The organism is Amycolatopsis sp. NPDC114504 (genome assembly GCF_055633595.1).
The window spans coordinates 56,975-113,872 of record NZ_JBVKDU010000004.1 but is presented as its reverse complement, the minus strand read 5'-3'; the positions used below and the strand labels follow the sequence as shown (position 1 = coordinate 113,872).

Sequence of the window (56,898 nt, the reverse complement as noted above, 5' to 3'; positions counted from 1 at the left end):
TGCACGGCATCCTCTCGACGTTGCCGCTGTACCCGTTCATGAAGATCGAGGTCACGCCGCTGGCCACGCACCCTTCGGATCTGGCCGCAGCGGATGGTCAGGAGCGGTAGTCGCGGCTGAGCAGGCCCAGGACATCGGCGTAGCGGCCTCCGCCTCGGCATTGCGCTGCCACGGACCCCTGCTGGTTCGGCTGGGCCGCGTACGCGTCGGCGTTGCCGTGGGCGCGCCGCTGAATGGTCAACCGGCTGCCGGCCGCGCCGGACGGAGGATCCGGACGGCCACGGCGAGCAGGAGCGCGGCGGCGCCGACGACGAGCAGGGCCGTGGAGAGGCCGCCGGCGGCCGCGGCCAGGGCGAGCACGACGAGCGGGCTGGCGAACTGGCCGACGAACAGGGCCGATGTCCAGATACCCGTACCCCGGCCGCGCTGGGCGAACGTCAGGCTCCCGAGCGCCCAGGTGAGCAGTGCGGGCAGCATCAGCCCGTTGCCGAGGCCGGTCACGACGGCGCCGATGACCACTACCGGGACCGAGGTGGCCAGGGCGAGGACGAGGATGCCGAGTCCGCAAAGGACGAACGCCGCGGGGATGGTGACGGCGGGACCCGGCTTCGCGAGGCGGGGGAACAGAAACGCCGCGACGGCCGTGGCCAGTGACCCGACCGCGCTGACGAGCCCGACGGTCGCGGTGGCGGTGACGCCGATGCCGTCGAGCACATAGGACAGTTCGACGATGAGGACGTAGAACACGAGCCCGCCGGCCAGGGTGACTCCGACCGGCGCCAGGAAGCCGCGCCACGGCAGGGGCGGGAGCTTCTCGCGGCTGCGGGTCTGCGGCGGCTGCCAGATGACTCGCGCGGCGACGAAAGCGAGCGGCAGGCTGATGGCGTAGAGCCAGAACGGCGTGCGCCAGCCCCACGAGCCGAGCAGGCCGCCGACGGCGAAGAAAATCGTTGCGGCGACCGTGGTGTAGACGGTCTGGAGGCCGAAGTAACGTTCGCGCCGGGGCCCGTGGAAGTAGTCGGCGAGCAAGGTCGTGCAGCACGTCATGATGGCGGCTTCGGTGAGGCCGACCAGCACCCGGCTCGCGACGATCAGTGGCAGGGACGACAGCCACAGCGGCGCGGTCCCGACGAACGCGTACACGACGAGCGCGCCGACGAGCAGCCGTTTGCGGCCGAGGCGGTCGACGACCCGGCCGGCGATCGACGCGGTGAGCCCGATGACCAGCGCCGGAACGGTCAGCACGATCGGGGTGAGCGTCGTGACGCCCGGAGTGAGAGCGAACGCGTCCTGGATGCGGGGCAGGACCGGGGCGAGCAGCACCGCGCCGAGCACCGAGAGGCAGCTGGCGAGCAGCAGCACGACAGCCTGGGCGGGGCCGGCCTGCCGTCCGGTGGCGGGGTCCACGGCGAGCGGGGGAGCGGAGACGGACTGGTCGGACACGGGCAGCTCCGGGAGGCACCGAGCCGGTCTTCGGCGACCGGCGTGTGCGTCGAAGTGTCAGGCCCGGTCCGGCCGAACGGAAATCACTTCTGCCGAAGCGGCGCATCGACGCCGTCGATGCCGATCACCGCCGTCACCGCCCGCGCTACGACGTTCCGCAGGTAGCGGTGCTCGGGGTCGTCGTCGTACATCGGGTGCCACCACATGGCTTCCACCAGCGGAGCGGCCTCGAACGGGCACGGCAGGGCGCGCACGCCGAGCGCGTCGGGGATCCCGGCTGCCAGCCGCCGCTGGAGCAGCGCGACGCGGCTCGTGCCCGCGACAAGTCCCGGTACGGTCAGGAACGTCTCGGTCACCACCTGGACGTGCGGCTCGATCCCGAGCATGCGCATCTGCCGCGCGGCGGGCGTGGACGCGGTGGGCCCGTGGTAGGTGACGACCCACGGCATCGTCTCCAGCTGGCCGGCGGTCAGCGACTCCCCGACGTCGGCGTTGTCCGCGGCGACCAGGCACACCCACTCGTCGCGGTAGAGGTCCTCGTGCGGCAGGTCGTCGACGAACCCGTGCGGGATCACCAGCAGGTCGGTGTGGACGAGCTCGTGGACGGCCGCGTCGACCATTTTCGGGGTGTTCGCGGTGAACCGCAGCCGGGTGCCGGGTGCTTCCTCGGCGAGCCGGGCCGCGATCCCGGGCCCGAGGACGGCGACCGCGTAGTCGCTCATCAGCATCGAGAACTCCCGGGTGGACGACGCGGGGTCGAAGTCCGGTTCCGCGGCGAAGACCCGCTCGGCGCCGGACAGGGCGACCCGCACGCGTTCCTTGAGCTGCACGGCGAGCGGCGTGAGCCGGTACTGGTTCCCGGCCCTGGTCAGCAGGTCGTCGTGGAAGTGCCGGCGCAACCGGCCCAGCTGCGCGGACACGGCAGGCTGGCTGAGCCCCATCCGCTCGGCCGCGCGCGTCACGCTGCGCTCCTGCAGCAGCGCGTCCAGCGCCACCAGCAGATTCAGGTCCAGGCGTGCGAGGTTCACAGCGGACTACGGTATCAATGCAGCTGATACCGCGCATCAACGACTTCGGCTTCCACGATACCCGAGGGTGCGATCGCCAGCCGGCGATGCTGCCCATGCCGGCGGCGACGGGGGTGAGGGTGGCGGATCGATTCCGGGCGCATCTGACTCGGAATGGCTCGATGATCTCCGTTAGCAGGTATGGCTGTCCCCGGCAATAGGGCTCCGTCCCAAGCGGGGAGACCGGTCAGCCGGATAAGGTTGATCCTCTCGGGCCGGAATCCTGACGACGTCAGAACATCGGATTCTAGCGAGGAATTCTCACCATGGCGAAATCCCAGCAACAATCACGTCGTGCCCTCAGGCGGGGCGTCGCCGTCATAACGGGAATGGCGGTGTGCGGTCTCGTCGCAGCGGGCGCGACTGTCCCGTCTTTTGCCGGCGGCCGGCCCGATCCCGGGACGCGGCCGGGCGATGGTGTGCAGAAAGCCCTGAACGGATTGGTGCGCACCGACGGCTTCCCCGCCGCCCTCGCGTCGGTCACCGGACGCGACGGCCGCGTCCACGACTACGTCGCCGGTGTCGGCGATCTGGCGACGAAATCGGCGGTTCCGGTCAACGGCCAGATCCGCGCTGCCAGCAATACCAAGACGTTCGTCGCGACGGTCGTCCTGCAACTCGTCGCCGAGGGGAAGGTGCGTCTCGACGAGCCGGTCGGAACCTACTTGCCGGGTATCGTCCGCGGCGAGAAGATCGACGGCAACGCCATCACCGTGCGCCAGCTGCTCCAGCACACCAGTGGTCTGTCCGACTACTTCGACGAGATCTTCACCGACTACCTCGATTTCCAGCACCGGTACGTCGAGCCGAGGGAGCTGGTCGACCTGGGCCTGGGCAAGCCCGCGTTGTTCGCACCCGGCACGGCCTGGTCCTACAGCAACACCAACTACGTCGTGCTGGGATTGGTGGTGCAGAAGGTCACCGGACGCCCGATCGGTGCGGAGATCACCCATCGGATCATCGATCGGATCGGGCTGCGCGACACCTACTGGCCCGCGCTCGGCGAACAGGACCTCCGCAAGGCGCACCCGCACGGGTACTTCGCCGCGGCCCCCGGTGCTCCGCTCATCGACGTCACCGAAATGGATCCTTCGGTGGGCTGGGCCGCCGGCCAGGTGGTCTCGACTCCTCGCGACCTCAACGAGTTCTTCGTCGCTCTGCTCGGCGGTGACCTGCTCGGACCGGCGCAGCTGGCGGAAATGACGAAGACGGTCCCGGTCCCCGGTCCCAGCGTCCGCGACGACGAGCGCTACGGCCTCGGGCTGTTCACGTTCACGCTGAGCTGTGGCGTGGAGGTCTTGGGGCACGGCGGTGACGCGCCCGGCTACGAGACCCGCAACGCGGTGACGAAGGACGGCCGGGCGGCCACGGTCGCGGTGACATCGCTGCCGGCCGGGGGCGACCCGGCCAAGCACGTGGTGGAGGCCGTCGACGCCGCGCTCTGCGGGTGACCGGCGAGCGTACGACGTCCTGCGAGTGACTGAGGCCCGGACACGTCACCGTTTCCGGGCCTCAGTCGGTGAAGGGCTGCTCGAGGTAGGCGAGGACGGCGAGAACGCGGCGGTGGTGGTCCTCGGAAAGCCCCAGTCCGAGCTTGGTGAAGATGGTGCTGATGTGCTTGCTCACCGTCTTCTCGGTGATGTGCGATCGCGCCGCGATCGCGGCGTTGGAGCTGCCCTCGGCCATCAGAGCCAGGACCTCGTGTTCGCGTGGACTCAGCGTACGCAGTGTCGCGTCGGTGGCGCGGTGAGCGATGAGGGCGTTGACCACCTCGGGGTCCATCACCGTGCTGCCGGCGGCGACCTGGCGGACGTTGGTGACGAACTGGCCGACATCCATGACCCGGTCCTTGAGCAGGTAGCCCACCGCGCCCGCGCGGTCGGACATGAGCTCTCGGGCGTAGAGCTGCTCGACGTACTGCGACAGCACCACGATCGGCAGTCCCGGGATTTGCTTGCGGACGGCGATGGCGGCACGCAGCCCTTCGTCGGTGAAGGTCGGGGGGAGCCGGACGTCCACGATGGCGACGTCGGGGCGAAGGGTCGTCAGTGCCCGAGTCAGCGACGGACCGTTGTCGACGGCCGCGATGACGTCGAAACCGGTGGTTCGGAGGATTCGGATGAGACCTTCGCGCAGTAGGGCGAGGTCTTCGGCTACGACGACGCGCACGGCAACGACATCCTTATCTCAGTGGGGCCGCCCGGCGGGCTGTCGATGGTCAGGGTGCCGTCGAAGGCGGCCAGCCGGCGCGCGACGCCACGCAGGCCGGTCCCGTTCTCGGGCGAGGCGCCGCCGCGTCCGTCGTCGGTTACCCGCATCGTGAGGTCTCCGGTGCCGCCGAGGGTCACGGTGATCCGGATGTGCTGGGCGCCGGCGTGCTTGATGGCGTTGGTGAGGGCTTCGGAGACGGCGAAGTAGGCGGCGGACTCGGCCGGTGCGGGCAGCCGTCCGGGGAGGTGTGCCACCACTGTGGTCGGGATCGGGGAGATCAGCGCGAGGGCTTGCAGAGCGCCGTCGAGGCCGCGGTCGGCCAGCACCGGCGGGTGGATGCCGCGAACCAGGTCGCGCAGTTCGGCCAAGGCGGCGGACGTCGATGCGCGCGCGTCGGCCAGGAGCTGCCGGGCGGCCTGCGGGTCCTCGGCCAGAAGTTGTTCGGCCAGGCCGAGGTGCATGCCCAGGGACGCCAGCCTGGCTTGGGCGCCGTCGTGCAGGTCCCGTTCGATCCGGCGTAGTTCGCCGGCTTGGGTGTCGACCGTTTCGGCGCGGGAAGTCGCGAGTTGTTCGACCCGGGCGCGCAGCCGCGCTTGCTCGGTCGGGCCGAGGAACAGCCGGATCACGCGGGCGTTGAGATTCGCCAGCCGCGTCGCGGTGAGGTACCAGAGCAGCCACAACACCGGACCGAGTGGCACCAGGGCGAGTGATTGCGTGACGCTGTGCAGACGGAAGGCCTCCCCGAGTGGGGTGCGGAACACCTGAGGCGGGGTCAGCAGGTACACGAGCGGGTACAGCAGGTAGAAGAACCCGCCGGCCAAGAAGAACACGGACAGCCCGGCGGTGAGCCAGCTGGTGACCGCGTTGACGGTCAGCCAGGCCCAGTCCCGCCAGGTGGCCGGGTCGCGCAGGATCGTCCACAGCCGGGCCGGCCACCCGCCCTCCGGTGCCGGCAGGTAAGGCCGGGGGATCGACGCACCGAGCTGCCGGCCGGCCCACTGCCGATGCAGCTCCGCCAGCCAGCGGACCAGCGCTGTCGACAACAGCAGCAGTGGAACCCCGACACCGAGGGCGACCAGCGGCACCGAGGTGATCCAGAGCGTGGCCAGGGCTGTCCCCACGAGTGAGCCCGCCAGCAGCATCGCGGACCACCCTGTCGTGTGCAGCCGCGAAGCCGGCGCGGAGCGCGCCGGCGGCGGCGCTCCGCCGGGTAGTGGAGATCCGCGGAAATCGGTCATGACACTCCAGCTTCGTCCATCGGCGCTCCGAACGGGCGATTCGTGAGCAACGGGCCGGACCACGATGATGACCGGTCGGCCGGTGCCGGCGCGGTAGGGCTAGGTCCACCTCGGCTGGGAGCCGGCACCAGTGTTCTTCGCACCTCACCTGACGAAGCTGGGTTCGCCGGTCGGACGACCGGCGACCGACCAGTCAGGAGGCCCCACGATGACCGCGAATCCGCTGTTCACGCGCTATCGCAGCAAGGCGAGTATGGCGCTGCTGGCGGCCGTGTCCCTGTGCGGCGTACTCGCCGCCTGCGACCAGGCCACCGACTCCCGGCCGGCCGCCCCCACCGGGACGACCGGTGCCGGGGCGGCCCCGGCAGGCAAGCTGACGGAACTGGCCCAGCAGGTCGTGGATGCCGGAGCCCCGGGGGTGATCGTCCGGGCCGACAACGGCAGCGGCCACCCCGTCGAGATCGCTCGGCAGGCACCCTGGTCGACGGCCGACCACACGCTGGCTCCGGCCGACCAGTTCCGGATGGGCTCCAACACCAAGACGATGATCGCCACCGTGGTCCTCCAGCTGGTCGCCGACAACCGGCTGCAGCTGAGCGACCCGGTCGAGAAGTGGCTGCCCGGGCTCGTCCCGAACGGCGGCGCCATCACCGTGCAGATGCTGCTCAACCACACCAGCGGCCTGTTCAACTACCTCCACGACCCGGACGTGCTCAAGGCGTTCACCGGCCAGGACACCCGGGCTTGGACGCCCCGGGAGGTGCTCGCGGCCGGTGTCAAGCACGACCCGCAGTTCGCACCCGGCACCGAGTACAGCTACAGCAACACCAACTACATCGCACTCGGCCTCATCGCCGAGAAAGCCACCGGGCACACCGTCGCCGGCCTGGTTCAGGAAAAGATCGCCGTCCCGCTGAAGCTGACCAACACCTACCTGGTCGAAGGCAATGGCAGCGGAACCGGACGCAGCCGTGCACTCGCGCACGGCTACGAACCCGACGCCGCGCACGTCGCCGCCGTGCTTCCCCAGGGCACCCCCGCCGGAACCGCGTTCGCGGGCGAAGCCCGACCCGGAGACTACGTCGATGCCACGGCGGTCAACACCAGCACCGAGTGGGCGGCGGGCGCCATGGTCTCCACCGCGCAGGACTGGGCCACCTTCGACAAGGCCCTGCTCTCCGGCAAGCTCCTGCCACCGGCCCTGCTCAAGGAAATGAAGACCACCCGGCCCGAAGAGGCGGATTTCCCGAACCGCCGCTACGGGCTCGGGCTGGAGCAGGTGAGCACTCCCTGCGGCACCGTCTGGGGCCACAACGGTCAGATCGCCGGCTACTCCGCCGAGGCCTACACCGACGAGACCGGCACCCGGACCGCCTCGGTCCTGACCTCCACGGTCTTCGGCCTGAAGCCGCCGAAGCCCAGCGCGGCCAACCAGAACCTGGTGAACGCGGCGGTGTGCGCGATGTTCGACAAGCCGATCCCGGCCTCGGTCCCGGCCGGCTGACCTCGGACCCGCAAACCAGCCGCGTCACCCGAATCCTTCGAGAAAGAGAGTTGTTCAGCCATGTCCACAGTGGCCAGATGGTGCTTCCGGCACCGGCTCGCCGCCATCGGAGTCTGGGCCGTGCTCCTGGTGGCGCTCGCCGGGGCGGCCGCGGCGTTCGGTACCCGCTATTCCGACGCTTTCAGCCTGCCCGGTACCGAATCCGCGAAGGCGCAGGCCCTGCTGCAGGACTCCGCGCCGCGGCAAGCCGGCGACACCGATCAGATCGTCGTGCACGTTCGCGACGGTTCGATCCGCGACGAAACCGTCCGGGCGAAGGTCGTCCCGATGCTGGACGAGGTCGCCGGGCTGCCGTCGGTCGTCTCGGTGACCGGCATGTACGGCCCTGACGGTGATGCGCAGATCAGCGAGGACGGCAAAACCGCCTACGCGACGGTGACGTTCGACGCCGCCGCCGACCGGATACCGGTCGAGGACATCACGCGGGTCGTCGACACCGCACAGGCCGCCCGTGACGCCGGCCTGCAAGTGGAGCTCGGTGGCGAGGCGATCGGCGACGCGGCCGAAGGGAGCACGCAGAGCACCGAACTGGTCGGGGTGGTGGCGGCCGGGATCATCTTGTTCGCCGCGTTCGGCTCGTTGCTGGGCATGCTCCTGCCGCTGCTGGTCGCGATCGCCGCGCTGGGCGCCGGGCTCATCACGGTGGGACTGACCTCGCACCTGATGACCATCGGGAGCATCGGCCCGACCGTGGCGGCCCTGATCGGGCTGGGGGTGGGGATCGACTACGCCTTGTTCATCGTCACCCGCCACCGCGCCGGGATGCGAGCCGGGCTGCCGCCCGAAGAGGCGGCTGTGCGCGCGCTCGACACTTCGGGGCGGGCGGTGGTGTTCGCCGGCCTCACCGTGGTGACGGCCTTGCTCGGACTCCTCGTCCTGGGGATCGGCCCGCTCACCGGCATGGGCGTCAGCGGTGCCGTCGCCGTGTCGTTCACCGTGGCCGCGTCCGTCACGCTGCTCCCGGCCCTGCTGGGACTGTTCGGGGTCAGGCTGCTGACCCGGCGCCGGCGACGGGAGATGGCCACCCAGGAGAGCGATCATCGGCAGGAACTTCCCCTCTGCATGACACAAGAGGGGAGCCATGAGAGTACACATCGGCCGTCGCTAGTCGTTCGCTGGTGCTCTCGCTACGACCGGGCCAGCCCCGCACCGTTTTCCTACGCAGCGTTGGCTACGACGGTCGGCTCCGCATAGGTGAAACTTGCGCGTCGTGGAGGCGCTTGCGGACTTCGGCGGCCTCCCTGGGATAGCCGGCGTCGTCGTAGACGGTGGCGGCTTCCTGCCAGCAGGCAATGGCGTTGCCGCTGTGCCCGAGGTGGAGCAGGCAGGTGGCGAGTAGGTCCAGCGGCTGTGCGACGGTTTGAAAGTGGTGGAGAGGTGAGCTGCGGCCGACGGCGATCGCGTCTCGGCAGAGCTGGATGGCCTTCTCGTGGTCGCCCAGCCCTTGCCAAGCGTGTGCCAGGTGCACCAGTGCGGTGGCTTCGCCGGTACGGTCCCGGACCTGCCGCCGCAGGCGCAGGCCGCGTTCGCCGTGATCGAGAGCGAGCTGGTAGTGGCCGAGGCCAGTGTGAGCGGTGCTGAGGTTGCCTTCCACCACCGCCTCCCAGCGGCCGGTGTCGATGCCTTGGCTTAGCGGTAGCGCCGCGAGAAGGTATCGCAACGCTTCGTCGTATTGGCCCTGGTGCAGGCACTGCAGCCCACGGGTGTTGAGAATCCGAACTTGAAGCCCGATGTTATCGAGGTGTTCGGCTAGGGCTGTCGCGCTATCCAGATCCTCTCGAGCTTGTTCCCATGCTTGGAGTGAGGATGCAGGCTCCTCCCTGGCGAGTAGGAGCATCGCCTCCTGGGTGCTGTTGCTGGTCCGCCGTGCGGCGGTGATCCCCAGGCCGCATGCGTCGATTCGTTCTTGCGGGCTACCCGCAGAGCTTAGGAACGCACAGGCATCGGCGAGGGGGACGGTGTGGTGGTCGAGCTGGTGGGCGGCGGCGTGCCGGAGTGCGGCCAGGATATTGGTGCGTTCGGTGGTAAGCCAGGACCAGGCCTCGTCAAGGCCTCGGATGGCGCGGGGGTGGCTGGGTTCGGGCACGATTGCCGGAAGTCGCATGGCCAGGGGATAAAGGTGATGGTCGGCGGTTCGGGTGGTATAGGTGTACCAGGTGAGCACGGATTCAAGTGCCTGGTGACGGTCACCGGGGGTGTCGTGGCGATGTGCCTGGTCGACGGCGTAGGCGCGGAGCAGGTCGTGGAAGCGGTGTCGCCCGCCCGCAGCTGGTTCGATCAGGTGCGCGCCTGCGAGCGCGGCCAGCAGAGGGCGGGTCTCGGCAGGGGATCGTTGGGCGAGCGCGGCGGCGGCGGGTAGGGACAGGTCGGGTCCGGGGTGCAGTCCGAGGCGGCGGAACAGCCGTGCTTGTTCGGCCGGGAGTCGTTGGTAGGACCAGTCGAACACGGCGCGGACCGCGGCGCGTTCGTCGCCGGCTTCGCTCAGCACGTCCAGGCGGGTCCGGTCGTCGGCCAGGTCGGCGACGACGTCGGCCACGCTCAGGTGGGGGTTGGCGGCCGCGCGGCTCGCGGCGATCCGCAACGCGAGCGGCAGCCGAGCGCACAGCCGGACCAGTTCGTCCACCGCGCTGGGCTCGGCTTCAGTGCGATCTGCGCCGAGGATGCCGGTCACCAGGGCAAGTGCTTCCGGCACGTCCAGCAGGTCGAGGGTGAGCCGCTGTGCGGCGTCGGTGATGACGAGGCCGGTCAGGCTGTCGCGGCTGGTCACCACCACCATGCACCCGGGAGTGCCGGGCAGGAGGGGGCGGATCTGTTCTGGGCTGTGGGCGTTGTCCAGCACCATCAGCACCCGTTTGCCCGCGAGGAGCGACCGCAGCAGCGCCGACTGCTCCTCGACCTCGCTGGAGATCCGGCGAGCCGCGACTCCTAGTGCACGGAGGAACCCACCCAGGGCCTCACTCGGGGTCGTGGGCGTGCCGGGGCCGTAGCCGCGCAGGTTCACATGCAGCGTGCCGTCCTGGAAACGGTGCTGGATGCGGTGTGCCCAGTGCACGGCGAGAGTGGTTTTGCCGATCCCGCCGGCGCCATCGACGGCGGTGATCACCACTGACCGGGCGACCAGCCCGTTGCACCCGGGATGCTCATCCACGTTGTCATCGGTGTCGGGCGGGATCAGTGCGTCGAGGGCGGCCAGATGCTCGGCGCGGCCGGTGAAGTCCCGCACTGCCGCCGGTAGCTGCCGCGGTATCAACCCGCCCGAGGCGGGGCTTTGATGCGTGGTGCTGCGACGGCGATCGCCTTGAACCGGGTCGGATCGGTAGGGGTGGTCGGGAAGCGTGATCCAGCCGGTGGTGTCGGCTTCCTTTATCGTCACCGGGGCCGGACGCCAGGTGGCGGGTGCAGTAGCAGGGATGTGGCGGATGACGTCGTCGAACAGCCAGTCCGACGCGATGACCGCCAGCAACCCAGGCGACTCGGCGAGGGCAGCTTTCAACGGCGGGGCATCGCACAGCCGAAACGCCCGAATGAGCGCGGTGGAAGTGATGCCGTGGGTGTCGTAGCGGACTTCTCCGGCGTGGAGCGCCAGCCGCAGCCGGATCCGCTGCGGGGCGGGGTGGGTGTCGTTGTGCACCCGTAGTTGCGTCACCAGCATCGGCAACGTTGTTTCCACGAACGTTGCCTTGTCCGCGTCGGCCGGCGCGAGCGCGACCAGCGCGTCGCCGCGCATTTCGCGGTAGCAGTCCTCCCATCTGAGGCCGGCTGCGGCGAACGCCGCCCGCATGATCGCGTCCAGCCCATCGCGCGCTGCCTGAAGATGGGGAGCGGTCCGCGCCGGGTTCCCGAACCCTTCGATGTCCGCCACCACGATCAGGTGGTGTCGTGAACCCGGCCTCAGCTCCACGATCGTCCGCCTTCCCTCCTGTGCCGTGAGAACGCGTGATCTGACCAGGGTCTCAAGAACAGGCCGCCTGAGGTAAGTGCCACAGAGGGTTGCGTGAAGCGAAGCCTCATCTTGGGTCCTGCGGCTACAGGACCTCGGCGACAAGGCCGCGTCTGTAGGCGAACGGCGTCGGTTCTCGCCGGCCCAGCCACGCAGTCGTCCGAGCTCGGATCGTGGTGCGCCGTGTCCCCACCTCGGTTTGCTGTGCCGGCCACTGATGAGTCCGCCCGCCGAGGTATGCCATCTGTATAACGACGTATATGAAACACCGGAAATCATTGAACATGTGTTCTATGTTGCTAAGTTGCTGTCACGGCTTGACCGGCAAGTGCAAAGAGGAAGGGTGGGGTAATGGTGCCCGAGCGAGTCGGCGTTCGTGCTTGGCGGGTGGGTGACAGCGATCTCGCCGGGGAGGTCGGATGCCACGACTTGGCCCGGTTTGAACTCCATGTCCTGGACGAGGTGATCGTCGGTGCGCCGGATGGGACGCCGGATCCCGATGCCGGTTGATCTGCCGGAATCGGCATCCTGATCGAGTTTCAACATGACCGTGACGATGGCGGTGCCTGCCGTCGTCGTCCGAGGTGAGGCGGCTTGCCGGCCTCTGTTGCCTGGCTCCGGCGTCCCGAACCGAAAAAGTTAGCGCCTCAGTCACCAAAAGGGCTCGATGGGAGCGATATAGGTGGTGTAGGTGTCCGCCTGGCCTGAAGGAGACGCGAGATGGCCGATGACAACGAGCAGGCCCAAGCTGACGAGTGGGCGGTCGTCCGACGTCCGGGAATCGTGCGCTTGGCCGACACGGCGATTCGGGCCGGCTGCGCATCCGCTCGTGCTCGGCACCGAAGCGAAACGATGATCGGACTTGCGGCGACCGCGGGGGCCTGGGGCGTCGACGCGGAGGTCGAGTCCGAGGAGTCCGATGGGACGCGCTGGTCGATCCGCTTGGCCGTCAAGGACCGGGCTCGGTGACCGATGCTGCCACCTCGTCAAAACCAGGAGGCGAAGGGTGGGATTGGGAGGACCCGCTCGAATACTTCTTGAAACACCATGACGAGGTACTCAATAAACTGTATTCGTTCTTGTCGAGGCGCATCTCGAACGTGCATGATGTCAGGCCTGTCTTCTGGCAGGTATTGGAGTCGTTCGCTACCTATCTCGACCGATCGGATTGCTTGCCTGAAGACCGATCTCTTATTATTTTTGGCATTGCCAACAAGAAGGTTCTTGACTACTGGAGGCAAGAGGGGCGTCGTAGGAACGAGGTGCTCACTGCGCCGTCGGAGCTCTGCTTGCTCGACGAGTACCTGGCTGATCCGTTCGTGGCCGCAGAGATGCGGATTGATCTCATGCGCGCCTTGCGGAGTCTTGACCTTCGGGAGCGCGCGGCTCTGGTGTTGTGCTACGTTGACCAGCTCAGCCAAGATGCCGCTGCGCATGTCCTCGGTGTGACCCGCAACCAGTTGCGCTGGGCGCTGCTCTCGGCGAAAAAGCAGCTTTGTGCTGATGGTGCGCTGGACGGATACTTAGAGGAACCTTCGCGGGAAATTTTACAAGAGCCGCGAAAATCTGATCCTTCAGAGGGGGTCGAATGACCAGCGAGGAGAATTTCCGTCGGCTCTTTGAAGCGCGTCCGGTCCCGCAGCGTCCCGCAGACCTGCGCCCGACCGCAGAAGACCTTCGGGCGCGAATTGCTGCGCGGACGCCACAGGAAATCCGTGCTCTCGTCGGTGAAGTCGAAGGAGTTCGCCGCGGCACCGAAGCCTTGGAATCACTGGCTGGGCGGATGGCACCCGCTGATATCCCCAGGCACCGCGCTATCGTGGCGGTCGACATCGAGGGATCGACCAAACACACAAACTCGGTGCGCGCCCTGCTCCGGAACGTCCTCTTCCAGCTGCTCGACGAAGCCTTCGCCGCCGGTGGGATCGGCCGGAAGCACCGCGAACCCTTCGTCGACCGCGGTGACGGCGCGCTGTGTTTCGTGCGGCCCTTCGACCAGGTGCCCAAGACGCTGCTGCTCGCTACCGTCGTCCCGGCGCTTAGCGATCTGCTGGACAAGCACGCCCGCAACGCCCCCGATCTCGCCTTCCGCCTGCGCGTCGCCGTGCACGCCGGGGAGGTGCACCGGGACAGCCGGGGACCGTACGGCGAAGACGTCGACATCGCCTGCCGCCTTGTTGACGCCCCCGAGCTGAAGCGGCTCCTGAGGGAAACCGCCGGGCCGCTCGCGCTCGCCGTGTCCCAGGAGATCCACCACGCGGTTGTGCGGCACGGTTATCCCGGGATCGATCGTAAAGCTTTCAACCAGACCCTCCATTTCAAACTCGGCGAAGAGCGGCGCCACGGCTGGCTCTACTCGCCCGAAGTGGTCGGTCGCGCAGAAGGAAACACTGCTTAACCTGTCTGATAACGGCAGCCGCGCGGCAGGGTCGTGCGGCCTTGTGAGGTGGTCCTCGCTCGGTCGCTGACTCTGGCTGCTCGGTATTGGCCGGTGTGGTGGCCGTGGGCGCGATGCCGACGGCCACGCCGGGAGTGGCGTTCGCGGCGGACGATCGTTACCGCGCCGTGGGAGGGAAGGGGCGCGCTACGGGTAAACATCCCTTTGGGGCTCCGGCCGCGAAGTGGTGCTCGAGCCGATCGACGCAATCGCCGCTGGCGGGGACGGGATCCACTGCTCGACCCACGACGTTTTCGGATCGTCCCAGTGCGACTGCCGGGAGCGGCTGGACGCCTCCCCGGCCGAGATCGCCGGGGGAAGGGTCGTCGTGTACCTGCGCTCGCCCAGCACCGAACCGGCGCTGGACGCGGGCGCGGTCGCGGCGATCAGCCGCGACTTGGGCGGTCGCTGGCTGGGAGCGAGTGGCGCAGGTCAGACAGGCCGGCGAAGCGTGGGCCCGACCTTGCGCTGAACGGTCACGGCTCCTTCTCAGCTGCACCGGCGCCGTGGTGTTGCTGCTTCCGGACTCGAGCCAACCCGGAAGGTCACCATGGCGATGTGGGCTGTGGCCGCGATCATGTAGAGGTCGCCTGGGAAGTCCCCGGGGACGCGACGATATTGACCGGAGCCGGGCAGCAGCCGAGGCCAAGCGTAGGTGTGCGCGGCACCGCTATAGGTGTTCCAGAGCCAGACGACGTGCTCGCGCAGAAGTTCGGCGTGCCCGTACCGGTACTCCGGCGTCGAAGCCAGCGCGGTCCCGATCAGTTCGGCGGCGACGTCCACGACGGCCCGCCGCCTGCGGTCCCGCGCGGCTGGCAGAGGCTTGAGAGCTGTCTCCTGGGTGACCAGCAGGCGGGCGTTCTGGAGCCGGGTTCCTCGACAGTCGATGCCGGCGGAGGTTTGTGGGGTCGCGGCGTAGTGGTGCGTCCGGAGGGCCGCCGGGAGCCGCAACCGCGCGTCATCATGGAGGCCGGTCAGGCGAGGCAGATGCCGCCGACCTCACGGTGCGTGCCATCGCGATGCTGCCGTGGTACCTCGACGAGCACGGGTTCGAGATCACGCGGGAGGTGCGGCGGCTTGAGGCCGTGCTGTCGGGGATGAAGCTGGGTACCGTGCTGGCCTTGCTGTCGAGCCGGCGTGGCGGCTCCGTCGGCTCCTTGGAGTGGATTCGGCCGGCAGGGTCGAGTGTTCGCCAGTCGGGCCGGGCTGCCCGCTATGACGGTGTCTTAAGGGCGCCCGACGGCGAGGCCGCGGCGCGCGCGTCGGTACGTGTGATTCTGCCCGCCGGTCGGGAACGGCTCGTGCGGGTGTTCGCGGAGTTCCAGGTCAACCTCGAGACTTGGTAGGACGTGTTGGCCCCGGCAACGACTACTGCGGATTTCCGGATCACGGCCGCTGAGGTTGTCGAGTTGTGGCGGGTCACCTGGGAGGCTGCGACGGTGGCGGTGCCGGGTGCGTTGGTGGATGATCCGGTCGCGGTTTCATTGATGGCTCCGCCGATGGTCGAGCTGCAAGTCAAGGTGGGCGCCCCCCGGGGAGTACCGCCGCGTCGAGCTGCTCAAGCTTGTGACGTTGCCGAAGATGGTCGACCTGTCGGCTTTCGGCACGTCCACGGATACGCTCATCCAGGAGGGCGCGCTCACAGTTGTTGCCCCTATCGGCATCGACTCCAAGAGCCGACGCAAACTGGTCGTCGAGGCACTTACCCGTCGGGCTCGGGAGTGGGGGTACGCCGACGCCGACGAGTCCGATCTCGGCCAGGTGCGGTAGCCGAGCAGCGATGCACGGGCGGTGGGTTGCCGGATTCGGTTCCTAGAGCGCGCGTCCTTTGGGGCGCGCTGAGGCAGCATCGCCTAATTGAGCTGCAGGTCAGTGACGAACTTGAGGGTGGGGTTATAGATCAAATCGGTCCTCCGACTGGGACTGAAGCCCACCAGGGCAGGGGAGTACCGGTTGCCGTACTTGTATCGAGTCGGTGCAAGCCTCAACAGGCTTTGCGAACACGCTGCTGACGAGGTCGATCCAGCGAGACTGCCGACTCGCTGATTTCGCGCGCCGCTCAGCAGCCGATCTCCATGGCGGTCGGGGCGTGACCGGGGACGCCGACCCCGTCGATGTAGGTGATGGTGGCTCGCCCGGACGCGTATTCGGCGGGGGTGGCCTCGTCGAGGCTGAAGGCGATGGCGCCACCTGGGCCGTCGACGACGACGCCGTTGGTGCCTTGCCCGAAGTCGAGGTCGAGGTGTTCGTGGATCTGGTGGCCGCGGAATGCGGTGCGCAGCTGGGCTAGCGTGGACCCTGCGTGGATGCTGCCGATCTCGGTGGAGAGCTTCGTTCCGGAAGCGCCGGCTCTGATGGCCAGCACACGCCCGTTCGGGTCGACGCTGTAAGTCAGCGGCTGGCCGGGTTTCTGGTAGCTGACGCACGCGGGGTTGGTGGTCTCGTAGAGGTTGCCGTGGTCGGTGTAGCCACGGGCCCGCAGGTCCGCTGCCGTGGTGGCCAGGCTCAGGTCGCCGATCCCGTCGAAGCGGACCGTGCCGCCGCTGCGACGCTGGACAGTCGCCTGGGGTTTCTGCTGCTTGATCCCGCCGACCTGCTCGGCGAGGGTGCCGGCCAGCGGGTAGAGGATGCTTTCCACGGTCTCGGGGAGGACCTTGACGGTGCCGAGGAGCTCGACCAGGGCGCCGTGCAGGTTGAGCTGCTTGAGCAGGTCGCTGAGGCAGGCATGGACGACGTCCGCGGTCGCCCGGACGCCGGTCGCGGTGAACAGCTCGGTCGGTGGGGTGGTGTGGGCTTGTTTGACGACGCAGTCGATCAGGCTGAACGCCTGGCCGACCCATGCCGAGGGTTTTCCGGCCTCGCCTTTGGTGAGGGTTCCCTTGATCGCCGCCTCGGCCGCCGACTTGATCGCCGGTTTGAGGGTGGCTTGTTCGGGGGCGATGACCATGAGGAACGCCAGTGCCATGTCGAAGCCGACCGCGTCGCTGTCGATGTCCATCGTCGTGGTCGCCGTCTTCTTGAGCTCGGGGGTGGCGGTCACCGTTCCGAGGGCAGCACCACCGAGCACGGCGCGGTTCTGCAGTGCCCAGTAGGCGTTGCGGACGAGGTTGACGAGGTCTTCGCCGTTGTTCCAGACGTCGCCGAGCCGCAGGGTGAGGCCGGCGGGCAGTTTGTCCAGGCGCAGCGGGAAGGCGTAGCCGTTGCGCAGTCTCACTGTCGTGTCGCGGTCGGTTCCGGTCTGGGCGCAGGCGGTCAGCCGGTTGAGCAGGCCTTTTGTGGTGACGGTGACGTCTGTGGCGGCCGGTTTGCAGGCGAGGTCGGGTGCGATGCCGAAGAGGTCCTTCACGAGTGTTCGTGTGAGCTCTGTCAGTAGCTGGGTGACCCACTTCGCGAAGGTGACGCTGCTGTCAATGACCGTGCGGATGGCCTTGCCGGCCACGTTGACCAGGGCCTTCGTCGGGTTGAGGACGACCGCGCTGAAGAGTGAGAAGTGCGGGGCGACGCCGCTGACGGTGTGTCGGATCGGGTCGGCCTTCGCACTGAGGATCGGAACCCAGCTGTCGAGTTGGCGGTCGAAGACGGCGAGGCCGACCTGGTCGGCGGTGAGCCCGGCCGGGATCAGGGCCGGGTCGTAGGTGAGGGTCACGGTGGAGCGGCCCGGGGCGAGGGATCCGTTTGTGACCTGGAGGTCCACCGGGGTGCCTGCGGCGGTGGCTCCGCGCAGGGTGGAGTTCAGTCCCGGTGTCTCGGCCGGAGCCGGGATGAAGTCGACAGTCGTTCCCGGGGTCATTGCCCCTGCCGGGACGTCGATCGAGGACGTTCCGTCCGTCGAAGTGAACGCCGGTGCTTGCGTGGCCGGGTCGGCCGCTGCCGTGGCTGAGCTGTCACCGGTGAGCGCGCGGATCCCGAACCACGCGCCCACGGCGATCACGACGAGGGCGGTCACCGTGAGGAGCACGGTTCGCTTCGCCGGACGCCACATGGGAAACCTTCCGTGCCGACCTGGTGTGTGTTGTGTGCCGAGTCGGCGGGGGACACCGTCGCGTTACGTCACCCGGATCCCCGCGGCGTCGTAACGCCCGAGGACGCCCGGGAGACAGTCGGGGAGATCGGACGGACACCCCCAGTGCGTTCAGGACAAGGGAAGGTGGAGGAGGACCTGTGGTGGCACCACCGGAAACCGCGCGTCGTCGTCGCCTCGTGGTGGTGTTGGTGCTGGTCGCAGCGCTGGTGGCCGGGGGAGTGACGGCCTGGCTGCTCAGCGGCGGGTCACTGCCGGGTGGTTCTACCGCGACCGCGGGCGAGGCGTTCCGTGACCTCGGCAGCGGGGTGAGTGTCGCCGACGGCGCACCGGAAACGCTGACAGCGGTCCCCGACAACCACGTCGCGAAGCCGCCCTTCGTGGAAACCGAATCGCTGGGCGGGGTCGTGCACATCACCCCGGACGGGGAGCTTTCCCAGCCGGTCACGCTGCGGTTCGCGCTGAACCGGCCGGTCGACGCGGCCGACGTGGTCATCGCAGTCAACCGGACGGGCGCGGCCGACGGCTGGGAGCTCGTCACGCCGTCCAAAGTGGAAGGTGGGTTCGCCTTCGTCACGACGAACCACCTGTCGTGGTGGGATCCTCTGTTTCGGAGCTTCGGCAACCTGGTGGATGCGGCCAAGGCCGAGCTGAAGAAGAGCTTCAACTCGTTGACCGGTGACGCGTTCGCCGATGCCGAGAAACCGCAGTGCCCGGGCGAGCAGGACGCCCGCAACCAGGGCTATTCGATCGGTTCGAAGGGCAGCGACCCGCTGTACTGGTGCCTCGGGATCGAGGGCGGTAAACCGACGGTGCGGATCGTCGACAAGCGTCGGTATCCCATCGTGGTGAACCACGCGGGGATCACCGTGGCGCAGCGGCCGAAGGACCGGTTCGGCGTCGAGTGGCTGGCCCAGCAGTCGTTCAGCGACAAACGCACGGTCCTGATGCCCTTCGACCAGGCGGCGCTGAGCTACCAGCTCGCGAAAGGTCAGAGCGTCGGCTTCACGACGGAGTACGACGGGTTCGCCGAGTCGTTGTACCAGCTCGAATTCGGCGTGACGGCGCTGATCAACATCCTGACCCGGTTCGGGGCGGGCGCGGGCACCATCAGCAACGGTGCGATCAAGATCGACCGGATCGCCGAAGTCGCCGGGAAGTTCCTTCACGTGAAGGAGTGCGCCGGCGCGCTGAACCGGAGCTCACCGGACGTCGGTGCCATCCTCGCCGGCTGCTTCGACCCGGCCACCCTCGGGGACGTGTTCGGCTGGAAAGGTGTGCTCCTCGGTGCGGTTCTGGTGGTCGGACCGGCGGCAGAGTTCTTCCGCAGCCAATTCGAAACGCTGAGCGATCTGCTGCAGGGCCGTGACCGCGAGACGGTGACCGTAACCTATCAGCCCAAGCCGGCGATCCCCTTCGCCGGGCACTGGGCGGTGCACGGGCTCACCATGGACATCAAGAAGGACGGCACAGGCAGCATCCAGTGGAATGCTGGCCCGTGCGATTCCGCGACTTCCAGCGTGAGCCGGATGTGCAGCGGCAACGCGACGGTCAAGTTCACCTCGACCGGCGTCGAGCAGTCGACCGGCACCTACACGAAGGTCTGGTACACCGACAGCGGCGGCAACACGGTCACGAATTACGCTTATGCCGGCTCGGACTTCCAGGTCGGCCAGCGCTTCACGTTGAAGCGTAACGACGAGCACACCCTCGTCGCCTCCGGCGGCTCGGCTGACGATCCGGACGGGCCGGGAAACCCGTATCTCTGCGACGCCTACGCCATTCAGCACAACGTAGGTGGCGAGAAGTACGACATCTGCGGGGCGTAGGTGTTCACCGGGAAAGCTCTAGTCCCGCTCGGTGAACAGGTCGTAAGTCTCGAAGCCGTACCGGGCCACCGCTGCTGCCCACGCCTGATAGGTCGTCATCTCTCCGTGTACCTCGGTCCCCGCACGGCGAAGGGTCTCGACCCATCCGTACAGGCGGTAGCTCTTCTGGTCACCTTCGAGCTCCTCGGCGATGTCGCGGTCCGACGACGACGTGGAAAGCCGGACGAGCAGGGAGCGCGCGCGGTGGGGGTCGCCGACCAGCGTCGCGAGTAGCAGGGCGGCAGCCTGGTATTCGGCGTCGCCCAAGAATTTCTCGAGCCGCTCCTCCGGGACGGACAGCCGCACCAGCCGGTAGAGGTTCGCGAGCTTCTTCACCGCACGCGGCGTCGGGAGCAGCACCGCGACCTCGGCGAGGAAGTCCTGCTCGAAGCGCCCGATGGACAGTCCTTCGCCGGCGAGATCGCTGGCGAGCGGGGCGGCGTTCGGCAGAGGCAGTTCGGGTGTCGCGTCCACCGTGTCGTGGCGGACGAACGCCGGCGCCCGGTCCGGGGCTTCCCGGACATCCGACGTCGACGCCGGAGAGATCTCTTTCTCTGGCAGGGTTTTTGGCTCGGCTTCGTCCGTGACCGGCAGCATCGAGCGCAGGTAGCCGGCCGCACGGAGGCCCATCGGCCGCAGGGCGAACGGGATGTGGAAGATCTTGTCCAGGTAGTCGAGCGGCGTGACCCGATCGGCGAGGAGCCCGCCGTGGTGCTCGTTCAACGCGTTGAACAGCCACCTCGGGTCGACCGCCACGACGACCATGAACAGGTCCATGGTGAGCAGGAGATTGACCGCCTGGAGCACGTCGACGACCCGGCCGGGCCGGCAGCGGTCGAGGTCGTCCACGTAGAGCACGACACGCTGCAACGGCGGCCTGCCCGCCTCGCCGCCCTCGCGCCACTTGCCACGGGTCTTCGCGAGATCATCGCTCAACCGGCGCAGGTCGTGGTGAATGCGCCCGGTCAGGCCGCGGAAGTCGGCGTAGCGCTCAGCTGTGCTGATCTCGGCGAGCAACCGATGGAGGCGATGTGCCGGATCGACGCGGGCCAGGGCGTCGTCCGCCTTCTCGATGGCGGTGTCGAGCTCCTGCTTGCGGCGCAGTAGCTGCTTGCGCACGTTCTCTGTGGACTCGGCAAGCCTGCGCCACGCCGTGACGACGGGCGTAAGCACTCCGGCTGCCCCGGCGACCGCCGCACCGATCCAGGTCAGCTGTGACTGTCCGAACCGGACGCCGAGGAGCACGCCGCCGACGCCGGCGACGGCGATGAGCGCCACCAGCCAGCCGCGCGGGCTACGCAGCTCTTGCCACGTGCTTCGCAGCGCGGCTCGGGCGACCCGCGCGCTGCGCAGAGGCGCCCGAAGCGCGGCGAACCAGCCACGGTCGGCGCCGATCCGGTCGATCGTGCCGAGGTCGGCGGCGAGCCGTTCGCGATCCGCTTTCCGCGTCGACAGCTTCGCCTTGAGCTGGGCGACCTCGTTCGCCGTCGCCTCGAGCTCTGCGGCCTTGTCCGGAGTCGGCGCCGGTTCGTCCTTGGCCAGCTCGCGGAACATGTGCTCGACGAGCCCGACCCACAGGTGGTCGTCGCTGTAGTGCCAGGCGTTGAACGTCACCTGCTTCACGTTCGAGACGTACGCGCTGCCAGGCCGGGCGCGGGCCTTGCTCGCTGTGTCCTCCAGCCAGGCCCGCAGCTGACACATGAACGTGGACTTGCCCGTGCCCCAGTCGCCCAGGAGCGCGACCGACAGCGGCGGCTGGACCGCCACCGCGGCGAGCATGGCGCCGACGCGGCGGACGTCCTCCGCGATGTCGAGCCGGTCGACGCTGCTCTCGAGATCGCTCTGGACGTCGGGGAGCGTCTCGACGACGACGACGGCCGGCTCGGTTTCTGCGGGCAGCTGGGTGCCGGAGGAGAGGTCCCACTTGCGGACCGTGCCGTCCGCCGAGCCCGACAGCAGCACGGTGCCGGCGTCGTCGAGGAACGCCAGCGAAGTGATCGTGCCGTCGTGGCCACGAAGCGGTTCACCTGCGGACGCTCCGGTTTCGGCATCCCACTGCCACACGAGGCGGTCGGTGCCGCCGCTGTAGATTCGCCGCCCGTCCGGGCTGAACCGCACGACGGTCACCGAGCCCTTGTGACGTTCCTCCGACGTCAAGTCGTGCTCGCCGGTGTCGGCGTCCCATACGCGCACCCTGCCGTCGTCGCCGCCGCTGACGAGCCGCCGCCCGGCGCCGTCCACCGAGACCGTCAGCGCTGCTCGCGGGTGGGCCGAGATCGGCTCGCCCAGGCGGCTTCCGGTGTCCGCGTCCCAGCGGATGAGGCGGCCGTCGTCGCTGCACGCCGCGACGATTTGTTTCCGTCGGGCGTCACGACGACCGAGTTGATCACGCCGCGGTGGCGCTTGAGCGGAGGACCGATCTGGTCGCCGCTGTCGCGGTCCCAGCGGCGGACTGTGCCGTCGGCGCCCGCGCTGACGATCCGGCGGCCGTCCGGCGTGAACGCAACCGCGCGCACACCGCCCTCGTGCCCGGTGATCGACTGACCGGCGGGGTCACCCGCGACGGCGCTCCACCGGACGATCTGGCCGTCTTCGCCGACCCGGACGAGCAGTTCGCCATCCGGCGAGACCGCGAGTGCGTTGACCCAGCCGTCGGGGGAACGCAGCCGTCCGAGTGCCCGGCCGGTCCGGCCGTCCCAGCGGCGCACAGACCCGTCGATGCTCGCGCTGAAGACCGTGCCGGTCCCGTGGTGCACGGCGAGGGCGTTGACCGCGACGGCCGGTCCCTCGAAGAACTCGCCGGTGCTGATGCCGCCGGGGAGCGACAGGACGCCGATCGTGCCGTCGTTGCTGCAGCTGACGACCCGCTCGCCACCTGCGCTGACCTGGACGGAGCGAACCCAGTCGGTGTGCCCGGACAGCGCGCCGATCGCCGTTCCGTCGGCGAAATCCCAGGTGCGGACAGAGCCGTCACTGCCTCCGCTGACGATCCGCTTGCCGTCTGGCGTCACGGCCACGGTGAACACGGTGCCGTCGTGGCCGAGCAAGGGGTCGCCGATCGCCCGTCCGGTGCGGAGGTCCCAGCGGCGGAGGGTGCCGTCGCTGCCGCCGCTGACGAGCCCGGTCCCGTCCGGGGTCAGGGCCAGCGCCTGCACCCACCCGTCGTGGCCGGCCAGGTCGGGCCGGTCGCCGGTGCGGCGGATGACGCTGTCCGTGCCACTGAGGACGAGCTCGGCGCCGTCCGGCGACATCGCCACGGCCCGTACCGACTGCTGGGTCCGGATGATCGTGATGGCGTTGCCGGTGCGGAGATCCCATTCGCAGAGCGTCCCGTCGTCGCCGCCGCTGATGACTCGGGTGCCGTCTGAGCTGACCGCGAGGGTCCAGATCAGGCCGACGTGGCTGGATGCCTCGCGGATCAGCTTGCCGGTGTCGACGTCCCACAGGCGGACGACGCCGTCGCCCCCGCCGCTGACGATCTGCCGGCCGTCCGGTGTGACGGCCACTGCGAGCACCCAGCGCGAGTCCGCCGCGATGGGTGTCCCCAGCTCCCGCCGTTCGAGCAGGTCCCAGCGCCGGAGGGAACCGTCGCCGCCGCCGGTGACGATCCAGCCGTTCGCCGGGGCCATCGCCATCGCGAAGAACGGCCAGAAGTGCCGCGCGAACGGCTTGCTGTCCACCACGTGCAGGTAGTCGCGGCCGTCACCCGGAACGTGACAGTGTGCGGTGGAAAAGTGGCGTTTCGACGGCGGTCGCCGTCGGCGCACCGGCGGTCGCGCGAGCGACACGGCTCCGGCTGGCGGCTCGATGAAGTTCTACCTGGCCGCGGAGCCGACGCTCACCTGCCCGTAACAGGGGCTCCTCGGCACCGGGCCGGTCGCCCGGTGCCGAGGCCTCAACCGCCGGCGAACAGCTTGCCGATACGCGTGATCCCCTCGATCAGATCCTCGTCACCCAAGGCGTAGGACAGCCGAAGGTAGCCCGGCGTGCCGAAAGCCTCGCCAGGTACGACGGCCACTTCCGCTTCGTCGAGCAGTACGGATGCCAGCTCGGCCGTCGTCTCCGGACGTCTGTCGCCGATCCGCCTGCCCAGTACGTCGTTCGCCGACGCGTAGACGTAGAACGCGCCCTCCGGAGTGAGGCAGCGGATGCCGTCGATCTCGTCGAGCAGGCGGACCATCGTGCGGCGGCGGCGATCGAAAGCCGCTCGCATGCGTTCGATCTCGCCGGTGCCGCCCGACAAGGCCGCGATCGCGGCGACCTGCGCGACGTTCCCCACGTTCGACGAGACGTGGGACTGCAACCTCGTCATGGCCGCGGTGACGTCGGGCGGGGCCAGCGCCCAGCCGACCCGCCAGCCGGTCATCGCGTAGGCCTTGGCCACTCCGTTGACGACGACGCATCGGTCGCGGGCTTCGGGCACCACGACGGGCAGCGAGTGGAACGTCGCCGTTCCGTAGACCAGGTGCTCGTAGATCTCGTCGGTGAGGATCCACAGGTCGTTCGCCGCCGCCCAGTGGCCGATCGCCTCGATCTGCGCGCGGGTGTACACCGTGCCCGTCGGGTTGGCCGGGGAACAGAAGACCAGCATGGTGGTCTTCGCCGTCCGGGCCGCCTCCAGCCGGTCGACGGTGACGCGCAGGCCGTCGCGTTCGTCGCCGGGGACCGCGATCGGTGTCCCGCCCGCGAGGGCGATCGCGGCCGGGTACGTCGGCCAGTACGGCGCCGGCACCAGCACTTCGTCGCCCGGATTCACCAGAGCGGCGAACGCCTGGTAGATCGCCTGTTTCCCGCCGTTGGTGACCAGCACCTGGCCGGCGTCGACGTCGAGACCGGTGTCGCGGCGCGTCTTGGCCGCGATCGCCGCTTTCAGCTCCGGCAGCCCGCCGGTGGGGGAGTACCGGTGGTAGCGGGGCTCACGGCACGCCGCTGCGGCGGCCTCGACGATGTACGCCGGAGTCGGGAAATCCGGCTCACCGGAGGCGAATCCGATGACCGGCCGCCCGGCCCGGACCAGCTCTTTGGCCCTGGCGTCGACGGCCAGCGTGGCGGATTCCTCGATTCCCGTTACACGGGCGGAAATTCGCATCAGCCGGCCACGTAGTTGCTCAGCTCGATGAGGTTCCCGTCCGGGTCGCGGACGTAGACGCTCGTGATCGGCCCGAGCGCGCCGGCGCGCTCGACCGGCCCGTCCTCGACCTCGAGACCGGCCGCGCGCAGGTGCTCGGCCACTCCTTCGACGGGGTCCTTCACGATGAAGCACAGGTGTTCCGTGCCGGGCCCGGGGTTCGCGGCGGTCGGCTGGATCTCCTTGCCCGCCTCGTGCAGGTTGATCTTGCTGTGGCCGAAGCGCAGCGCCTTGCGGTTGGCGACGAGGCTGCTGAAGGTCACCACTTCCATGCCGAGGACGCGGCCGTAGAAGTCGACCGTCGCGTCGAGGTCGGCGACGGTGAGCACGGTGTGGTCGAGACGTTCGTAGTGCACGGGTTCCTCCCGGATAGCGGTCAACGCGGTGCGGTCACCGCGGGGATGTCGTAGTTGGCCGGCGACGGCGGCCGGATGCCGAGCCGCGCGGCGATGTCCCGGAGCTCGGTCAGGACGGACTCGAGGACGGGCACGCCGTAGGTCCGGCGCCGGTCGGCGAGCCGGCGTCGTCGGTCGCCGGGCAGCCGCGGTGGGTTCCCGGCGTCGACCGGGCTGCCTTCCCGGATTTCGCGGCCCAGCTCCGCGAGGTGCGCGTCGACCACCGCCGGATCGCCGACGGCGTCGAGACGGAGGCAGAGCACGAAATGGCCGACGCCTGCTTCGCCGTCTTCGTAGGTGTGCCGGCTCCACCGCGCCCCGGCGAGCGGGCCGCAGAGAAGCTCGACGAGCAGGGCGAACCCGGAACCCTTGTGCCCGCCGTGGTCCTGGCTGCCGCCGCCGAGGGGCAGCAGCGCATGCCCGCTCCGGCCAATGAGGCCGTCGACGGTCCCGCGGACGTCGGTGGCCGGGCGGCCGGCGGATCCAGCGCCCAGCCGGGCCGCATCGCCCCGCCCGTGCGGCCGAGCTGCTCGAGCTTCCCGCGTGACACGACGCTGGTGGCGCCGTCGAAGCAGATCGGTCCCTGGCTCGTCGGCACGGCGTAGCACAGCGGGTTGGTGCCGAACATGGGTTCGCGGACACCTATCGGCGCGACCTGCGGCACGGCGTTGGTGGTCACGACCGCGAGCACGCCCGTGCGAGCGGCTCGCTCGGCGAACCAGCCCGCGATGCCCATGTGGTTGGACCGCCGCACCAGCGCGACGGAGACACCGGTGGCGCGGGCGCGGTCAGCGGCGAGATCGACGGCCGTGCACAGCGCCGGCTGCCCGAGGCCGTTGTGAGCGTCCACAACGCACACCCCGCCGTTGTCCTGGACGACCTCCGGGACGGCACCGGCGTCGATCATGCCGTCCCGGAGGCCTTCGACGTAGCGCCGCAACCGGGCGACGCCGTGGCTTTCGACCCCGCCGAGGTCGGCGGAGACCAGGACGTCCGCGGTGACCTCGGCGTCCGTGCGCCGGGCTCCCGCCGCGCGCAGGGCGGTGGCGGTGAAACCGGTCAGTTCACCGGCGCCGACGAGACGCCGGGCCGTTTCGTGGCGGGTCATGACGCACTCCTCGGTGAGCGGCGCGGGATGAGCAGGGGCACGGTCACGACGACCGAGACGGCCGCGAGGCCTGCCCAGTACAGCCGGTCCAGCCCGCGGGCGCCGAGCACCAGGAAGAGCGTGCCGCCGCACAGCGACCCCAGTGCCTCGCCCGCCGTCCAGCAGACCTGCCGGAAGTTGAGCCGCTCGAGCGAAGTCGGGAACGGAAGTGCCGCGAACGCGGTGTTGAGCATGGGGGTGAAGACCATCTCCGCCAGCGCGAAGAGCGCGACGGCGAGCAGACAGGCCGAGAGCACCGGGAGACTCGAACCCAGCGAGACCATGGAGACGCCGAAGACCACGGTGGCCCCGCCGAGCAGCGGCATCGGCCGTGCGCCACGTCGCAGGAGCGCGGCGACCACCGCGGTGACCGACGACTGGAGGACGACGATCGCGACGGCCGGGCCCGACAGCAGGGCCGCCCGCATCAGCGGTGTCGTGATCCGGTCGGCGACCAGCAGCGCGAACGCCGAGTAGAACTGCGCGTAGAGGAAGGTCGCGAGCGTCGCGATGACGACTGTGCGCCAGGCCACCGGCTGCCGCAGGACCGACTTCAGCCCGGCCCGGTTGAGCGGCCAGGCCGTCGGCGTCGGGGTCGGTCGGAGCCCGGCGGGCAGCCACCGGATCAGGACGGCCGAGGCGAGCAGGTAGCAGGCGGCCACGGCGACCATCAGGGGACGCGCGTCGCCGGCGACGTAGAGCAGGCTCGCGATGAACGGACCGGCCGCGCCGCCGACGTTGAGCGCGATGTTCATCCACGAGTACGCCCGGTTCCGCTCGACGTCCCCGGTGGTGCGTTCGGCGATGAGGACGCGCGCCAGCACGTGGTGCACGCTCACGCCGAACCCGGCGATCAGCAGCGCGACCATGAGCAGGGCGAAAGTGTGCAGCAGCGCCAGCAGCGCGAAGCCCGCGGTGGCCAGCAGCCAGCTCGCCCACAGGATCGTGCGGTAGCGGAACCGGGGGAGCCAGTGGTTGACCGCGAGCGAGGCGAGGCCGACGGTCGCGAAGTAGAGGAAGAGCCCCGCGCCCACCGCTCCCGGCCCGGCGCCCGGGTCCTGAGTTGCGATCAGGACGCCGAGCGCCGGGACCACGCTGTACTGGCCGAGGCTGCCCAGCAGGTTGTCCCAGGCCAGCACCTTGACCACCGGTTCGCCGCGGCTCTTCTCCGCGGCCACCGGAGGGACTTCGGACAGTCCGGTCATCGAGCCGGCTCGGTCTCGATCGTGACCGACCGGCGCACCCCGGCTTCGACGGCGTCGATGTCGGCGTCGAGCGGTGCGTCGAAGATGGCCGTGATGGCCCGGTTCGACGACTCGGTGATCGGCAGGAGCCGGTCGCCACGCTTCTTGAGCACGAACAGCTCGTGCAGCGTGGGCGGCGCGTGCTCCTCGACCGGTCGCAGCGGCGGCCAGATGCCGGTGGTGTCGGCGAGCCAGCGTGGGCGTACCTCGCCGGTCCCTTCCGCGTGGACGTCGAGCAGCGTTCCCGGGACGTGCTCGAAGTAGACCTGACGGCCTCGCCGCCGGAACGCCGGCTGGTAGCCGGTCGGACGGCCCATGGCCGCGTCGATCAGCACCGGCTCGACGGCCTGGCCGGTCGCGAGGTGGTACAGGGGCAGGCAGGCGTCGCCCGGCGCGCGGGCCGCGATCTCCATCAGCACCACGCGGCCCTCGTCGGTGATCCGGTATTCGGCGTGGGCGAAGCCGGTTTCGAAGGCGAGCCGGTCCACGACGCCGTGCTGGGCATCGGTGATGAGACCGGCCTCCCGCTCGTCGAGGTTGGCCGGTGGAGTCGTGTGGACCAGTTCGACGAAGAACTCGGTCGACTCCTCGTTGGTCCCCTTCTGGGTCAGCAGCGTCACGATCGGTTTGCCGTCGAGCACGATGGAGTCCACGTTGTACTCCCGGCCGGGCACGCGCTCCTCGACGAGGATCCGGCTACCCGGATCGAGGTTCTCGACGATCCCGGTGAGCGCGGCCGCGTCGTCGACCAGGCGGACGCCGATGCTGGACTCGCGGTCGAGCGGCTTGACCGCGGCGGGGAACGGCCCGTCGTAGGTCGCGCCCGCCGGTCCGCTGACGAGCACCGACTTCGGGCTCCACTCGGCGAGGTAGCGGCGTTGCAGGAGCTTGTTGCGGCAGACCCGCGCCGCCCGCTGGCCCGGACCGGGCAGGCCGAACAGGTCGCTGATGACCTGGCCGGCCTCGACGTAGACCTCGGCGGCGACCAGCACGCCGGTGATGTCGTAGGCCGCCGCCCAGCGCGTCGCCCGGTCGACGATGCCGCTCAGGTCGCCGCCGTCGTGCAGTGCGACGTCGGCGAGGCCGGCGAAGGGATGGCCGGCGGTGCCGAGCAGCTCGAGACCGCGCTGGACCATGGCCGATCCCCGTGGCTGGGAGACGGCCAGGACGGCGACGCCTCGAGCGCGCAGCTCCGTCAGGTACGGGCCGATCTTGGACAGGTCGCTCAGGACGATGAAACCCGGAGTCTTCCCGGTGGTACCCATGAATTTCCGCTCCGTCGTCGTGGGGTGGGTCAGTCGTGCCGGTCGGTGTCGGAGGCCGCGCGGAAGATGGCCAGCCCTTCGGCCAGCTCCGCCTCGGTCGTGGTGAGCGGGGGCATGATCTTGGCCATCGCTCCGCCCAAGGTGGACGGGACGCACATCAGCAGGCCGTGGTCGACGCACTCGGTCACCACGCGCCGGGCCGTCGGCGGGTCGAAGGCACCGTCCGGCGTGGTGAACGCGATGCCGGCCACCATGCCGATGGCGCCGACGACCCGGCGCCGGTCCGGTCGTCGCGCCGCCCAGCCGGACAGCCCCGCGGCGAGCTGCCGGCCGCGCTCGGCGGCGTGGGCGACGAGGCGCCCGTCGGCGAAGAGCGCGAGGTTGGCCTCGGTGGCGGCGAGCGCGACGGGGTTGCCGCTGTGGGTGCTCGTGAGCTCGCCCGGCCGGAGACCTTCGGTGAAGCGCGGGTCCCCGACGAGGACCGCCGACACCGGCAGCGAACCGGAAAGACCCTTGGCGCACAGCAGGAGATCGGGGCGGACCCCGGCCTGCTCGCAGGCGAAGAGCGTGCCGGTCCGGCCGAAGCCCGACTGGATCTCGTCGAACACCAGCAGCGCCCCCACCCGGGTGCACCAGTCGCGCAGCTTCACCGCGGCCGCCGGGTCCAGCACGCGCAACGTCGAGCCCTGGTACAGCTCGCCCAGCACGCAGGCGACGTCTTCGGGGCGCGCGCCGACCGCGTGCAACTCCGCCTCGAGCGACGCCGGCGTCCACGGCTCGCCGAGGGCGGGGAAGGGAACCCGGACGAACACGTCGTCGCACTCCGGTGCCCAGTCGCGCTGGGCGGGGAGCCCGCCGGCGAGCTGGGCGCCCAGGGTCCGGCCGTGGAAGGCGCCGTCGAAGGTGACGATGGCGGCGCGCCGCCCCCGCGCCCGGGCGTAGCGGCGGGCGATCTTCAACGACCCTTCGACCGCCTCCGCTCCCGTGGTGTACAGGACGCACTGCGGGAACCCGGTGAGCTCGCTCAGCGCGCGGACCACGCGGGCGCGCACCTCGGTGGGGAACATGTAGGCGTGCAACAGGCCTTGGCGAGCCTGTTCGGCGATCGCGTCGGCCACTTCGGCTCGCCCGTGTCCCGCGTTGGCGGTGAGGATCCCGCTCGTCCAGTCGAGCCACGACCGGCCGTGCCGGTCGAAGACGCGGCTGCCGTGGGCGTGGTGCCACACCACGGGGTGCTGCGTGTGCATCGTCGCGGGTTCGTGGCGGCGCAGGGTATCGAGCACCCACGCGTCGTCGATGTCCGTGGCGGTGCCGGCGCCCGGCATGGCGTGCCCGGTCACGAGGCCCGCACCGTCCACGAAGTCCCGCTGGTGTCCGAGGCGGTCACGGTGACGGCCACGAGGACGTCGTCCCCGGTGTTGACCAGCCCGTAGTAGAGCCCGGCGGGGGCCACGCCGACGGACCCGGGGCCGATGTCGTGCCGGGTGGGCTCGGGCAGTGGACGCTTGGGCGGTGCGTCGAGGGGGTAGTGGGCGGACGGGACGTAGCAGCCCGCGGGGGCCGGCTCGGTCTCGTCGAAGACCTGGAACTCGCCCCGGCCCTGCAGCACCACGACCATCCCGTCGGCCCGGGGGTGCATCCGCGCGGAAATGTCCTGGCCGGGCGCCAGCCGCCAGGCCGCCGCCTGCATGCGTTCGCTGGCGAAGAGCCCGAGCTTGCGAGCCACGCTGTCGGTACACGGCGTGGTGGGCACGGTGAACGTGCGCAACGTCATCTGAACACCTCTTCCGGTCGTGGTCACGCTTCGAGGAACTGCACCTGCATGAGCTGCGTGAAGTACTTGCCGCTGGACCGGATCGCCACCCCGGAGGTCTCCAGCCGCACCCGGCGCGTCGCGACCGGCTCGAGCTCTCTGTCGAACCAGGCGCCCGCGTCGACGTCGACGTCGTCGGCGACCAGCACCGTCTTCTCGCCGCCCTCGTCGGGGAGCGCGATCACGCGGATCGCCCGCGGGAACCCGGTGCGGATCACGGGTACGGGCCGCCGCTGGAGCCGGATGCGCGTGGGCACGCGGAGTCCGCCGAGGTCGAAGTCGAGGTGCTCGGGACGCGATTCGTTGCGGCTGGGCGAGCTCCACCCGGTGTGCGGGCTGCCGTCGAGGAGGAACTGCTCGTTCCAGAAGTCGTAGCGGTGGCAGCCGGAAGAATCCGTTACGCGGCAGGTTTCGATGAGGGGCATGTCGGCTTTCCCTCCTAGACGGTGCTGACCGTGGCGAGGACGGCGTCGACGTCGGCGAGGTCGCGGACGACGAAGTCGGCGTGGGCGCGGGCCGCCTCGGTGTGCGGCAGCCGGCGATCGACGAGCACGGTGGTCAAGCCGCTTTCGCGGGCTCCGCGCAGTTCGTCGTGCTGGCCGTCGCCGACGAACGCGCAGTGCGAAGCGGCGATGCCGAGCCTGTCGATCGCGCGCCGGTACATCTCCGGGTGTGGCTTCAGGCGTCCGACGCGGTGGGAGAACACGGTGACGTCGAACCATTCGCGCAGGCCGAGCCGGTCGAACAGCCACTCGGCGTGGTCGGAGGCGTTCGTCACCAGCGCCAGTGACGTGCCTCCCGTGCGGAGCCGGTCGAGCAGCGGTACCGCCTGCGGGTCGACCTGCGTGCTCGCCACGAAGGCGGCGAAGTGGCGTTCGACGGCGGCGCCGGCCGCGTCCGGTGACACCCGGACCTCGGTGGTCTTGGCGGACAGCACGATGCGCGCCACGATGCCCGGAACGATCGACGCCATGGTTTCGTCGTGGAGCTCGTCGTAGGCGGGCTTCCACCGAGCGAGGTCCAGGCCGAGGTCGGCGGCCACTCGCCCGAAGAACGGGTTGCCCGGTTTCTTGTGGACCAGGGTCGAGAACAGGTCGAAGCAGATCCCGTCGATTTCAGCCATGAACGCTCTCCTCTGTCCGATCAGGACGAACGCGCGCCGCGACCATCGGCTGGTAGTGGCCGCTCTCGTCCGGGAAGTACCAGCGGATGTCGCCGAAGCCGGTCGCGGCCAGCGCGGCGTCGAACTCGGCGCGCCGCAGCACGCGGTAGTCGGTGGTCCGGACGGTCGTGTCCCAGCCCGGCCGGCCGCGGTTCTTGAGGGTGAGGATGTGGATGGTGGTCAAGGTCCGCCGGTCCTCGGCCCAGTCCCAGGCCTGGGTGATGACGCTGCGGTCGTCGCCCTTGCCGAACAGCTCCGGCATCAGCCCTGGTGCCTCGTCCCGGAGGACCTCGTCGTAGTCGCGGATGGTGGCGACGAAAACGCCCGACGGGCGCAGGCACCGGCGGACGGCCGTCAGCGCCTGCCGCAGGTCTTCGTCGGTGAGCAGGTGCGTGAGGGAGTTCGCGCCCGAGATCGCGGCGTCGAACGTCCCGCCCACGTGCTCGTCGACGTGGCGGACGTCGCCGGTCACGAACCGCGCGTCGAGCTCGCGGGCCGCGGCCTCCCGGCCGGCCCGTTCGACGGCGCGGCCGCTGAGGTCGGATCCCGTGACCCGGTAGCCCCGGCCGGCGAGAGGCAGTGCTTGCGTCCCGATGCCGCAGGTGCAGTCGAGAACCTCGGCGGGAGGCTCGATCCCCGCTCCGGCGAGCGCCGTCGCGATGGGTTCGGTGTAGCGCACGGCGAAGCTCCACCAGTCCTCGTACATCCGGTGGTAGGTGTCGGCGAGGTCGTCGTAGAACTCCGGGTCGTAAAAGGGCATGACCGGTCCGGCTCTCCTTTCCGGGGACGGGAAACGGTTCAGGCGAACTGGAGCGGCCGGTCCACCGGCCGGCCGAGCGGGCGGCGCCGCTGCTCGCGCAGGACGCTCTGGCTGATCCAGTTCAGGCCCAGCCGCTCGGCGACCGCCTGGGTGCCGGTTTCGACCCGGGCACCGTTGACCGCCAGCTCGTGAAGCAGTATTTCGGCCAGCTCGGTGTTCCCCGCCAGGCGCACTTCGCCGTCGCCGTCCACCGCGTAGGGGCTGTCTTCCATGCCGAACCGCAGGATGTCCACGTCGCTGTCGGGTTGACACGCGTAGGTGGCCAGCCTGCGCAGCGCGCAAGCCCGTTGGCCGGTGCGAGGGCCGACATCGAGCGGTGCGAAGTGATCGGCGGCCTGCTGGGGCAGGACCGCCGCGCCCACTGTGACCGTCACGTGGCGTTTCTGGACGCCGGGTTCGGCGAGGTCGTGTTCGAGGCTCTTCGCGGCGGCCACGACTCGTTTGAACTCCACGTAGCTGTCCGGGAACGGCAGCCGCGGGGAGAACCCGAAGAGGATGGTCACGTTGAGCTGGCCGCTGCTTCCCAGGCGCAGCAGAGGGTGTTCCACGGCGTACCGCGACATGGCGTGGCTGCGCGGGAACTGCACCCACTCCACCTCGTGGAACAGGCCCAGCCGGCACCGCGCCTCGATCGCGCTCCGGTAGACCTCGAACTGGATGGCCGGCGAAGTCCGGCCGTAGTCGGCGCCCTTGCTCGTCGAATAGGTGTCGAGATCGGACGACGTCAGCTGATCCGACGGCCGGTAAGCGAGGACCGCCTCGGCGAACCGCGCACTGTCGACCGCGTCGGCCGGCCTATCACCGAACTGACGCTCCAGTTCGCACATCAGCTGGAGTTCGACCGCGGATTGAATGGTGACGAAGTGCGCTCCGCCGAGGTGCAGCGGAAGCCCGCACTGGCTGACGCGTTCCCATTCCCCGAAGCGGGCGATGCTTTCCCGCACCTCGGCACCGTTGCGGCTCGCGCCGAAACTGATCAGGAGGTCGGGGCAGCGGCGCTGGAGCTCGCGGCTGATCTCCCGGTAGACCTCGTTGCTGGTGGTCTGCTCGTGCGTCCTCCGATTCCTCGCGTGGTAGTGGTAGTACCGGCATCCCATGCCGTGCAACGCTTCCGCTTCGGCGAGCAACGCCGAGGGCGACGTCTTGATCGTGCCGCCGCTGCAGATTTCGTCCAGGAGAGCGTCCCCGGTGAGCCGGTGGTTGGCCGGCGTGAACTTGGCGCCGGTCGACGCGCAGCCCAGAACCAGGGACTTCCCATCCGTGGTGGATTCCACTATTCGCCCCCAAGCGTCCGGCGAATACCCGGACGCCGCTAGTAATGGTCAAATGGCGATGAGGAAACCCTACGACGGATCCGAACGGGCGTGCGACTGCACGTGCGGCAGTTTGTCAGGTCAACCGCGTCCGGGACCGGACATCCCGGTGCCCGCACCGGTGGCGGGCCGGGACATCAGGTCGCGTATGCGCTGGATCCGCAGGGCCAGTTGCAGGTCGACCGCTCGCTCCGGCTTCTGCCAGTCGTCGCCGAGCAGCTCCGCCACGCGCTCGAGGCGCCGGGCCACCGTGTTCGGGTGGACGTAGAGCCGGTCGGCGGCATAGGTGGGGCTGCCTCCGGCGTCGAAGTACGCGGTGATCGTCTCGAGCAGGTGGGTGTGGCGCTCGGCGTCGTAGCGCACCACCGGCCCGATCGTCCGCCGGACGAAATCGCCGACGTCCGGCGTGTCGGAGAGCAGGAGACCGACGAAACCGAGCTGGCCGGTCGAGGCGGCGTTGCCCGCGCCGCCGAGCGCGGTGATCGCATCGAGGCACCGGCTCGCTTGCCGGTACTCGGACAGGATCGAGCCGGGGTCCGACGCGGGCCCGGCCGCGCCGACGGTCACCGGCGTGTCGAGCAGGGCGGTCAGCTCGTCGCGGACCACGCGTGCGGTCGCGCTCGCGTCGGTGCCGGGGACCACCAGCACCGCCGCGCCGTCGCGCATGCTCCGCAGGCCACCCGCGCGATGGGTGAACGACGACGCCCAGATCAGCATCTGGCCGTGCGACTTCTCCTCCGGCCGGGCGATCACCACGAGGTAGGGCTCGCGCAGGTTCATCCCGAGCCGACGTGCGCGACGGTCGAGCTGACCCGGTGGGATGGGCGAGCCGCCCAGTACCTCGTCGAGCAGTTCGTCCCGATCCGGGCCGCTGACGGCGCCGGTCCGCCGCTGGACCAGGAACGCCACCGCGGCCGCCTGGGCGAACATGCGCAGGCGTTCCCGGTCGATCTCCTCGGTGCCACCCGGCCGGGCGACGATGGTGCCGACGCCTTCGTTCCCCGCGACGACCGGAATCGCCACCCGGGCGTCGGCCAGCCACACGGGCGACCGGTCGGTGTGCGCGGCCACCGCCCCGGCCGCGACGGCTTTCTCGACTTCGGGCAGCCGCTCACCCGACGCCGACAGGACGGCACCGTCGGGCCCGCAGATCACGACATCCCCGTGAATCCTCCGCGCCACCTGCTTGGCGACGCCGTCCAGGTCCGGCTCGGCGAGCACTTCGTCGAGCAGTTCGGCGTGCTCCTCGTTCAGCTGACGGGCTCGGCGGAGCCCGTTTTCCAGCGCGGTGAGCCGATCATTCAATTCCACCGCCGTCGCGGTGATGTTTTCGAGATTTCGGACATTCTCTCCGGCAATTCCGGTGAGATCACCCAGCGAGTTCAGGACACTCCGTTCCGGGGGCGTGTGCTGAATCCGGCGATCCCCGGTCGCGTCCCGATCACCCTTGTTTCGGTCGGCAGACATCAGTGTGCCGTTCCCCCAAATCCCGTGCCCGGCCGAGCCTGCGCGACGGCTCCGGCGCTCGAGCCCACCCCGCTCGCGCTCCCCGGCGTTCCATGCTACATCGGGAATAATGGCCCATTCGGGTGGCAGATATCGTCGGTTCGGTGGTACCGGGCTATTTCCGGTCGGCCGAACGAAATCAACGGGCGGGGCAGGGAAGCGCGACGTCCGCGCCGAGCGAACGGATCGCATGGGCGATCGAAACGAGCGTGGCGTGGCGGTGCCAGCCCGCGAAGGACCGGCCGGCGTAGTCGCGGATGCCGACCGGCGCGGCGATGGCCGAGACGTCGCGGTCGACGCGCTCGACGAGACGCGACAGGTACAGGAGGTCGGCGGTCGGGGCGGCGATCCGGTCGGTCAGCCACACCTGCACCAGCCGGCCGGTGGGCTCCGAGATCCCGAACAGCAGCAAGTCGTCCCCGTGTACCGGCGGTCGCACCCGCACCCTCGTGGTGACGAGCCGGCTCCGGGCCGGAACGCCGCGGCCCAGGTGCGCGGCGGAAGCGAGGATGTCGCGCGCGGGGATCGGCTCGGGGCTGTGTGCGGTCATCGCGGCGTCCGTGACGACGAACGGCAGGTCCTCACCGACCCGGGCCAGCAAGGGCCGGCCGAGGGCGCGCAGCCGCCGGATCGTGGCGCCGGCGTCCGCTTGCCGGGCGTCGAGGACGACGGGCAGGTCCGGCAAGGACCACTGCTTCGCGACGGCGGTGAAAGCGCTGACCGTGCAGCCGGAGAGCGTTTCCACGCAGGTGCTCTCCGGGATGCTCGCCCGGGCTCGGCGGCCGCTGTCCTCCACCCAGGCTTTCGGCAGGTGGAGCCGCCAGTTGACCGGCGCGGTGAAGCCGTCCGAAGCCGCCCAGACACCGGCCGCGTGCTGACCCGCCAGCACCTGCCCGGCCGTCGGCTCGAACCGGCGGCCCACCCCGACGGAGTGCCGGCCGCTCTTCGGGATCGTGACCGGCCGCAGTACCCAGGCTCGCGGGGTGGCGCGCCGCAGCACGTGCTCGGCGAGGGCGTGGCGGACCGGCTCCCAGTTCCAGGTGGAGTCACTGATGAAGTGGTGGATGTTCTGCTCGGTGGCGTCGCCGCCGAGCTCGGCCGCGATGTTCCGCATCGTCTTGCGACCGGGTGTGCGCAGCAGCCCGTGGACGTATCGAGTGCCTTTCGCGCGCTGATCGGTTCTCGGCAACGACCGCAGCAGCTCCACGCACAGCTCGTCGACGGCGGCCTCGTCCCACGCCGGTCTGTCGTTCGTTCTCCGTTCGATGTGCTGACTGGCCCGCATCTCCACCCTCGTCTCCCGGCTCCCCATTCCCGTCACCCCACCGTCGTGGAGTGGAGGATGAGGAGCCAGGTGGGGCCGGGACCGAAGTGGGGAACCGGCAGGTGGAGACGCCACCATGAGTGAAATTCGCGTTCGGCCGATCACGCGGTGTGGGCCACCACCGAGTGTGGCCCGGCCACCGGTCAGGCATGCCGAAACTTCGGCGGCCGCTTCTCGGGTGAACGCCGCCATGTCCGCGGCTACCCGGAGGTCCGGGCGACCCTGGCCAACCTGGTGGCGGCCACCGGGCAGCTGAGGGCGCGGGCGTGACCAGCGTTTCGCCGCGGCGGGCGGGCGCGGCGGCAGCCCGCCGCGGTACCCGCGCCGCGCGCCGGCCACCCGCGCACGGTCCGGCAGCGCTTGGCTGCGGGAACGCCGGCGCTCGCTCGAGTTCATGCCGCCCCGGCCCACCGACTACGCGGGCCGGATCCGGCAGAACTTGAGGTGCAGGTCGATGTGGCGGCTCGACGGCGAGATGACCTCGATGGCGAGCACCGGAACGCCGACGAGAGCGCGCTCGGTGAACGTGTCGCGCCGGCCGACGAGCACGTCGGGGATGAGCACCGTATGGTCGTCGAGGACGACGTCCAGCGGGGCGGGCAGGACCTCGCAGTCCGCAGGGCAGACCGGGGTGAGCGCGGCGAGCAGACGCGGGACGACGCTCTGGTGCAGCGGGCGCAGGGACGGGCTCACTGTACGGCCGTGAATTCGCCTTGCGCTTCGGCGCCGAGTCGACGGCAGCGATCTGGCCGTTGTTCGTGAATGGTTTGTTGACGACGTTGTAGAGCCCGTCGTTCGACTTCGGGTGGCAGATGCTTACCCAGCGGGCCCTGCCGTGGCGCGGAGTTCGTCATCGGGCGCCTCCCCGTTGGTCGGTCTCGGCCAGTCGTGGCTCGGGTTCGCGCATCTTCGGGATTGTCCCGTGCAGTCGGCGGCTGGCGGCGAGCAGCGGGGAGACCGATAGGATCGGCGGGTCGTTGGCTCGGCGTGGCCGGAGGAGGATCTCGACGTCGGTCTCGGCCGGACGGCCCCGCTGGACGTGAACCGGGCCCCAGGAGCCGACCCGGCACTGGTCGGGCCGGACCTCGGTCAGCGCGGCTTCGACGGCGGCGTCGGCGGGCAGGCTCATCACGAGCGCCATGTAGCTGCCGTCCACGCCGATCCGGAGATACGCCTCGGCCGTGCCGCGCACGAGGGTGCAGGCCGCCGGCCACCCCTGGGGGATGCCCGACTCGAACAGCCCGACGAGAGCCAGGTGCCCGGCGGGCAGGCCGCTCAGCCGGATCCGCAGCGGCGGCCCCCGCCGCGGTTCGACCGGGACGGAACCGGCGAGCACTTCCTCGAGCGGCAGGGCCGCGAGATCGCGAGCGAGCCGCCGGAAATATCGGGGCGAGGTGCCGACGAGCCGGGTGAACTGGGTGGTGAAGGTGCCGAGGCTGGAGTACCCGACGTCCATGCAGATCGTGGTCACATTGGCCTTCGTCTCCAGCAGCAGCCGCTTGGCCTCGGCGATCCGCAGGGCCGCGAGGAACCGCGCCGGGGTGGCGGAAGTGATCTGGCGGAACACCCGGTGGAAGTGGAACGGGCTGAGGCACGCGACGCGCGCGAGCTCGTCGAGTGAATGCGTACTGCCGAGGTCGGCCTTGATCCGCCGCAGCGCCTGCCCGACCGCCCACAGGTGGGCGTCCTCGGACTTGCTGGTGGCTTTCCGAGTCTTCACCAGCGCTCCCAACGTCGTCGCAGGCCGTCTCCGGCCGCGGCAGGAGGACCAGGACCGTGTGGTGCCGGACGCGCCGGGTCAGGCCACATCAACGCCCATCCGCCCGTGGCGCCCTGCGCTTCGCGGAGGAGACCGGAGATCTTTGCGATATCGAACACGCCCCGGTGCTCGACGATCCGGTTCCCGTCGAAACGGGAGGTGTTGGATCCGCCGACGGCGAATCTCTTGCCGGTCGCGGGAATGCCCATGAACTCGCCGGTGTGCGAACTGTGCGGCTCGATCGCCTGGGTCGGGAGATCGCTTTGCAGAATGGAACCCAACACCTCGACCTTAGTCGTCGTCCGCGCGTTCGCCGCCTGGCCGAACCGGTGCGCGACGCCGTCGCGGCCCGGCGGGTCCCACGGCGGGGCGAAGTGGTCGACGAACTCGGGGACCAGGACGTCCTGGATCATCGCGAAATCCTTCGATAACAGCGCGGCGCCGAGGTGGCGGCGCCCTCGCCCTCGCCTTCGGCTTTCATCCGGGCCGACTCGTCCACGTCGCTTCCCGTGGTCACGCCGTGGTGTTGGGCAGGGTCCGGTAGACCTGCCCAATCTGCTCGAGCAGGGGGTCGTGTCAACGCACCCAAGTGCTCGACGGCTCTGCCGTCGGCCAGCCGCAGCAGGCCTGCCCATCCGCGCGCAACCGCACCGCGCAGCCGGCGGCCGGCCCGATGTTCAGGTACGGGCCGGAATAGGTCGCCGAAACGGTGAGCCGCGTGCCGACGAGATCGCGCTCTGCGACGATTCCTCGATTTCGATATGGATGTCGAGAAAAGCGGTGATGAACCGCTGCATCTCGGCGGCCGGCAGGGTGCCGTCCCGGTCGTGGCGGACTGCTTCCGGGGGCCAGCGAGGCATCATCGCTGGCACGTCCCGGACTTTCCAGGCATCGACCACCCCTGCACGACGGCCCTGTTGGTGGCCGGCCGGTTCGCGTCGGATGTCACGAGAACCCCCGAATCCACGTCGATGGCGGTCGTCGAATCACAGCCATCTGACCACAGCGGCACGGGTTCGGGTTCTCCGAGATTGTCGAAACAGCAGACCTTGACGGGCCACGAAGAGCCGCCGACACTGGGGTCGGCTCCCGTCCGTTCTGTGGTCACTGGGAAGGGCAGTCCACGTATGCCGATCATCGAGTCCGTCCGGCCGCGCCCGCGCGCGGCGCCGATCCCGGCCGAGGGACAGGATGGGTTGTTCACGCAGACTTGGTTCCCGGTTTGCCTCAGCGCCGACCTGCCGCGCTCGGGCGGGATCGTGGGTGCCGAGTTTCTCGACGGCCGGGTGGTCGCGGTGCGTTCGGCCGAGGCGAGGTCGCGGTGCTCAGTGCGTACTGCGTCCACCTCGGCGCCGATCTGGCAGGGGGGAGCCTCGACGGCGCGGGGATCCGGTGCGCCTTCCACGACTGGCGGTACGGAATGGACGGACAATGCCGGTCGGCTGGCCCGGGCCGGGAAGCCGGCCTGTTCCGCTTCGCGACCGTGGAAAGTACGGAATCGTCTGGGCGTTCAACGGGACCGACCCGTTGTTCCCGATCCCGGTGGCTTCGCCGCCGGAGCCAGGTTTGCCCTCGGTGGACCACGTGGCCGCCTTCGACCAGCGCCTCGCTGTCGACCCGTGGGTGGTCGCCGCGCAGACCCTCGACTTCCAGCACTTCTCGGTGCCGCACGAGGGAAAGTTCGTCGGGAACCCCAACGATTCCTTGTCCTGGAACGACTTCTCGGTCGGGTATCGCTAACCACGCGCTGATGCCGGGCGGCGAGGAGTGCAAGGTCTGGGCCTCCATCCACGGGAGCAACATCTTCTGGCAGCATGGCACGCTCGACGGCCGGTGGCTCCGGTGGATCACCGGGCTGGCGGCGCCGCGGGCGGGGACAACGGCGTCGTTCTTCGGCTGGAGTACCCAGCGGGTGCCCGGTGAGCCGCCGGAGGCAGCGGATGCGTTCCTGACCAAGGTGCAGCTGTTCATGCTCAATCTGCTGGCCGAGGACGCCCCTGTCCTGACAACCATCCACTACACGTCGGGACTGCTGACGCCGGAGGACCGGCCCTCGCGGAGTTCTTCGGCTATCTGCGCCGGTACCCGCGCGCGAACCCCGCCCGCCAGTATCTCCGGTGAAGCGAATGACCGCGCCTTGGCGAAACCTCCGGCGTCGGGTGCTGACCCCGGATTCACGCAGTGGCTTCCACGTCAAGGACGACGCCGCCCGCCGGCTGCTGGAGGCCGTCGGCCGGTCGTTCCTGCACGGTTTCGCCGTCGCGGCCGAGGCATGGGGACCCGAGGACGTCCCCGATGCGCTCGACCAGGTCGCGGTGCGGATGCGAGGGTTCTGCTACGAGGGCGCGGCGATGGCGTTCGCGATCCGCGACGGGCTCTCGGCACGAGGCCGCAACATACCGCGATTCGTTGCGGAGTTAGGAGAACGGCACGGCTATATGGTTCACGTCGGGATCGGTTGGGCGCTCGCGAGGCTGCCGCGGTGCCCGCATGCCCGCATGCTCGCTGCGACGAGAGGTCTGGTGCTGCGTTGGCTCGTCCTCGACGGATACGGGTTCCACCAAGCCTACTTTCACACCGTGCGGTACGTTCACCAGCGGCTGCGCGACGTTCCGGCCCCCCACGTGAGCAGTGCGGCCAAGACGTATTCCGCCCGGGCGATCGACCAGGGCATCGGGCGCACGCTGTGGTTCGTCGGGGGGACCGACCCGGCCCTGGTGGTCGTCCGCGCGGCCGAGACGGGCTTCGTGGTGGACCATTTCCGCGCGACCGTCCGATTCGGACAAAGCGCGGCCGTCGAACCCGTGCCCACCCCGGAAGGATCGCTGCTTCCCCGTCGACCCGGCCACCGACTACGGTTCGGTGCTGTTCCAGGGCACCCGCTTCCGGCGGTTGTCCGGATACCGTCCTCGCCGCGATGAGCTGCGTCGCGGAGATCGCGCCGGGACCGGTGGAGGGGGTGGTTCTGCGGGTTCCTGCCCGCCGGGCTGGTGGTCGGCGATCCCGGCCGCCGGGACGCTCTGATGCACGCCGTCCAGTGCTGTGTCCCGGACAAGACCCTGCTGCCGGTGCGCGTCGGCTGGCAGGAGATCGTCCCGGGCGCAGAGGACGGCTCGGTCACGGTGACCGCGACCGAGCGTGGCCACGACATGGACACTCACGACATGGACACTATGTGTACGACCTCGTCGTGCGCGACGCCCGGGATGGGCCGGTCGAGCGGTGGCGTTGGCTCGAGTTCCGGGCGTGGCCAGGTGCGACGTCCGCGAGCCGTGGCCTGTGCTGCTGCTCGGCCCATACTGGGCGCGGCGGTGAGCCACCTGGGTGCGGAGTGCACCCGGCTGCGCCGTGGTGTCTGACGAGCAGGGACTCTCACGTCGTGAGCGTTCCGCGGCGGCGATCACGGCCGCAGCCGGCGCGGGAACAGTCGTCCGGTACCGGCCGGGCGGCAGGCCGGAAGCCGGCCGAGACCTGCAGGTTTCGGCGTTGCACGGAGGCGGCGTGACATTCGCCGTCGCGGCCGCGGTGCCAGTCGGATGCGATGTGCGGCCACTGCCGCCCGATAGCGGACAACGGTGGCCGACGTTGCTCGACGCCGACGCGCTCGCCCTCGCCCGGCTGGCCGGCCGGGAAAGCGGCGAAGTATTCGGGCGAACTGCGGGCCGGGTGTGGAGTGCGGTCGAGCGCCTGCGCAAGCTGGGCCACGCGGTCGTGTGTGAACCACTGGTCTTCGGCGGGGCCGGTCCGGACGGCTGCGTGCGATTCCGCTCCGGTTCCGTCAGGATCGCCACCTGCGTCGGCACGCTGCGCCACGCCGACGATCCGGTCGTGTTTTCGGTGGCCCCGGGAGACCGGCCGTGACCGGGCCGCCGTTCTACGAATACCGGCACGTCCTCGGATGCGAGGAGACCAATTTGGTCGGCAATGTCTATTACGTGAACTACCTGCGCTGGTAAGGACGATGCCGCGAGCTGTTCCTCCGTGATGAGGTGCCGAAGCTGATCACCGACATCCGGGCCGGCCTCCGGCTGCTGACGGTTCGCTGCGAATGCGATTACCTTGCCGAAACCACCGCGTTCAACGAGATCTCCGTGCGGGTGCGGCTCGACGACCTCACCCAGACCCGGATCGAGTTCGCCCTCGACTACGTCAAGGAGCACGACGAACTCGTGGCACGCGGCGACCCGCGCGTCGCGTGCCTGTGCAGACTGGACGATGACGTCCGGCCCTGCCGCGTGCCCGAGCCGCTCCGAGCCGCTGCGCGGTACCGCCGAACCGGTCGGATTCCCCCTCGATTCTCCTGCTCGGCTGATCGTCCGCGAAAGACGCGATAATAGTCGATCGTGTTAAAGGTGATCCTGCTTCCGGTGGGAATTCGACTTGACTGCACGTGATTTCAAGGCTCCTTCACGTGTCATCCCGTATGCTAGACTTCGAGAGGGTAGGGCTTCGGGGTGGGCGGACACGTCATGTCGTCGCGTTGACGATCTATCGCACAGTTTGGCCATTTCGTCGTGCCGAAATGCAATTGATCTTGGTCAGGTCATTTCGACCCGCGATTCCCCGGCGCCGGGCGGCAACGTACGCGACAAGTGGTGCGAAGGGGGGAACTTCCGTGCGCGTGACCGTGGACCGAGCGATCACCGTGATGTGGGAGCGATTCGGGGACCCGCTGACGCTGGACGACCTCGCCGACGCCGCCTTCGTCAGCAGATTCTATTTCTCGCGGGTGTTCAAGGACGCCACAGGAACCTCGCCGGGCCGGTTCCTGTCGGCCATCCGGCTGGCCAAGGCGAAGAACTACCTCCTGCGGACCTCGCTGAGCGCGGGCCACATCTCGACGATGGTCGGCTACAACAGCGTGGGTACCTTCACCAGCCGGTTCGGCCGCAGCGTCGGGATATCGCCGGCGCGGTACCGCTACCACTCGGAGTCGGGAGCGCCGGGTGCCTTCGTACCGTCGCCTCGCTGTCCCGAGCGCCGCGGCGAGCTGCGGGGGCGGCTCGAACCGGGCGCCCTCATGCGGCCGTACCGGGTGTACGTCGGGTTGTTCGGCACTTCGGTCGCGCAGGGACTGCCGGTCTCGTGCGCGGTCATGGAAGGTCCGGGCGACTACCGGCTGCTAGGCGTGCCCGACGGGACGTGGTACATCCGGGCCGCAGTGGTCGCGACCACCGACGTCGATCCGCGGCCGTGGGTCCGGCGGCCGCTCGGCGTGGGCGAGTGCGGGCCGGTGCTGGTCCGCGGCGGGGCGTGTGACGGCGAATGCGCCCTGCGGATCCGTCCCATGGCGCTGACCGACCTGCCGATCCTGCTGTTCCTGCCGGAGCTGGACTGTCGCGAAGTGCCGTGCCCCGTGCGCCTGCCGGTCGTGTCCGGGTGAGCGGACACGATGGGCGGCCCGGTCAGGCGCTCCATGAGTGCGGCCCTGAGGAGGGCCGGCCGGACGGCCCCGGGGGACGGGCGCCGGCGAGGAGATGCTCCAGCCTGCCGAACGCGGCCACCCAGAACTGGGTGAGCAGGGTGCGGTCGTGCGGCGCCGCCTCCCGCGAGCCGAACATCTCCCAGCCGGTGTGGAACACCTGGAGCAGGCTTCCGCCCAGTTGTGCGGGCTCGATCCAGAGGTGACCGGACAGCGGTCCTGGCCAGCCGAGGCGCTCCAGGGTGAAGCTCACGCTCGGCAGGTACGACGGGAACCGCTGCCCGGCCTCGACGTGCTCGGTCACGGTGAGCGCGGCGGTCCCGCTCGCGTCACCGAGCACGAACGGCATCCGGTCGCCGTTCGCGAACGAGCCGGCCGTGCGGCCCAGCCAGAACTGCAGGGCGGGCACCGCGGTCAGCGCCGCCCACGCCTCGAACGGTGACACGGGCAGCTCAGCTTGGACGTAGGGCCCCATACGCCGCCACGTCCACCGCACGTCGCGATCCGTGGCAATGTGGTCGGCCAGCTGGTCGAGGATGCCCGGCCAGCCCATGCCATTCCAGGAGCGCCAGTCGGCGGGGCCGTTCGCCCCGATCTCGGTCACCGTGAGCGAAGTGCTGTCGCCGAGCTCAGCGAGCTGCCAATTCACCCGCGTCGCCGGGCCGACGCCGACCCAGCGCCACCGGTAGCCGAGCCGCGCGGAGCGGTCGTCGCCATCCGGGGGCGCCACGACGTCGGTCTGGCACCGGAAGAACTCGCCGTCACGAAAGTCCAGGATGCTCGCTTCGCCCGGGCACGCCCAGCCCCGGCCGGTGACGGCCAGCCAGCGGCTGACCCGTTCGGGGGTGGTGAGTGCCTCCCAAACCGCGTCGATGCCCGTGGGGATCAGCACGGTGGTGATCAGCCGCTCCCACCGGTCCTGGGCGACCGGCCGCGCCGACGGGCGCAGCGGGGGGAACGGTGACGGTTCGTCCAGCGGCACGAGGAGCTCGTCGGGCAGGACGGTTTTGTCCACTGTAGTCACTGCGGCCTCCGTTCGGTTCGGGCGCGAAAGGCGGTTTGGCCCGCGATGGGGAGGCCACGGGCCGGACCGGTGAAAGGCCGGGAGTCAGCGCACCTGCTCCTCGGCGAGGTACCCCCCCATGTTGAACCGCAGGCTCGTCAGATAGCCGACCGGTTCGCCGTCGGGGTCCTGCACGTCGTACAGCGGGAGCATCCGGTAGATCTGGCCCTTGCCGGGTGCCCCGGCAGGAGGGATCGACCGCACGTCGTCGATGGTCAGGATGACGGGCTCCCGGTTGAACAACGTTTTGCCCAGCCTCGGCATGTCGAACAGGCAGCCGACGGCCATCCGGCACGCCTTGGCGGCCGGCCCCTCGCCCGCGTACGGATCGAACGGGGTGCGGATCTGGCCCGCAGACAGGCAGTCGGGGTTGAGCGTGGTGGTGATCCGGCCGAGTTCCTCGGACTCGGCGACCATCTTCATCTCGATGAGGTTGGTGTAGACCTCGGCGCCGGCCCACTCGCAGTCGGTGGCTTCGGACCGGACGACGCGCACGTACCCGTCGAACTCGACGTTGAACTCGCCGACGGCGGGGATGTTGAACGTGTCCCACGAGTGCAGGCCCAAGTTGTCGATGCCGGGCTCCGGCGGCGTCCACTTGACGACCGGGGTGCCCTCGTAGAGGTTCGGCACGCCGTCGACGGAGACAGGACGGCCGTAGATCATGGTCTTGACGTGATCGGCAGGGGTCATCACTCGTTCCTTTCGGGAAGTCCTGGCGGTGGCGCTAGATGCCCACGGTCCGGTAGTCGCAACACGTGCGTCCGGGCTCGTCCGGGATGCCGTCCTGGTCACTGTCGAGCTCGCCGTCGACGGTGCTGTAGACGTCGCGGGAGTTGAGGTCGATGCGGCCGTCGCCGTCCCAGTCGTTGAGCTTGCCCTTGAAGGTGCCGAGGATGAAGACGTTGGTCAGGTCGCGGACCTCCGGGTCGTGCAGCGTCGAGAGCACACCGTTGCCCGGGCGCAGGATCTCGCCGAGCGACTTGCCTGCCACGGAATCGACGTCGGTGTAGCCCCAGCCCTGGAACCGGCCGCGGACGTACCGGATCGCGGGCTCGCCGTGGACCAGCATCGACGGGTCGAGGTGCCAGTTGCCGTAGCGGGCGAACCCGATCCTGGTCTCGTGCGTGCCCTTCGACGGGTCGTCCGCGCGGCCCGACTTGAAGAACGTCCGGGGGACCTGTGACTCGAAGTAGAAGTTGCCGCGGTCGCTGCGGGTCCGCTCGGTGAACCCGCGGAACAGGTAGTTGTCCATGTGCGGCGAGCCGTCGGCGTGCAGCCCGGTGATGGTCTTGGCCATCAGCAGCTGCTTCTCGCGGGTGGCCACGTTCGGGCAGGCGTGCGCCTGGCCGTAGATCCGGGCCAGCCCGAGCGGTCCCAGCGACATCTTGCCCCAGTGCCGGTTGGTGGCGTCCAGTCGGACGTAGAGGTCGCAGTGGATGAGCAGGTGGATGGTCTCGTCGAAGGTGCGTCCTTCGGTGAAGACTGCGCCGCGGCCGTCGAACGCGGGGTCGCCCGTGGCGAGCTCGCTCGTGAACAGCGTCGACCACTCGGCGATCTCGGGGTCGGCGTCGCGCCCGAACCGCCGCAGTGCCGCGATCGCGTGTGGGCCGCCGAGCTTTTCGATGGCCCACAGGGTGCCCCAGCGGACCTCGCGGTCCTGTTCGGTCCGGACAACCTCGGAGAGCACTTCGAAGGCGTCGGGCAGATCGCGGTCCGCGTACTCGTAGACGGCCTGTTCGCGCAGCACGCGGTCCGGGTGGCGCAGCGCGTCGTGCCGCAGCTCGTCGTCGGTGCGGCTGTCGACACGGACGGCGGCCCGGTTGAGGGCGTAACCGAAGTCGCTCGCCCACGCGGCCGGGTCACCTGCAACGAACCGAGGGTCCACGCTCAGCGTCGTGCGGTAGGCGAAGTTCAATGCGTCCCGCTGTTCGCTCCGTAGCGACTCGAGGCGTGGGACGTCGACCGGAAGAGCGGCCTGAGGATCCAGTTGACTCAGCGACTGCGCTGATTTGTTGCACAGATCAATGGCCATCGGCTGTGCCTCCGTGCTGGCTGTGTTGGGTCTGCTTGCTGTCACGCTACGAGCGGTCCACCCGCGAAACTTCTCGCGACTTGCCATTGCGCCACCTGGTCTGTCGGCACTGGTGAGGGTCAAGTCGATCAGGTAGGGTCGAGGCGCGGACAATCTCATTCGCCGGGCCTGCTGCGCTGTCGGGGGAGGGTTGATGGGGACGAATCTCCGGTCGGGAACGGATTTGACATTTGTTCCGGTGGCTCGCCGGCCGAAACGAAGCATTCCCGCGGGCGAGCCGATTTCCGATTCTGTTGTTCGAATGGTCGATGACGGAATCGTTGTCGAACTCGGCGCGCGCTGGCGAGCCGGAGACGCCACCTTGGTGTTGGAGGCGATCCACGCGGCGGCCGACGGCGAGGTCCCGCTGACCCTCGTCCACCGAGGCGCGGGCGGCCGGAGCCTGCTGCTGGCCGCATCGGCCGAATGGCCGCGGCTGAAGTGCCGCGAGGTCGTGCGGGACGCGCACGCCGCGTTCCGGCCGCCGCCGCCGCGCTGGGCGCACCACCGCCTGCTCTCGGCCGGGCGGCCGATGTGTCCCACCGGGATCGCGATCTCCGGCGGCCTCGGCGGGCTCGGACTGGCGCTGGCCGCCCGGCTCGGCGCGGCGGGACACCGGCTTTGGCTGCTCGACCGGCGCCCGGTGAGCGGGCTCGCGGTCGCCGACCAGCACCGGCTGGCGGCGGTCGCGCGAGCGACTCGCGTCGTCGTGCACCAGGTCGACGTCACGAAGACCGTGCCGGACGGCCCTTTCCCGGTGACCGCGCTCATCCACGCGGCGGGCGAGCTGGAGCTGCAGCCGTTGCGGGACATCGGCGCCGGACGGCTGGAACGGTTGGCGCAGGCCAAGGCCGCCGCGTTGCGCGCGCTGGTCCGCGCGCTCGCGCCGAGCGGGCTCCGCTCGGTGCTGGTGTTCGGCTCGGTCGAATCGCGGCGCCCGCACCCGCTGTTCGGCGGGTACGCCCTCGCCAACGAGCTGGTCCGGCTCGAGGCGGCGAGGCTGCGCCGCAAGCACGGCAGGGTGCGCCTGGTCACCGCGGAGTGGTCGTTGTGGTCGGACGTCGGGATGGCGGGCCCGAGCGCGGGAGCGGCGGCCGCCGCGGGGTTCGCCACGGTACCGGCGGACTGGGGCGCCCGAGCCGCCGAACTGCTGCTGGACGCGGGGAACCCCGTGCCCGGCGAACTGGTACTGGGTGGTCCGCAGCCGACCCCGGACCGGCCGCTGGCGGCGATCGCCGGGGTCGCGGGCAGTTCGGTGGCCAAGGACGGGCGATCCGTGGACCGGCTGGTGGCGCTGTGCCGTCCGGTTCGCGGTGGTCGCCACCGCGCGTCGGGCGGGCGGGGCGCGGTCGTCCGCGCGGTTGTCGACGGCCGTGCGGTCGCGACCTGGACCTCGCCCGTTCATGACTGGGCGGACCGGCGGCCGGGATGATCCCGCACCCGATCGAGCTCGTGGCTGAGCTGCCCGTCGGCGCGAGCGTGGCCTGGCGGACGCTCGTCGAGGCCCGCCACGCGCGGTCGTGGTGGGGCCGGCTCGGTCGGGATATCACCCACGTCGCCCAGCAGGTTGTGGTCCGGACCGGCTCGGCGTCGCACTACCGGCTCTGGATCGAGACGCTGGAACCCGGCAGGCTCCTCGAGTTCACCTCCGCCTACCTCGGCGTCGAGCCGCTCACCTTCGTCCGCGTCGAAGTATCCGAACACCGACCGGACCGGACGCGGCTCAGGCTGTCGGAGCAGCCCGCCACCGAAGATCCGGCCACCGTCCACCAGGCACGGGAACTGTGGCGGCACCGGCTCGACCGGCTGACCGCCACGACTACGCAGGCCGGCCCGGACGACGGCGACGCGATCGTCCTGGCTCGCGGTCTTGGCGAGACCGGGCGGCGGCCCCTGCACGGCGCAGTGCTCTGTGACTGGCTGCCGCTGTCCGGGACCGGGTGGCCGCCGCGTTGGTTCCACGTCGTCGACTCCCACGGCGCGCGGCGGTTCCCGATCACCGGCTGGCAGGTCCATTACGATGACCGGCTCGTCATCGGGATCGACATCGTCTCCGGCACCCGGCCCACTCGCGCCGACATCGAGCTCGGGGTCAGGCGGAAGTCGCTGGAGCTCACCGTGCAGCACAGTGGCTGGCTGGCGATCGACATCGACGCCGAGGCGCGCGAAATGGTGCGTGACCGCTTCGCCGCGACCTGGCGGCACGCGCTGTGCCGGGCCGCGATGGTGTGACCGGGTCAGCGCAGCCCGGTGGCCGCCGGCATCTGCAGGCCCGGCCACCACCGGCGCAGTGTGCCCTCGGCGATCATCATCGACATCAGGGGGAACGCGAAGTCGGCGGAGGGGTGCACCCCGAAATTCCTCTGCGTGTCAAACACCTTGGGGCCGAAATCTGTCATGTCGAAGCGGTCCGCGGTCACCGACCGGACGAGGTCGGCGATCTCGGCGGCGAAGGCGGTTCGGTCGGCCGGCGAGTGCCGCGGCGGAGGTCCTCCGGGGAAAGCCGAGTCGTACATGATCTCCCCGCACCGCGTCCCGTTGCGCAGGGCTAGGTTCACGAAGAAGTCCCGCAGCGCGCGACCCACCGCTTCGGGGATCTCGACGCTGTACCCGGCGTCGAGTACAACCACCGAACCGTCCTGCCGGACGTAGATGTTGCCGGGGTGGAGGTCGCAGTGCACGAAGCCGTCGCGGAAGATCATCGCACCGACCGCGCTCAGGGCGCGTGCCGCGGCCTCATCGCGAATGTCGTCGGCGAGCTCCGGCGGAGAGTCGCCGGTCAGCCCTTCGACCAGGTCGGTGACCAGTGCCGTGCCGCAGGTGTAGTCGTCGCGGACGCGCGGCACGACGATGCCCGGGTGGCGGGCCAGGTTCGCCGCCAACCGGCGGGTGCAGGCCGCCTCGCGGACGAAGTCGATCTGCCCGTACAGAGCTCGGCCGACATAGTCGACGAGGTCGGCCAGTGGCGCCCCGCCCGCGGCCGGGAGGCGCTCGGCCAGCCGCGTCACCGAGGACATCAGGGCGAGGTCGTCCGACATCGACTCGGCAACGCCCTCGCGCTGCAGCTTGACCGCGACGGCGTCGCCGTCAGGCTCGATCGCTTCGTATACGCAGGCGATGCTCCCGCTGCCGAGGCGGCGGCCGGTGAACCGGAGCCGGCGCAGGTTCGGCTGCTGCCGCCCGGCCAGCGCGAGCTGACGGCGGAACTCCGCCTCCGCCATCGGCGTGACGTCGTCGTGCAGGGCGCCGAGCTGTTCAGTCACATCCGGCGGGAAGAGGTCAGCGCGGCTGGCCAGCATCTGGCCGAACTTCACGTACGCCGGGCCGAGCCGTTCCAGCACCCGGACGATTCCCCGGGCCAGGCACACCTGCGCGGCCGTCCGGCCACGCCGGATCCGTACGCCTGCCCACAGTGGACCGAGCCGAGCGGCGGCGACACCCGTGCGCGCGGTGAGGTGGAACGCGCGGGCGCCGATCCGGCCGCGGCCGGATCGGGGCAGCCTCCCGGTCTCGGGTAGTGGGACGGGGGCCGGCCGGGTGCCGGCGTTCGGGCGCCGGAACGCCGACGCGGCCACGAGCGGGTGGACGACCGGCAGGGCGGGAACCGGCCGGAGCCCGGCCTCTTCGGCGAGGGGAAGGAGCGCTTGGGGCGGGAGGCCGAGGGTGCCGAGCGGCCGGCCTCCGCGGGCGGCCGTGGTCGGCACGCAGTAGAGCAGGCTGGTCGTCAGCAACATCGTCGCTAGGGGACCGGAAACGGGCGGGGACTCCACGACCAGCAGGCAGCCCGACGGCCGCAACGCCGACGCCGCGGCGCGCATCAGCGCCGCGGGATCGGTGGCGTCGTGCAGCACGCTCAGGGCGAGCACGAGATCGTAGTGGCCGGTCATCCCGATGGCAGCGTTCACCGGCCGGAGGACGACCCGGCCGGCGAGGCCGCGTTCCGACAGTCGGGCGTTCCCCGTCCTCGTCAGCCGTCCGTCCAAGTCGAACCCCTCGGCCGTGATGTGCGGGAAGGCCGTCGCCAGTGTTTCGAGAGCCTCGCCCGACGCACAGCCGATCTCCGCGACCCGGCCGCCCGCGCGGAGGGTGTCGGTGAGCCCAGGTACCGCAGGCAGCCAGATTTCGGGCAGCACGAACGTGGCCCACTGGGTACTCATCCGCTGCATCGCGTCGGCCAGCTCATGGGGGTACCGTTCGGCTTCCAGTACGCCACCCAGGTGGAAGGCCTCCGCGGCCGCCGGCACGCAGCGGGTGAGCGCGCCGGACAGGGCGAGGCCGGGCTGGAGATCGGCCGGTGTTCCGAAGCACGCCACGGCTTCCGCGGCCCAGGTGTACCCGGCGTCCGTGTGCTCGGCGAACCCTGCCTCGACCATGCCTCGCAGCCACTCTTCGGTCATCCGCGCGTCGCCATCCGCACGACGGGCCAGTTCGCCGACGTCCGCGGGACCCGCGCCCAGCGCGGCGGTCAGCCCTGTGCGTGAGCCGAACTCGAGCAGCGCCGCGGTCATCGCCTCGGCCAGCATTGCCATCGAGCGGGGAACGGACGTTCCGGCGGTCGGCCATCCGGCGGTTCCGTCCATTGGATACTCCTCACCCCGGGGATCGTTTTCGTGTCGCGAGAACCGGAATCGGGCGGTCTTGTGGCGAATTGTGCTCGATTTGCGGCGCCGGAAGTTGTCCGAAATTGCCCGATCCGGCGGGGCCCTCCGAGTCGGCCGGAACGGTCTCCCGGGGCCCCGCCGAGTCGGCCGGAACGGTCTCCCGGGGATCTGCGCGGTGTTAGGATGGCCGGCATGCCGGGGCCGGGAGGCGTGCTGTGAACACGGTGGACAGTATGCGGGAATCGTCCGGAGTGGTCGAGGTGTGCCGTCAGTTCGCCTGCCGCGCCGCGGAACTGTGGCGATGTGTGACCGTTCCAGGGATCGTTTCCGCGTGGTTCGAACCGTGCCGCCGGGAGCGCGACGGCCGCTACGAGATCCGTTTTTCCAACGACGGGAATGTGTATTCGAAGTATGTGACCGTCATCGACGGCCACCGGACGTCCGACAGCGGCCGGTTCCGCTTCCGGCTCGAGGACGAGGGCTATCCCGACAGCGTTGTCGAAGTCGAAGTGGTCCCGCGCGGTGCGGGCGGCTCGGCCGTGCGGCTCAGGCATTTCGACCCGCCGCCCTCGCTGGCAGGGGGATACCGGGACGGCTGGGCCGACTACTTGGACGCGCTCGTCCGGTACCTGGCCGGGAGAGCCACGGGAAGGGCCGGCGGCCGATGAGCGCGCCGGCCGTGGCGCGCTCGGTCGTGCGGACCGTGCAGATCGCGGCGGTGCTCTGCGGAGGGTGCGCCCGGCTGGCGGGCGTACTGGTCCGGGCCCGGGGCAGCACCAAGCGGTCGGCCGGTGCGGCCGGCAAGATCATCTGCGCCTGCCTCTGGCGGCTGGGCCCAGCCTTCGTCAAGGTCGGGCAGATGATGTCGAGCCGCCGCGACGTGCTCCCGGACAGGCTCTGCGACGTGCTCGAGGCCGGCTTGGCGCGGGGGCGAGTCGGGAACGACGCGTCCGCGGAAATCGAGATCGGCTCGGTGGCGGTGGTTCGGCGACAGCGTTTCGGGAACGTCGACGTGGCGTTGAAGACCATCCAGCCGGATGCCGCGGAACGGCTGCGTGCCGACCTCGACCTGATCGGCTTGCTCGTCCGGTGGTGTGCTGCGCCGATGCGGCGGTCCGGCGGGCCGTTGCGCGCGGTCGTGCAAGAAATCTGCGAATCCGTGCGGCGCCAGACGGACCTCGTCGCCGAGGCGGCGACCCTCAGCCGCTTCGAGGAGCTGGAAGACGTCCTGCCCGTGGTCTTTCCGCACGTGCTCACCGGCTACAGCGACGCCGACCGGCTCGTGATGACCTGGGTGCCGGGGCAGGCAGGCGGCCGTCGGTTCGACAACGAGCGCCGGGTAGCGAGACGGCTGGTCATGACGGTGTACGAGATGCTTTTCGTGACCGGCACGGTGCACTGCGACCTGCATCCGGGCAACTGGTGGTCGTTGCCCGACGGACGGCTCGCGATCGTGGACGCCGGCTTCAGCTACGAACTCGACGACGACATGCGCAGCCACTTCGCCGAGTTCTTCCTCGGCATGGCCAGCGGCAACGCCGAAGTCTGCGCCACCCACGCGCTCGCCGCCGCGGCGAAACCGGTCGCACCGGCCGACGAGGCCGGTTTCCGGAGTGACATGGAGGAATTGATCGCCACGACGACGGGAATGACCGCTGGTGATTTCTCGCTGGCCGGTTTCGCGGCCCGGTTCTTCGCCATCCAGCGGCGGCACCGCGCGTTCTCACGCGCGGATTTCATTTTTCCGTTCATGGCGCTGCTCGCCATTGAGGGACAGGTGAAACGGCTGGATCCGCGCATCAACTTCCAGGCCATGGCGGGCCCTGTCGTCCTGCGCTCGATCGTCAACCGGGCCCGAACCGGCAGCTCCCGGGGAGCTCGCCCGCGTCCCTGAACGCGGCCTCGCGGAGCTGCTGATGTGGTTCACCCGTCGGGAATCCGTGGACGGCGCCTAGGCTGCCGGACCTCGCGACGAGCTCGCGGCGGCCGACGACCTTTCGGCGGCCGAAATCGTGGACATCACCGCCCGGCTGGCCCGGCTCGACCGGGCGTTGGACCGATGCCACGTTGGGGGTCATCGAACGGCATCCCGGCGTCCGCATCGGGAATCTGGCGTCCGAGATCGGGCGGGACCCAGTGCAGTTCAAGCGCGACGTGCGGAAGCTGAAGAACCTCGGGCTCACCAGCAGTTTGGGGACTGGGTATCGGATTTCTCCGCGGGGTCCGGCCCACTTGGCTTCGGTTTGATCCTCAGCCCGGTGGTGACCAGCCGAAGAGTGCGGCGTCGCCGTCGGTGGTCCGGGTGACGATGCGGAGCATGGCGTCCCGCACAGCCGTGCCGACCGGTGACCGGACGTGGGCCACCCGCCCGAGCAGCCGCGACTGCCGGACAACCTTGGCGGTCCGTACGAACCGTTCGGCGGCGTACCTGGCCAAGGCCGAGTCCCACGTCTCCGCTGCGGCCAGGCGGACGCCCAGCACCGCCGCATCCTCCAAAGCCATGCCCGCGCCCTGCCCCAACGTGTACACCATGGGGTGAATCGCGTCGCCTGCGAGCGTCACGCGTCCACAATGCCACGTGCGCGAAGGCGGCCGGTCGAACACATCCGTGACGACGCAGTCGGCGGCCTCGGCCGTGGCCATGACCTGCCGCACGGCCGGATCCCAGGTGCCGAGGCGGTCGCGGACGAGCCGCAGTGCCTCGGCGGCCGGGAGCCGGGGCCATTCGCCGCGCCGGGCGGCCATCGAGGCCACCCAGTAGACCCGCCCGTCCCCGAGGCCGGCGGCGAACACCACGGTTCCCCTGCCGTAGGCGATGAAACCGTCCGGGTGGGCCTGCGGTGCCGCGCCGATCCCGCGCACCGCGGTGATGCCCCGGTACCGGGGTTCCCCGGCGCCGAGCAGGCCCCGCCGGACGGCCGACCGCAGCCCGTCGGCGCCGACCAGGACCTCACCTCGGAGCTGGCGCCCGTCAGACGCGACGAGCTCGACCGAAGCATCGTCGGCGGTGTAGCGCTGCGCCGTGAAGCCATGCACGATCTCGGTGTCCGCGGCCTTGGCCGCGTCGAGTAGCACCGCGTGGAGGTCGGCCCGCAGGATCGTCACCGCGGGCTGGCCCCAGCGCTCCTCGAAGCCGTCGAAGGAAACCCGGCCCAGCGCCCGTCCATGGGCGTTGAGGAACGGTGTCCGGTGGCCGGAGGTGCCGCGCACGCCCGAGGGGCGGCCGGCCGCGCGTACCGTGGCGGCGAGCCCGGGTTCGATGGCGTGCAAGGCTTTCATCGCGTTCGGGGCCAGGATCAGCCCGGCGCAACTGCGGCTGGGTGCCGGGGCGCGCTCGGCCACGACGACTTCTGTCCCGCGGTGCCGGAGTGCGGTGGCGAGAGCGAGCCCGGCGATGCCGCCACCGGCGATCAGGACGTGGCCGACCATGGGTCCAGCCTGCGCCTTCGCCCAGCTGGGGTTTACTCCGACGTTGCCCGGTGTGGCGGTCGTACCCGGCCCCGCGGACAGTGGACTTCCTACCTGCGAGGACCGCCATGGAAGAGGCTACGAGCAGAACTGAGCGCCAGAGCGCACCCTGCGAGGGGTCAGGTGGTCACCGGCTGGGCTCCGCCCAGCCGGTGACCACCTTTCGGGCCCGGGCTCAGGTGTTGTCCTTCGACGTGGTGCGCGCGAGGTGGCCGGCCAGCTGGGTGTGCGCGATCTTCTTCCAGCCGCCGCGGTGCATGAGCGCCAGCACTGCGCCGCCCAGCCCGGTGAAACCCTGGTGGGCGAGGCGAAGGCGGGTGCGCCCGTCGTCGGTCGCGGCCAGGGTCCAGGTGACCGTCGTGGTGGTGCGCATCCGGCTGCCGCGCCAGGTGTAGGCAAGCGTGCGCGGTTCGTCGACGACAGTCACCTCGCAGTGCACGACGCCGTCCCAACCGGGCATCGGTTTGGCGCGCAGCGTGAACGGCCGCCCCACAACCGGGGCGAATCCGTCGACCGGCATCAGCCAGTCGGCCAGCGCGTCGGCGTCGGTCAGCGCCAGCCACACCCGGGCCGGCGGGTAGGGCAGTTCGACGTCCACGGTGATGTCTCGCGAGGTGGTCATCTTCCATCCGTTTCGTTGCCTGCGTGGCGGTCGAGGTACTCGCGTAGGCTGTCAATCCGCTCAGTCCAGAACTCGCCGAAGAGCGCCGCCCAGTCGTACAGCTCCCGCAGCCGCTCGGGGCGCAGCCGGTACAGTCGTTGCCGTCCCGAGCGCTGCTCGGTGACTAGACCGGCGGCCCGCAGCACCGCCAGGTGGCGGGACAACATCGGCAGTCCCACCCCGAGTTCGCCGGCGAGTTCGCCGACCGGCAGATCCGGTTGCCGGACGAGCACTTCCAGCGCCGCGCGGCGGGTGGGGTCGGCCACCGCGCGGAAGACGTCTTCGGTGGCGACGGGCCTCGGCATGCGTCATATTTATGGTAAACGTGAACTGTTGTCAACCCGGACCGCGCGCCGGGGTCAGAAGGGCCCGTTCGCGACCTGCTGCAGCAGGGACAGCTGGTCCCAGAGCAGCCATTCCTCCTGGATCTGGGTGCCGCGGGCCCGCATGACACTGATGCCGCTCACGCTGACCGGGACGCCCGTGGCAGCGATCCCGAACAGGGTGCCCTTGTGCGTGCCGCGGCCGGTCCACCGGGTCACGACGCGGTCTCCCTGTGCCAGCTGGAGATCGACCGTCGTGGCGAAGTCCGGCATCCCGCTGCGGAAGGTCGCGACCAGCCCGGCGATCCCGTTCCTGGTGCCCGGCAGCAGGCCGGTCGGGTCGTGCAGCACGTAACCGGGCGCGAGCAGCAGCTGCAGCAAGCCGACGTTGCCGCTGTTGTACACGCTCGCGAACAGGCCGGCCACCAGCGACTTGAGGTCCAGCAGATCGAGCGCCCCGCCCATGAGGGGCCCGTTGGTGCGGAAGGGCGCCGGAGTGAACCCGGGTGGTGCCGCCGCGTCGAGCCCCGGCAGCACCGTGAGCCTCGGCAGCGAGACACCGAGCTGACGCAGCATCGAGACGCTGTCCCGCGCCTCCCACTCCTCGACGATCAGCCCGTC

The 56,898-nt window shown here is 70.0% G+C and carries 53 protein-coding genes and 2 pseudogenes (2 of these 55 only partly in view); 21 read left to right on the top strand and 34 right to left on the bottom strand.

What is annotated here, in order from left to right:
- Positions 1 to 110, top strand: the final stretch of a protein-coding gene (locus ACZ7PG_RS30385) for a muconolactone Delta-isomerase (RefSeq protein ID WP_470242546.1). Its footprint begins 181 nt before the window's first position; 110 of the gene's 291 nt are visible here — the last part of the coding sequence; its start codon lies off the left edge, out of view; its stop codon occupies positions 108 to 110.
- Between the two features lie 127 nt (positions 111 to 237).
- Here ACZ7PG_RS30385 and ACZ7PG_RS30380 read toward each other — a convergent pair whose 3' ends face one another.
- Complete coding sequence (locus tag ACZ7PG_RS30380) at positions 238 to 1,443, bottom strand: MFS transporter (RefSeq protein WP_470242545.1); 1,206 nt, start codon at positions 1,441 to 1,443, stop codon at positions 238 to 240.
- Positions 1,444 to 1,526: 83 nt separating this feature from the next.
- Complete coding sequence (locus ACZ7PG_RS30375; RefSeq protein WP_470242544.1) at positions 1,527 to 2,471, bottom strand: LysR family transcriptional regulator; 945 nt, start codon at positions 2,469 to 2,471, stop codon at positions 1,527 to 1,529.
- Between the two features lie 458 nt (positions 2,472 to 2,929).
- Between ACZ7PG_RS30375 and ACZ7PG_RS30370 the strand changes: the two genes are divergently transcribed.
- Positions 2,930 to 3,961: a serine hydrolase domain-containing protein gene (locus ACZ7PG_RS30370; protein ID WP_470242543.1), complete on the top strand. Its 1,032-nt coding sequence runs from the start codon at positions 2,930 to 2,932 to the stop codon at positions 3,959 to 3,961.
- A gap of 61 nt (positions 3,962 to 4,022) precedes the next feature.
- Here ACZ7PG_RS30370 and ACZ7PG_RS30365 read toward each other — a convergent pair whose 3' ends face one another.
- Together ACZ7PG_RS30365 and ACZ7PG_RS30360 are read right to left on the bottom strand one after the other, a co-directional pair.
- Positions 4,023 to 4,679 carry a response regulator transcription factor gene (locus ACZ7PG_RS30365; protein WP_470242542.1) on the bottom strand — a complete coding sequence of 219 codons (657 nt, stop codon included), beginning with the start codon at positions 4,677 to 4,679 and terminating at the stop codon, positions 4,023 to 4,025.
- The gene (locus ACZ7PG_RS30360) at positions 4,664 to 5,959 is read right to left on the bottom strand and encodes a sensor histidine kinase (protein ID WP_470242541.1); all 1,296 of its coding nucleotides are present in this window, start codon (positions 5,957 to 5,959) and stop codon (positions 4,664 to 4,666) included. The genes ACZ7PG_RS30365 and ACZ7PG_RS30360 overlap by 16 nt, the downstream gene beginning before the upstream one ends.
- Before the next feature lie 208 nt (positions 5,960 to 6,167).
- On the opposite strand from ACZ7PG_RS30360, the gene ACZ7PG_RS30355 reads away from it, so the two are divergent.
- Positions 6,168 to 7,463 (top strand): serine hydrolase domain-containing protein, encoded by a 1,296-nt coding sequence (locus ACZ7PG_RS30355; RefSeq protein ID WP_470242540.1) that lies wholly within the window; start codon positions 6,168 to 6,170, stop codon positions 7,461 to 7,463.
- A 60-nt stretch (positions 7,464 to 7,523) separates the two neighbouring features.
- Positions 7,524 to 8,717 (top strand): MMPL family transporter, encoded by a 1,194-nt coding sequence (locus ACZ7PG_RS30350; RefSeq protein ID WP_470242539.1) that lies wholly within the window; start codon positions 7,524 to 7,526, stop codon positions 8,715 to 8,717.
- Here ACZ7PG_RS30350 and ACZ7PG_RS30345 read toward each other — a convergent pair.
- Positions 8,695 to 11,424 (bottom strand): ATP-binding protein, encoded by a 2,730-nt coding sequence (locus ACZ7PG_RS30345; RefSeq protein ID WP_470242538.1) that lies wholly within the window; start codon positions 11,422 to 11,424, stop codon positions 8,695 to 8,697. The two genes, ACZ7PG_RS30350 and ACZ7PG_RS30345, sit on opposite strands and share 23 nt — an antisense overlap.
- Before the next feature lie 1,004 nt (positions 11,425 to 12,428).
- Here ACZ7PG_RS30345 and ACZ7PG_RS30340 point away from each other — a divergent pair.
- From ACZ7PG_RS30340 to ACZ7PG_RS30330, 3 genes are all read left to right on the top strand, one after another.
- Positions 12,429 to 13,055 (top strand): RNA polymerase sigma factor, encoded by a 627-nt coding sequence (locus tag ACZ7PG_RS30340; RefSeq protein WP_470242537.1) that lies wholly within the window; start codon positions 12,429 to 12,431, stop codon positions 13,053 to 13,055.
- Entirely contained in the window at positions 13,052 to 13,861 is an 810-nt protein-coding gene (locus tag ACZ7PG_RS30335) for a nucleotidyl cyclase domain-containing protein (protein ID WP_470242536.1), read from the top strand. Before ACZ7PG_RS30340 ends, ACZ7PG_RS30335 begins: the two co-directional genes overlap by 4 nt.
- A gap of 223 nt (positions 13,862 to 14,084) precedes the next feature.
- Complete coding sequence (locus ACZ7PG_RS30330) at positions 14,085 to 14,372, top strand: hypothetical protein (protein ID WP_470242535.1); 288 nt, start codon at positions 14,085 to 14,087, stop codon at positions 14,370 to 14,372.
- Positions 14,373 to 14,389: 17 nt separating this feature from the next.
- On the opposite strand, the gene ACZ7PG_RS30325 is transcribed toward ACZ7PG_RS30330, so the two are convergent.
- Positions 14,390 to 14,683 (bottom strand): hypothetical protein, encoded by a 294-nt coding sequence (locus ACZ7PG_RS30325; protein WP_470242534.1) that lies wholly within the window; start codon positions 14,681 to 14,683, stop codon positions 14,390 to 14,392.
- Between the two features lie 221 nt (positions 14,684 to 14,904).
- Here ACZ7PG_RS30325 and ACZ7PG_RS30320 point away from each other — a divergent pair, with 221 nt between their 5' ends.
- Together ACZ7PG_RS30320 and ACZ7PG_RS30315 are read left to right on the top strand one after the other, a co-directional pair.
- Positions 14,905 to 15,246 carry a hypothetical protein gene (locus ACZ7PG_RS30320; RefSeq protein WP_470242533.1) on the top strand — a complete coding sequence of 114 codons (342 nt, stop codon included), beginning with the start codon at positions 14,905 to 14,907 and terminating at the stop codon, positions 15,244 to 15,246.
- A 235-nt stretch (positions 15,247 to 15,481) separates the two neighbouring features.
- The gene (locus tag ACZ7PG_RS30315) at positions 15,482 to 15,670 is read left to right on the top strand and encodes a hypothetical protein (RefSeq protein WP_470242532.1); all 189 of its coding nucleotides are present in this window, start codon (positions 15,482 to 15,484) and stop codon (positions 15,668 to 15,670) included.
- Positions 15,671 to 15,959: 289 nt separating this feature from the next.
- Here ACZ7PG_RS30315 and ACZ7PG_RS30310 read toward each other — a convergent pair whose 3' ends face one another.
- Positions 15,960 to 17,858, bottom strand: a complete 1,899-nt coding sequence (locus ACZ7PG_RS30310) for a hypothetical protein (protein WP_470242531.1) — start codon at positions 17,856 to 17,858, stop codon at positions 15,960 to 15,962.
- A 206-nt stretch (positions 17,859 to 18,064) separates the two neighbouring features.
- Between ACZ7PG_RS30310 and ACZ7PG_RS30305 the strand changes: the two genes are divergently transcribed.
- Entirely contained in the window at positions 18,065 to 19,750 is a 1,686-nt protein-coding gene (locus ACZ7PG_RS30305; protein WP_470242530.1) for a hypothetical protein, read from the top strand.
- 18 nt (positions 19,751 to 19,768) lie between these two features.
- Here ACZ7PG_RS30305 and ACZ7PG_RS30300 read toward each other — a convergent pair whose 3' ends face one another.
- From ACZ7PG_RS30300 to ACZ7PG_RS30210, 19 genes and pseudogenes are all read right to left on the bottom strand, one after another.
- Complete coding sequence (locus tag ACZ7PG_RS30300; RefSeq protein ID WP_470242529.1) at positions 19,769 to 22,030, bottom strand: P-loop NTPase fold protein; 2,262 nt, start codon at positions 22,028 to 22,030, stop codon at positions 19,769 to 19,771.
- Positions 22,031 to 22,038: 8 nt separating this feature from the next.
- Entirely contained in the window at positions 22,039 to 23,469 is a 1,431-nt protein-coding gene (locus ACZ7PG_RS30295; RefSeq protein WP_470242528.1) for a WD40 repeat domain-containing protein, read from the bottom strand.
- Positions 23,470 to 23,684: 215 nt separating this feature from the next.
- A complete protein-coding gene (locus ACZ7PG_RS30290; protein ID WP_470242527.1) occupies positions 23,685 to 24,878 on the bottom strand; it encodes a pyridoxal phosphate-dependent aminotransferase in 1,194 nt (397 codons plus the stop codon).
- A complete protein-coding gene (locus tag ACZ7PG_RS30285; RefSeq protein ID WP_470242526.1) occupies positions 24,878 to 25,273 on the bottom strand; it encodes a VOC family protein in 396 nt (131 codons plus the stop codon). The genes ACZ7PG_RS30290 and ACZ7PG_RS30285 overlap by 1 nt, the downstream gene beginning before the upstream one ends.
- A 161-nt stretch (positions 25,274 to 25,434) precedes the next feature.
- Positions 25,435 to 26,420, bottom strand: a pseudogene (locus ACZ7PG_RS30280) (Ldh family oxidoreductase); the annotation flags it as partial.
- Positions 26,417 to 27,664, bottom strand: a complete 1,248-nt coding sequence (locus ACZ7PG_RS30275; protein ID WP_470242525.1) for an MFS transporter — start codon at positions 27,662 to 27,664, stop codon at positions 26,417 to 26,419. The pseudogene ACZ7PG_RS30280 and the gene ACZ7PG_RS30275, both read right to left, overlap by 4 nt.
- Positions 27,661 to 28,968: an ATP-grasp domain-containing protein gene (locus ACZ7PG_RS30270; protein WP_470242524.1), complete on the bottom strand. Its 1,308-nt coding sequence runs from the start codon at positions 28,966 to 28,968 to the stop codon at positions 27,661 to 27,663. Before ACZ7PG_RS30270 ends, ACZ7PG_RS30275 begins: the two co-directional genes overlap by 4 nt.
- A 29-nt stretch (positions 28,969 to 28,997) precedes the next feature.
- A complete protein-coding gene (locus ACZ7PG_RS30265) occupies positions 28,998 to 30,308 on the bottom strand; it encodes an aspartate aminotransferase family protein (RefSeq protein WP_470242523.1) in 1,311 nt (436 codons plus the stop codon).
- Positions 30,305 to 30,742 carry a cupin domain-containing protein gene (locus ACZ7PG_RS30260; RefSeq protein ID WP_470242522.1) on the bottom strand — a complete coding sequence of 146 codons (438 nt, stop codon included), beginning with the start codon at positions 30,740 to 30,742 and terminating at the stop codon, positions 30,305 to 30,307. Before ACZ7PG_RS30260 ends, ACZ7PG_RS30265 begins: the two co-directional genes overlap by 4 nt.
- Before the next feature lie 23 nt (positions 30,743 to 30,765).
- Positions 30,766 to 31,206 (bottom strand): discoidin domain-containing protein, encoded by a 441-nt coding sequence (locus ACZ7PG_RS30255; protein ID WP_470242521.1) that lies wholly within the window; start codon positions 31,204 to 31,206, stop codon positions 30,766 to 30,768.
- Positions 31,207 to 31,220: 14 nt separating this feature from the next.
- Positions 31,221 to 31,904: an HAD family hydrolase gene (locus tag ACZ7PG_RS30250; protein WP_470242520.1), complete on the bottom strand. Its 684-nt coding sequence runs from the start codon at positions 31,902 to 31,904 to the stop codon at positions 31,221 to 31,223.
- On the bottom strand, positions 31,897 to 32,703 hold the full coding sequence (locus tag ACZ7PG_RS30245; protein ID WP_470242519.1) for a class I SAM-dependent DNA methyltransferase: 807 nt from the start codon (positions 32,701 to 32,703) through the stop codon (positions 31,897 to 31,899). The genes ACZ7PG_RS30250 and ACZ7PG_RS30245 overlap by 8 nt, the downstream gene beginning before the upstream one ends.
- Positions 32,704 to 32,741: 38 nt before the next feature.
- Entirely contained in the window at positions 32,742 to 34,037 is a 1,296-nt protein-coding gene (locus ACZ7PG_RS30240; RefSeq protein WP_470242518.1) for a 3-keto-5-aminohexanoate cleavage protein, read from the bottom strand.
- Between the two features lie 120 nt (positions 34,038 to 34,157).
- Complete coding sequence (locus ACZ7PG_RS30235; RefSeq protein ID WP_470242517.1) at positions 34,158 to 35,387, bottom strand: PucR family transcriptional regulator; 1,230 nt, start codon at positions 35,385 to 35,387, stop codon at positions 34,158 to 34,160.
- A gap of 334 nt (positions 35,388 to 35,721) precedes the next feature.
- The gene (locus tag ACZ7PG_RS30230; protein WP_470242516.1) at positions 35,722 to 36,867 is read right to left on the bottom strand and encodes an IS701 family transposase; all 1,146 of its coding nucleotides are present in this window, start codon (positions 36,865 to 36,867) and stop codon (positions 35,722 to 35,724) included.
- A gap of 453 nt (positions 36,868 to 37,320) precedes the next feature.
- On the bottom strand, positions 37,321 to 37,599 hold the full coding sequence (locus tag ACZ7PG_RS30225) for a Uma2 family endonuclease (protein ID WP_470242515.1): 279 nt from the start codon (positions 37,597 to 37,599) through the stop codon (positions 37,321 to 37,323).
- Positions 37,600 to 37,756: 157 nt separating this feature from the next.
- Positions 37,757 to 38,626 carry a helix-turn-helix transcriptional regulator gene (locus ACZ7PG_RS30220; RefSeq protein ID WP_470242514.1) on the bottom strand — a complete coding sequence of 290 codons (870 nt, stop codon included), beginning with the start codon at positions 38,624 to 38,626 and terminating at the stop codon, positions 37,757 to 37,759.
- A complete protein-coding gene (locus tag ACZ7PG_RS30215; RefSeq protein WP_470242513.1) occupies positions 38,623 to 39,300 on the bottom strand; it encodes an ester cyclase in 678 nt (225 codons plus the stop codon). The genes ACZ7PG_RS30220 and ACZ7PG_RS30215 overlap by 4 nt, the downstream gene beginning before the upstream one ends.
- Positions 39,301 to 39,342: 42 nt before the next feature.
- Entirely contained in the window at positions 39,343 to 39,537 is a 195-nt protein-coding gene (locus ACZ7PG_RS30210; RefSeq protein WP_470242512.1) for a hypothetical protein, read from the bottom strand.
- 338 nt (positions 39,538 to 39,875) lie between these two features.
- Here ACZ7PG_RS30210 and ACZ7PG_RS30205 point away from each other — a divergent pair.
- The 7 genes and pseudogenes from ACZ7PG_RS30205 to ACZ7PG_RS30175 all read left to right on the top strand — a co-directional run.
- Positions 39,876 to 40,103, top strand: a pseudogene (locus ACZ7PG_RS30205) (Rieske 2Fe-2S domain-containing protein); the annotation flags it as partial.
- 137 nt (positions 40,104 to 40,240) lie between these two features.
- The gene (locus ACZ7PG_RS30200) at positions 40,241 to 40,405 is read left to right on the top strand and encodes a hypothetical protein (protein WP_470242511.1); all 165 of its coding nucleotides are present in this window, start codon (positions 40,241 to 40,243) and stop codon (positions 40,403 to 40,405) included.
- Positions 40,406 to 40,791: 386 nt separating this feature from the next.
- Entirely contained in the window at positions 40,792 to 41,586 is a 795-nt protein-coding gene (locus ACZ7PG_RS30195) for a DUF1702 family protein (RefSeq protein WP_470242510.1), read from the top strand.
- A 102-nt stretch (positions 41,587 to 41,688) separates the two neighbouring features.
- Complete coding sequence (locus ACZ7PG_RS30190; protein ID WP_470242509.1) at positions 41,689 to 42,024, top strand: hypothetical protein; 336 nt, start codon at positions 41,689 to 41,691, stop codon at positions 42,022 to 42,024.
- Between the two features lie 142 nt (positions 42,025 to 42,166).
- Entirely contained in the window at positions 42,167 to 42,526 is a 360-nt protein-coding gene (locus ACZ7PG_RS30185) for a hypothetical protein (RefSeq protein WP_470242508.1), read from the top strand.
- A 128-nt stretch (positions 42,527 to 42,654) separates the two neighbouring features.
- A complete protein-coding gene (locus ACZ7PG_RS30180) occupies positions 42,655 to 42,999 on the top strand; it encodes an acyl-CoA thioesterase (protein WP_470242507.1) in 345 nt (114 codons plus the stop codon).
- Between the two features lie 287 nt (positions 43,000 to 43,286).
- Positions 43,287 to 44,048 (top strand): helix-turn-helix transcriptional regulator, encoded by a 762-nt coding sequence (locus ACZ7PG_RS30175; RefSeq protein WP_470242506.1) that lies wholly within the window; start codon positions 43,287 to 43,289, stop codon positions 44,046 to 44,048.
- Positions 44,049 to 44,070: 22 nt separating this feature from the next.
- On the opposite strand, the gene ACZ7PG_RS30170 is transcribed toward ACZ7PG_RS30175, so the two are convergent.
- From ACZ7PG_RS30170 to ACZ7PG_RS30160, 3 genes are all read right to left on the bottom strand, one after another.
- The gene (locus ACZ7PG_RS30170; RefSeq protein ID WP_470242505.1) at positions 44,071 to 45,111 is read right to left on the bottom strand and encodes an SRPBCC family protein; all 1,041 of its coding nucleotides are present in this window, start codon (positions 45,109 to 45,111) and stop codon (positions 44,071 to 44,073) included.
- Positions 45,112 to 45,195: 84 nt separating this feature from the next.
- Complete coding sequence (locus ACZ7PG_RS30165; RefSeq protein ID WP_470242504.1) at positions 45,196 to 45,843, bottom strand: DUF6073 family protein; 648 nt, start codon at positions 45,841 to 45,843, stop codon at positions 45,196 to 45,198.
- A gap of 34 nt (positions 45,844 to 45,877) precedes the next feature.
- On the bottom strand, positions 45,878 to 47,038 hold the full coding sequence (locus ACZ7PG_RS30160) for a HEAT repeat domain-containing protein (protein WP_470242503.1): 1,161 nt from the start codon (positions 47,036 to 47,038) through the stop codon (positions 45,878 to 45,880).
- Between the two features lie 448 nt (positions 47,039 to 47,486).
- Here ACZ7PG_RS30160 and ACZ7PG_RS30155 point away from each other — a divergent pair, with 448 nt between their 5' ends.
- Both ACZ7PG_RS30155 and ACZ7PG_RS30150 read left to right on the top strand, forming a co-directional pair.
- Positions 47,487 to 48,656 (top strand): KR domain-containing protein, encoded by a 1,170-nt coding sequence (locus ACZ7PG_RS30155; protein ID WP_470242502.1) that lies wholly within the window; start codon positions 47,487 to 47,489, stop codon positions 48,654 to 48,656.
- A 20-nt stretch (positions 48,657 to 48,676) separates the two neighbouring features.
- Positions 48,677 to 49,456, top strand: a complete 780-nt coding sequence (locus ACZ7PG_RS30150; RefSeq protein WP_470242501.1) for an SRPBCC family protein — start codon at positions 48,677 to 48,679, stop codon at positions 49,454 to 49,456.
- A 5-nt stretch (positions 49,457 to 49,461) separates the two neighbouring features.
- On the opposite strand, the gene ACZ7PG_RS30145 is transcribed toward ACZ7PG_RS30150, so the two are convergent.
- Positions 49,462 to 51,804 (bottom strand): AarF/UbiB family protein, encoded by a 2,343-nt coding sequence (locus tag ACZ7PG_RS30145; RefSeq protein ID WP_470242500.1) that lies wholly within the window; start codon positions 51,802 to 51,804, stop codon positions 49,462 to 49,464.
- A gap of 236 nt (positions 51,805 to 52,040) precedes the next feature.
- On the opposite strand from ACZ7PG_RS30145, the gene ACZ7PG_RS30140 reads away from it, so the two are divergent.
- Both ACZ7PG_RS30140 and ACZ7PG_RS30135 read left to right on the top strand, forming a co-directional pair.
- Positions 52,041 to 52,493, top strand: a complete 453-nt coding sequence (locus tag ACZ7PG_RS30140; RefSeq protein WP_470242499.1) for an SRPBCC domain-containing protein — start codon at positions 52,041 to 52,043, stop codon at positions 52,491 to 52,493.
- Entirely contained in the window at positions 52,490 to 53,719 is a 1,230-nt protein-coding gene (locus ACZ7PG_RS30135; protein WP_470242498.1) for an AarF/UbiB family protein, read from the top strand. The genes ACZ7PG_RS30140 and ACZ7PG_RS30135 overlap by 4 nt, the downstream gene beginning before the upstream one ends.
- A gap of 356 nt (positions 53,720 to 54,075) precedes the next feature.
- On the opposite strand, the gene ACZ7PG_RS30130 is transcribed toward ACZ7PG_RS30135, so the two are convergent.
- The 4 genes from ACZ7PG_RS30130 to ACZ7PG_RS30115 all read right to left on the bottom strand — a co-directional run.
- Positions 54,076 to 55,254 carry an FAD-dependent monooxygenase gene (locus ACZ7PG_RS30130; protein WP_470242497.1) on the bottom strand — a complete coding sequence of 393 codons (1,179 nt, stop codon included), beginning with the start codon at positions 55,252 to 55,254 and terminating at the stop codon, positions 54,076 to 54,078.
- A gap of 214 nt (positions 55,255 to 55,468) precedes the next feature.
- The gene (locus tag ACZ7PG_RS30125) at positions 55,469 to 55,915 is read right to left on the bottom strand and encodes an SRPBCC family protein (RefSeq protein ID WP_470242496.1); all 447 of its coding nucleotides are present in this window, start codon (positions 55,913 to 55,915) and stop codon (positions 55,469 to 55,471) included.
- Positions 55,912 to 56,259: an ArsR/SmtB family transcription factor gene (locus ACZ7PG_RS30120; protein ID WP_470242495.1), complete on the bottom strand. Its 348-nt coding sequence runs from the start codon at positions 56,257 to 56,259 to the stop codon at positions 55,912 to 55,914. Before ACZ7PG_RS30120 ends, ACZ7PG_RS30125 begins: the two co-directional genes overlap by 4 nt.
- A 54-nt stretch (positions 56,260 to 56,313) precedes the next feature.
- Positions 56,314 to 56,898 carry the 3' portion of an ester cyclase gene (locus ACZ7PG_RS30115; protein ID WP_470242494.1) on the bottom strand. Its footprint extends 354 nt past the window's final position, so the window shows 585 of its 939 coding nt (coding positions 355-939); the start codon falls outside the window, past its right edge; it ends in the stop codon at positions 56,314 to 56,316.

Coding starts and splice junctions, on each gene's coding strand:
- ACZ7PG_RS30360 (WP_470242541.1), bottom strand. CDS start 5,959: ATGACCGATTTCCGCGGATCTCCACTACCCGGCGGAGCGCCGCCGCCG.
- ACZ7PG_RS30355 (WP_470242540.1), top strand. CDS start 6,168: ATGACCGCGAATCCGCTGTTCACGCGCTATCGCAGCAAGGCGAGTATG.
- ACZ7PG_RS30350 (WP_470242539.1), top strand. CDS start 7,524: ATGTCCACAGTGGCCAGATGGTGCTTCCGGCACCGGCTCGCCGCCATC.
- ACZ7PG_RS30335 (WP_470242536.1), top strand. CDS start 13,052: ATGACCAGCGAGGAGAATTTCCGTCGGCTCTTTGAAGCGCGTCCGGTC.
- ACZ7PG_RS30315 (WP_470242532.1), top strand. CDS start 15,482: ATGGTCGACCTGTCGGCTTTCGGCACGTCCACGGATACGCTCATCCAG.
- ACZ7PG_RS30290 (WP_470242527.1), bottom strand. CDS start 24,878: ATGCGAATTTCCGCCCGTGTAACGGGAATCGAGGAATCCGCCACGCTG.
- ACZ7PG_RS30275 (WP_470242525.1), bottom strand. CDS start 27,664: ATGACCGGACTGTCCGAAGTCCCTCCGGTGGCCGCGGAGAAGAGCCGC.
- ACZ7PG_RS30270 (WP_470242524.1), bottom strand. CDS start 28,968: ATGGGTACCACCGGGAAGACTCCGGGTTTCATCGTCCTGAGCGACCTG.
- ACZ7PG_RS30260 (WP_470242522.1), bottom strand. CDS start 30,742: ATGACGTTGCGCACGTTCACCGTGCCCACCACGCCGTGTACCGACAGC.
- ACZ7PG_RS30255 (WP_470242521.1), bottom strand. CDS start 31,206: ATGCCCCTCATCGAAACCTGCCGCGTAACGGATTCTTCCGGCTGCCAC.
- ACZ7PG_RS30250 (WP_470242520.1), bottom strand. CDS start 31,904: ATGGCTGAAATCGACGGGATCTGCTTCGACCTGTTCTCGACCCTGGTC.
- ACZ7PG_RS30245 (WP_470242519.1), bottom strand. CDS start 32,703: ATGCCCTTTTACGACCCGGAGTTCTACGACGACCTCGCCGACACCTAC.
- ACZ7PG_RS30230 (WP_470242516.1), bottom strand. CDS start 36,867: ATGCGGGCCAGTCAGCACATCGAACGGAGAACGAACGACAGACCGGCG.
- ACZ7PG_RS30215 (WP_470242513.1), bottom strand. CDS start 39,300: ATGGGCAGGCCTGCTGCGGCTGGCCGACGGCAGAGCCGTCGAGCACTT.
- ACZ7PG_RS30195 (WP_470242510.1), top strand. CDS start 40,792: ATGACCGCGCCTTGGCGAAACCTCCGGCGTCGGGTGCTGACCCCGGAT.
- ACZ7PG_RS30190 (WP_470242509.1), top strand. CDS start 41,689: ATGCACGCCGTCCAGTGCTGTGTCCCGGACAAGACCCTGCTGCCGGTG.
- ACZ7PG_RS30165 (WP_470242504.1), bottom strand. CDS start 45,843: ATGACCCCTGCCGATCACGTCAAGACCATGATCTACGGCCGTCCTGTC.
- ACZ7PG_RS30155 (WP_470242502.1), top strand. CDS start 47,487: ATGGTCGATGACGGAATCGTTGTCGAACTCGGCGCGCGCTGGCGAGCC.
- ACZ7PG_RS30145 (WP_470242500.1), bottom strand. CDS start 51,804: ATGGACGGAACCGCCGGATGGCCGACCGCCGGAACGTCCGTTCCCCGC.
- ACZ7PG_RS30135 (WP_470242498.1), top strand. CDS start 52,490: ATGAGCGCGCCGGCCGTGGCGCGCTCGGTCGTGCGGACCGTGCAGATC.
- ACZ7PG_RS30130 (WP_470242497.1), bottom strand. CDS start 55,254: ATGGTCGGCCACGTCCTGATCGCCGGTGGCGGCATCGCCGGGCTCGCT.
- ACZ7PG_RS30125 (WP_470242496.1), bottom strand. CDS start 55,915: ATGACCACCTCGCGAGACATCACCGTGGACGTCGAACTGCCCTACCCG.
- ACZ7PG_RS30120 (WP_470242495.1), bottom strand. CDS start 56,259: ATGCCGAGGCCCGTCGCCACCGAAGACGTCTTCCGCGCGGTGGCCGAC.